The organism is Ochrobactrum chromiisoli (assembly GCF_026241335.1).
Taxonomy (GTDB): Bacteria; Pseudomonadota; Alphaproteobacteria; order Rhizobiales; family Rhizobiaceae; genus Brucella; species Brucella chromiisoli.
The window spans coordinates 1-57,671 of sequence record NZ_JAPHAV010000009.1 but is presented as its reverse complement, the minus strand read 5'-3'; the positions used below and the strand labels follow the sequence as shown (position 1 = coordinate 57,671).

Below are 57,671 nucleotides of genomic sequence, written 5' to 3'. Positions count from 1 at the left end.
GACTGATTGTCGGTTCTCTGAACCGCAGAATGCATTTGGGATTGCAGCCATTCACTGTGTTGAGCTGTGATAACCTGTCTCATAATGGCGAGAAACTGCGCAACGCAGTCCTGACTTTTGCACGCAAAACCCACGGTGAGACGCTTTTCCATTGGATAGCAAACAATGTCAGCTTTCCTTCATCCATGGTCGATCGCATTACACCCTCATCAAATGCCGATACGACCAAACTGGCCGGAGAACTGAGCGGGCGGGACGATCATGCAGCAGTCGAAACCGAGCCATTCACGCAATGGGTCATAGAGGATCAATTCTGTGCTGGACGGCCAGAATGGGAATGCGCTGGCGTCCTGTTTGTCGATGACGTGACGCCATATGAGCGCATGAAACTTCGCATGCTCAATGGTGCGCATTCCATGCTTGCCTATAGCGGGCAATTGGCCGGAAAAGCACTTGTACGCGATGTTATGGCTGACCCTGATCATGCTGCCCTTGTTCGGCGCCATCTTGCCGCAGCGGCCGCGACTGTCGAAGGACTAACGATTGATCTTGATGAGTATGCTTCAGCATTGGCCGAACGATTTTCCAATCCAGCGATAGCACATTCTACGGCACAGATCGCGATGGATGGGACGCAAAAGCTTCCTCAACGCATAACCGCACCGGCAATGGAGACGATTGCAGCCGGCGGATCCACGCGCCCTTTTGCATTTTCCTTGGCGGCCTGGCTTGCTTATCTTGTTCGCAAAGATAGGTATGGAAATCCGCAAGCATTGAATGACCCGCGTGCAATGGAGCTTCAGAGCGCCTTAAAACATGCGGCAACTGCGGATGATATAATTCGCTCAGTTGCGCTCGTTTGCCCTGAAATTCTTCCAGAGACGTTAATCAACGGCGTTTTCGGCGCCATGCTCAGGGATATGGTTGATGGCATCCAATCCGAAGGCATGGCCGCTTTCATCAAGCATGAGGCACAAAGGGCTGAATAAAGCATAATCTGCCCGAAGCGAAAGTCATGGGATTATGCTTTGACGCCTTCTAAGCAGCAGCCTTCATATGGTAGGTAACCTGCTGATAGGGTATTTTTATTCCCGCCTCGTCAAAAGAGGTTTTAACAGATTTGGTGGTGTTGCGAACGACGTCCCAATAATGATTGCTGTCAATCCAATAGCGATAGCACAAGATAACAGCACTATCGCCCAGCTCATCAACAAAGAAGGTGGGCTTTGGCTCTTGAAGCACTCCCTCCTGTGACAAGACAATCTTCTGAATTATTGAGAACGCATTATCGATATTGTCGTCGTATCCTATACGCACTTTGAAGTCGTGCATCCTCATCTTGAGGCGGCTATAGTTGATGACCGACGTGTTCCAAAGAGTTGAATTCGGAGCCATAATGTAAACGCCGTCATAAGATTTAAGCTCTGTTGTAAACAAGCCTATCTCTTCAACTGTGCCGACAACACTGCCTGCACTTATAAACTCCCCAACCCGAAACGGGCGAAGAACAAGAAGCATAATGCCTGCCGCAATGTTTTGAAGTGTGCCCTGCAAGGCAAGCCCAATGGCGAGGCCTATTGCGCCCAATGCTGCAAGGATTGAGGCAGTCTGAACGCCAAATTGGCCCAGAACCATCACAAAAACGATGGCAAGAACACTGTAGCGGATGACGCCGCCAAAAAACTTTGAAATTGTCTTGTCGAGGCCGCGGATGCCCGATAGCGAGGTGACGGTCCAGCGTTGAAGGGTTCCCGCTAAAATCCACCCTGCACAAAGGATTACAATTGCGCCCAGGGTTGATAGCGAATAGCGCAAAAGCAGATCGGATATCTGGAACAGAAATTGATTGGTGCGTTCAAAGACTTCGGTCGCTTTTTGGTCCATTATTCCTATCTCGATTGTTGGTATTTAAAATTCTCACGTATCGACGATCACATGTCGGCTGAATGCTCCGGTGCGCTGTGGACCAATTGCGTTTCTGGTGTGTGAACCAATGCGAGATAGCGCTCGAACTGAACCAGAACGTCGGAGATCAATTGATCTTTCGTCATGCCCATGACATCGTAACCTCGTCCTCCACTCGAAAAATACGTTCTGGCTTCGTAGCGAAACTCAGGTTTTCCCACGGCCATAGCGGAGAAAGCGGGAATCTGGTGCGAGGCTGGCATTATCCCATAAATGAAGTCGCGAACGCCTTCCGCCGATGAACGCAGTGCAATTGAACCATTGTCTTCTGTGGCGACAACGGTGTCGCGTCCTCGATTGTTGAGTTCCGTTGCGACTTCGGAAAGCGCCTTCATTGCCGGGCCTTCGATAAAAGCGGACACTTCACGCTCGGAAGGTGCATGCAGCATCAACGATAACCGGCGTTGCCAGGTCAGGCCAGACGCTGGTTGTGCCGTGGGAGTGGTTGGAATTCCCGCATGTGCGACCTGTTGGGCGAGGTCGGCCCGCATCCCTTTGAAGAGCGACCAGACAAGAACGAGAATGACGATAGAAAATGGAAGTGCGCTTGCAATCGTCACAGATTGAAGTGCACCCAATCCACCCGCAACAAGCAGGCTCGCGGCAACAATGCCTTCAAGCGCGCACCAGAAGACCCGTTGAGCGGTCGTTGTTTCGGTTTCACCACCGGCGGCAATGGAATCCACAACCAAAGAGCCAGAGTCTGACGAAGTGATGAAGAATATTGCCACCAGAATGACCGCAAGCGTCGAGGTCAATGTGGTCCACGGCAAATATTCGAAGAAATGAAACAGGCCGACCGAAACGTCTGCCGCTATCTCAGCGCCCAGCTTTCCGTTGGCAACAGTGGTGTCAATCAGGATTGCGGAATTGCCAAAGACAGTCATCCAAAAGAATGTGAAGCCTGCTGGAATAAACAAAACGGCTGTAACAAATTCGCGCACTGTTCGCCCTCTGGAGATACGCGCGATGAACATACCGACGAAAGGCGACCAGGAAATCCACCATGCCCAATAGAAAAGAGTCCAGGCATCGATCCATGGTGTTGGCTGATAGGCATAAATGTTGAATGTTCTAAGAACAATCGTATCCAGATAAAGTCCGATATTTTGAACAAAATCGCGGAACAGCTGCGAAGTTGGGCCCACGACGAGAACAAACAGCATCAGCAAAATTGCAATCAGAAGGTTCACTTCCGATAGAATGCGAACACCTTTATCAAGCCCGGTGACAACGGATATGGTCGCAAGGCCGGTAATGACCAATATTAAAGGAAGCTGAACCTGCAATCCGATGGGGACGCCCGTCAGATAATTAAGTCCTGCATTGATTTGCGAAACACCCAACCCAAGCGAGGTTGCGATCCCGAACATTGTTCCGACAATCGCAAAAATATCAACAGCGTGCCCAATCGGGCCGTTAATCCGTTCTTTTAAAAGTGGATATAATCCCGAGCGGATTGTGAGTGGAAGATTGTAGCGATAACCAAAATAAGCAAGCGAAAGCCCCACGACCGCGTAAATAGCCCAGGCGTGAATGCCCCAATGGAAGAACGTCACAGCCATGGCCTGGCGCGTTGCTTCGATCGAGCGGGGTTCCGCTGTTGGCGGGGCCATGAAGTGAGACATCGGCTCACCCACAGCATAATACATCAACCCGATGCCCATGCCGGCGGCAAAAAGCATCGCAATCCACGACATAAAACTGAAATCCGGTGTGGAGTCGTCCGGCCCTAATTTGAGGCGTCCATATCGCCCCAGACTGAGCAACAGAACACTGGCCAGAAAAATCCCAACAACAAGAAGATAAAACCAACCGAAGTTTGCAAGAATACTGTTTTGCAAAGCAGTAAAAATTTCAGCGGCCTGATCTGGAACAATTACACCGATCGCGAGAAACAATCCTATGATAATAATCGAACCGAAGAATACGGGCGGATTGATAATAAATTTTGCTGGCATTTTCTCTCACAAAATTGGGGCATAAATTCCAAACTTCAAATCTAGGTTTGGCCACAATTTTGTCAATGTGAAAGAGAGTATTTTTTATAGGAATCAAAAATGCATGGCTACACTGTAAAATGTAGAAAATTGCGAATTTTAAATTATAATATAATTATTGCTATAAATTTATATTGTTTAGTTTATTAAATGTATTGATATTTCGATATGAAAATAAACTATTATAGAATTTTCTTTCGCGATTTTATTGGTTTTGAATGGCGATTATCTCTGCCTGCCGCGCAGGATAACAGAGATCCCTTGTGAAAGCCTCTTGGCGTATTTTGATGTGTTTTTTCATGGCCAATCGAGGCACTGAAAAGTTTGAACAAAACTCCCAACAAAGACCGGGCTGCGACACTCACGGTTTCGATGTGAATCGGATCGAACCGCGTTCTAAGAGAGATAAAGGCGGATGTCAGCGCAAGCAAATGAGGGGAATAAATTGTATCCTTTTGCGAATAGGAGTTGACGCAGGCAATATATCCATTATTCTGGATATATGGAAACAGGGGATGCTATAACCGCCTTGGCGGCTCTCGCTCAATCGACAAGGCTCGACACTTTTCGACTGTTGGTCAAGCACGAACCTGACGGCCTTGCGGTGGGAGAGCTTGCGCGCATGCTGGAAGTTCCCCAGAACACGATGTCTGCGCATTTAGCGACCTTGTCTCGTGCTGGTTTGGTGAGCAGTGAGCGCCAGAGCCGTTCAATTATCTATCGCGCTGATCTTGCGCGTTTTCGGGAGTTGACGCTGTTTATGATCAAGGATTGCTGTGGCGGGAGTGCCGAACTCTGCGCACCTCTCATAAAAAGCCTGACGCATTGTTGCGAACCGAAGGTGGTTAAACAGTAACACGAAGCCCACAAATCTGGTCTTCGAACAAATGGACTGATGAAATGACAGATAGGGTTAATAGCGTGCACTTTTTGCGCACGGACAACTTCGCATGTTCAATTTTCGGTGCGACAATCTGGAACGCAGGGGAGAAATAATGTCTACATTCGAACGGTATCTGACCGTCTGGGTAGCGCTTTGTATTGTCGCTGGTGTTGCGCTGGGGCATATATTCCCTGAAATTTTCCACCTCCTTGGCTCTGCTGAAGTCGCAAACGTGAATATTCCGGTTGCCGTTCTCATCTGGCTCATGATTATCCCAATGTTGCTGAAGATTGATTTCAGCGCCTTGAGGCAAGTTACCAAGCATTGGCGAGGAATCGGTGTCACGCTGTTCATTAACTGGGCTGTCAAACCTTTTTCAATGGCGCTTCTCGCCTGGCTATTCATTGGCTGGCTGTTTCGCCCTTACTTGCCTGCGGGTCAGATCGATTCTTATATTGCGGGCCTGATTATTCTTGCAGCTGCCCCTTGCACTGCGATGGTGTTCGTCTGGTCCAATCTGACAAAGGGCGAGCCGCATTTCACGCTTTCGCAAGTCGCTCTGAATGATGCGATTATGGTGGTGGCCTTCGCTCCCATCGTTGGGCTTCTGCTTGGACTCTCGGCAATTACCGTCCCTTGGGACACACTCATTTTATCGGTGTTCCTCTATATCGTTATTCCGGTGATTATTGCGCAAATCCTGCGACGCATTATTCTTGCGCGTGGGCAGCAATCCTTCGATGTAATGCTGAAAGTATTACAGCCTTTGTCGCTGGTTGCACTTCTCGCCACACTCATTCTGCTGTTTGGTTTTCAGGGAGAGCAGATCATCGCGCAGCCTATGATCATCGCGATGCTGGCCGTCCCGATCCTTATTCAGGTCTACTTCAATTCGGGCCTTGCTTACGTTCTGAACCGGCTTTCGGGAGAGCAGCACTGCGTTGCCGGACCATCCGCATTGATCGGCGCTTCTAACTTCTTTGAACTCGCTGTAGCAGCGGCAATCAGTCTGTTTGGCTTCTCGTCTGGTGCAGCACTTGCAACGGTTGTGGGCGTTCTCGTTGAGGTGCCCGTCATGCTGTCCGTCGTCTGGATCGTTAATCGTTCCAAAGGCTGGTACGAGCGTGGCACCAATCAAAAGCCCGCCAACGAAACAGGAAAATTCGAATGACCGTATTAATCTATCACAATCCGAAGTGTGGCACATCGCGCAATACTCTGGCAATGATCCGTGCCAGTGGTGAAGAGCCTGTCGTGATTGACTATCTGTTAAATCCGCCATCGCGTGAACGACTGATCGAGCTGTTAAGGTCGATGCAGATGACGCCACGACAACTGCTTCGAGAAAAAGGCACGCCTTATGCGGAGTTGGGTTTGTCCGATCTGAAGTGGACGGATGATGCGCTGATCGATTTCATGATGGAGCATCCCATCCTTATCAATCGACCAATCGTGGAAACGCCATTGGGCACCAAACTTTGCCGTCCATCAGAGCGTGTTCTTGACATATTGGAGCATCCGGTTTCGTCTTTCACCAAAGAGGACGGAGACGTGATTATTTATCAAAAAAACTCTGTCTAACGCTGCCTGTGAAACCTCAATCAGAGGCGGGTTGCATCTTCGAATGCCTCCCGCTTAGCCTTCAGATAAAGATTGTCAGCGTCACAAGTCGTATTTGTAGGAAGATCAATTCATGGCATTTAGCCCTTATAACCAAGAGTAAATGAGCGTGCATTACGGCCTTGTGTGCTAAGCCTGAGAGTGTCTTACAAGCACGTCAAAGCACGATAAGCTTCAAGGCTTCTCAAATAAAGTGCCGTTCGTTCCAAGAGCGCGTTTTACAGCAGCGCGTGCCGAAGCCATGTCAGGCATGCTCCAATTTGGTTCACTGCCCAGAAACTTATCCAGAAATGCAATTGCGTAAGCGGGGACTTCCGACACGTTTTCTTTGTAAGACCACCATGTTCGAAGATCATCTGCACATTGATCAATATCAGGCAAAGTTGCGAATTCCTGTTCATGAACAGCCGCAATCGCGCAGATGCAATAATTTGTATAGAGAAACCCTTCCGGCCAGAAGCTGATAATTTCGTACATCCTGGCAGAATCGCCGGTTGCATGGCGTGGTGGTGAAATGACTTTGGCCGGTGAAAGACGAATAAGCTCCCGCAACACCAGCCCCGCCGCAAAAGTGATGAAATCATTGCGATCTATTTTGGCAAAACGCTTGTTTTGATCGACAATCTCAACCCAGTTGAGAAAAGCCTCTGTCAGCTTCTTTTCATCAATCTCATATTCAACGCCATAGAGCGTATGCAACAAGCTCGCATGCTTGCGGAATGTCGCGCGAAACCAGCGCAACTGGCGCAATCGATGCCGAAGATCAGGCATTGAAGCCATTTGTTCTCTGAGTAGCAAATCCATGTCGCGAGCGACCTCCCGTTTGCAAATGATACTATGCGAAACCAATTGAAAAGTCAGGTCCTATTCGCTTTCAGTCACCTCTAATAATTATACATATTGACATACAAGAAAACAAATGTTCTCTATTTGCAGGATGAAGAAGCGGGAAAATATCCCGCTCGCTCTTCGTGGGAGGAGGAGAAAATGGCAATCTGGCAGTGGGCCTTATTGGGCCTGGCTATGCTTTGGGGCTTTCAGTCTTTGGGCGTCTGGTTTCAGATGCGCCACTATTCCGATGTCATGAAAGGGATCACTTCAAAGTATTCGGACGGCTTTGTGGGGGCGGGGCATGTACGCGCGCGTTTCGGCAAAGGCGTTATCGTATTGATTGTTGTTGATCGTAATCAGATTGTCCGGGGCTTTCTGCAAATGAGCGGACGAACAGTTTTTGCCAAATTTATCCGACGCGAAGGTTTTGAGGGAATGCGCCTGAGCGAGTTGCAGGACAACCCTGAAATTGGAGAAGGAAAGCCTGAAGTGGTGGCTGCTACCAAACAGGCGATGGAGCAGATCGGTCGCATCCGCGATCAGTCCGATGGGATCGAACTCGCGGGTCTCAAAGCAGTGGGAGCATAGGAGTTGCTTGCCTGAAACAAGCAATCGAGGAGGAACAATGTCGATAGTGACAATGTTGGCGCAACATGCCGACACAACAATGCAATCTATACATTTGGCCGGAAGCATGATTTCGGATGCCGCCCTGCATGGAAAACATGCAGCGGAACACGCAGGAAATGATCTGCTTCAACTGGCTCAGGCGACAACGACCGCCCCCGCTGATGCCGGGGCTGCCACAGGCACGGGCGGCATTTCAGTCGATCAGTTCAAAGAGCGTTTGCAGAATGTTGCTCAGGAAGAACAGCTTGGCTGGCTGGCTTCAATCGGGAAGCACTTCATTGGTGTGTTCCAGAAAGGTGGCGAGGTTTTTTCGGGCTTTGTGACGGGTATCATCCCAACGCTGGTCGTGCTGATGACCGCATTTTACGCGATCACGGAGCTGGTCGGTGAAAAGCGCGTTCATGGCCTTGCACGCAGTGCGGGTCGTATCGCGCTTACCCGCTACACTGTCCTGCCTGTTCTTGCGGTTTTCTTCCTGACCAATCCGATGGCCTATACCTTTGGCTCGTTTCTGGATGAGAAATATAAGCCAGCTTTTTATGATGCTGCTGTTTCTTATGTTCATCCACCGCTGGGTCTATTCCCGCACATCAATCCCGGTGAATATTTCGTCTGGGGCGGCATTCTGGTCGCGCTGCTCGAACTTGAGAAAAAAGGCGCGGTTCCGGTCGGTTATCATATCAGCGTGGCCATCTGGTACGCGATTGTCGGTCTTCTCGTCATCCTTCTTAAAGGCATGCTCACAGAACGCATCACCATGATTATGGCGCGGCGTCAGGGCATCGAACTTTAAACGGAATCCGGGGAGGATATCATGGTAAAGACCTATAAGGCAGTTAAGATTTCCCGCGGTTCCAATGGCTGGGGTGGGCCACTGGTTATTCAGCCAACCGAGCAGCGCAATAAAGTTGTTTCGGTCACAGGCGGCGGCATTCATCCGCTCGCCCGACGCATTGCCGATCTCACCGGCGCTGAAGCCGTTGATGGATTTCGCACGCCACCCATTGAAAGCGAAATGGCCGTTGTCGTTGTTGATTGCGGCGGCACGGCGCGTTGCGGCGTTTATCCGCGCAAGCGCATTCCAACCGTTAATATCACACCGGTCGGCCAGTCAGGACCACTGGCTCAGTTCATAACCGAAGACATTTATGTTTCCGGTGTGAAGCCCGAAGACATTGTGCTCGCGGATGGGTCAGAAGCAAGCGCATCTGCAACATCAGCCCCTGTTGAAGAAGAGGAAAAACCGCAGCCTGTCGATCTGCCAAATGATGGAGGCATTGTCGGTATGATCAGCAGCATCGGCCGCGTGATGGGTCGGGTGGTCGGTATCTTCTTCCAGGCGGGCCGCCGCACAATCGATCAGGTGGTCAGAAACGTGCTGCCGTTCATGGCGTTTGTCACGATGCTGATCGGTCTGATCCTTTATACAGGTATTGGCGATATTCTCGCCCAGCCGCTTGGCCCTCTTGCCAATAACATTGCGGGCCTTTTGGTCCTGTCTGCGATTTGCAGCCTGCCGTTTCTTTCACCCATTCTGGGGCCAGGCGCTGTTATTGCACAGGTCGTTGGTGTGGCGATTATCGGGCCACAAATTGCCAATGGCACCATTGCACCGGCAATGGCTTTGCCTGCTCTGTTTGCTTACAACGCTCAGGTTGGGTGTGACTTTGTTCCTGTTGGTCTGGCGCTTGGAGAAGCAAAGCCGAAAACCATTGAAATTGGTGTTCCGGCCGTTTTGATCAGCCGTCAGTTTATGGGCCCGCTTTCCGTTCTGATTGCCTGGGTTGTCAGCCTTGCAGTGCTTTAAAAACGGTGGGCCTGCTCTTAAAAGAGAGCAGACCCAATCCAAGCTTATGAAAAATCAAAAGACCAAAATGAGAATACCGAGAAAGGACCATCTATGTCGATACATCTGAAAACGCGGATTACCGCGATCGGCCCGGAGGTTGCAGATCTCGCAGAAGGCGGTGTTCTGATCCTGTTTGCAGACGGCTCACCACCTGAACTGGCAGAGGTATCTGTTCTTCACGTGGTCGAAGAAGGCCCTGAAGCAGGGGCTCCTGCAATTGGAGCAAAGATCACCATTGGCTCTCTTAAAGCCGAGATTACTGCCGTTGGCGAAAGTGCCTGGCAGAAGGTGCGTGAAATCGGGCACGTTGTGATTTCTTTCACGGGTGCGAATTCAACGGATCGCCCGGGTGAAATCTGTGCCAGCGAAATAGCAGGCGAAGACCTTGTCGCTGCTCTCAAAGAAGGGCAGATTATCACCATCGGCGGCTAGAGCTGGCCGTTTTTCGGATAAGAATTGCGTGTTAAAACAGACAGTTGAAACGATTTTGGTGCGATAGACGTGAAATCGTTTTAGATGTCGATTTGAGGCTTACATAAATGGAACGCTCGACTATCGTCCGGGTGCATGAAGGGCTGCATGCGCGCCCAGCAACGCGCTTTGTTAAACTGGCCAAGGGCTTTGAGAGTGACATCGAAATTGCCAAGGCCGGGAAAAGCGTCAGTGCCAAAAGCTCCGTCAAGCTGATGCTGCTTGGCGTGAAAGAGCTTGATGAAGTGACCGTTCGTGCCGATGGAGCCGATGCGATTGAAGCCATTGAGGCTTTGATCGGGTATCTTGAAAATCCACAGGCGGGCCTTGAAGAGGCAGCCAGCCCGATTGCCGCCACTTCCACCGCTTCCCCTCAAGTCGCAGCCACTCCTCAACCTGAGATCAAGAGCGAGCTGCCTGCAGGTCAGATAAAGGGCGTTGGGGCGAGTGAAGGCGTTTCCTTGGGCGCTGCGTTTGCGTTTTTTCCTGAAGAGATCAAGCCTTCGGGTCGAAAACTTTCAGCATCTGAAATTGATGCAGAAATCGACCATTTCAAATCTGCAATCGCAACTGTTCAACAGCGCATGGATGCGTCGTTGTCGGGTGGAAATCTGGCCGATGCCGACAGGGGCATCATTGCTGCATTAAAAGATATTGCCGCGGATGATAGCCTGTCCGATGAAGCGCTCGCGCTTATTCGAGGTGGCCTTGACGCTATTTCGGCCATGCTTGCCGCAGCGTCAACGGTTGCCGGGCAATTTGCGGCACTGGATGATCCGTATCTTAACGCGCGCGCAGATGATGTTCATGACGTCAGCCGCCAGATTTGTCTGGCTCTGCTTGGCAAGGAAGACATCAATTTGGAAGGTTTGCCGGAAGGCTCGGTGCTGATCGCTGAGGACATCGGTGCGTGGGATCTGGCGCGCGCACCGCTTAAGAAGATCAAAGGCGTTGTCTGCGGCCATGGCGGGGCAACATCGCACGTGGCCATCATTGCACGCACGCACGGCATTCCGGCGGTTCTTGGCCTTGGCAGTGCAGTTCAATATCTTAAGAATGCGAAAACCGTTGCAGTGGATGGAAGCCACGGCATCGTTCATGCCGACCCGGATATAGCCACCCGCAACGAAATTGAGGCGCGCATTTCCAAAGCACTCCAGGAAAAGCAGGCACTGGATGCTTACCGCTCCATCACGCCGCGTCGTGCCGACGGTACAATCATTGAAGTCGCAGCGAATATGGGCGCGCTGGAAGAGATTGATGTGGCACTCGAAGCGGGTGCGATGGGGGTTGGATTGTTCCGCACCGAGCTTCTGTTTATGAAGCACATTCACCTGCCTTCTGAAGATATGCAGACGGAAACCTATGCGACGCTTCTAAGAGCTTTCACCCCGAACCCGGTTATTGTCCGCACGCTGGACATTGGCGGTGACAAGCCTGTTGCCGGAATCGAATTTCCTGATGAGGAAAACCCTTTCCTTGGCTGGCGCGGCATTCGCATGTGTCTCGACCGCCCGGATGTGTTCAAACCACAACTGCGCGCACTGTTGCGTGCAGCTGTGAATGGCAATCTCAAAGTCATGTTGCCTATGGTATCGGATGTTGAAGAAATCCGTGCAACCAAGCGCCTTATTGCGGAATGCATCACTGAGCTGAACAGCGAAGGCAAAGCTTTTGCCGCGTTTGACCTTGGCGTAATGATCGAGACGCCTGCGGCGGTTTTCGCTGCCCGAGAACTTGCAAAAGAAGCGGCTTTCTTCTCCATCGGCACCAATGATCTGACACAGTATGTGATGGCTGCGGATCGCCTCAATCCAACCGTTGCAAAGCTTAACGATGTTAGCCATCCGGCTGTCATGGCTGCAATTGAGATGACCGCAAAAGCGGCAACAGAGGCCGGCATCATGGTGGGGATGTGCGGTGAAGCAGCTGGAAAGCCGGAGCTTATAGGCGAGTTTATTCGCATGGGACTGACCGAACTCAGCATGAGCCCTGCTTCCATTCCTCGCGCGAAAAAGCTGATTGCAGATATGTTTGGAAGCTAAACCTCGTCTATAAGGCCCCTATCAAAAAGCTCGGATTCAATCCGGGCTCTTATTTCATGGAAGATGCGTAATGAGGGTCTGGAACAGAGTTTCAAGATTGGCCTGATCGCAATCTTCTGCCGCCTTAATGAGACGCTCCCCGCGCACATCCAATGCCAGAATAGCGCTTTCCAAAGGATCAATGCCAGCAAGATCCGCCGCCTTAACGGTGATCAAGCCACAAGCAACACTGACTGCGGCAAAACACGCGGCTTCAAACCGGCGCAAAGCCTTTGGGTCACAATGGCTATTGAGCGAAATGAACCGCACAGGTCTTTCGGCAAGCAATTGCAGAAAAATAGCTGCAACAACTTTGGCTGTTGTCGCGATTTTCTTCTCACCTGCTTCAGCTGAAAATACATTTTTCAATAAAGCAGCATGGTTCTGCATTACCTTTTCATGAACGGTTAAAAAGACAGCCTCCTGGATCAGCATATTTTGCAACTTATGACGGCGGAGCACTTCTTTCGTGAGGTAATACATATCTTTGCGGAAAGCCCGCACGCCCTCAGCCGAGCCACCAAAATAAATTGCTAGGCTCTTCACATGCGGGGCGCCGCTATGTGCTTTCGGATCAGAGGAAATCAACGAAATCGAAATTGTTTCAGCCGTTGTCAGCGCCTTGTCCATCATGCTCGCGGCATGTCCCAGCAGCAATTCTGGAGATACAATTTCACCGGGTCGCGGAGCCGGCCGTTCTGTTTGCAAACTTTCATGACGATTGCGCCGGATCATATATCGAGCCTCGCGCAGACGGTCCTTTAGGTTGACTGCAATTTCTTCGGAAAGAATGCGTAACATGTTTGTTTTCCTCACCTGCAGCACCATGATAACAGAATGGACAATGCATAGGAATTATTGTTTGCCTCTGCGTGGAAAAGCAATAGTTTAGGTATAACAACACCAGTTCGATAACGCTGTATTGCACCATTAATTTGAGGGATAGTTTTGAAAAAGGCCGCCAGGAAGACCAAAGAAAAACCGGAAGCGGCAGACCTTATCGTTGGGTCTGAAGGGGTTGCGGCCGAAAACCGTACAAGCCGATTGAGAACACGCGCTGCGTGGATGTATTACGTTGAACAAATGACGCAGAATGACATTGCGGAAGCGCTCGGTGTCGGTCGTGTGACAATCGTCCGCCTTCTTGCTGATGCCCGTGCGCGCAATGAAGTAAAAATTACCATTGAGGGCAAGCTGGCAAGTCTGACATCTCTGGAAGTTGAGCTTGAAAAGACCTTTGGTCTTGAGCGCGCCATTGTCGCGCCGCTTTCTTCGTCGGACATTGACCCGATTCCACCAATCAGCGCGGCAACCGGTGCCTATCTTTCGGAAAAAGTGCAGCACGGCATGACGATTGGCGTGGGCTGGGGGCGTACCCTTTCCAGCACCCTGCAGCATATCGGTGCACGACCGCTCAATGACTTGAAGGTCATTTCTCTGCTTGGTGGCATCGTACAGCCACGGCGGTCAAACCCACCGGAATTTGCGTGGCAGTTTGCACAGATTTTTCAGGGCGAGGGTTATCTCATTCCTGCCCCGGCGCTTGTTGATAGCAGGGAAACCCGAACTGCACTTATTGAGCGCTGCGGGTTGAATACTGTGCTGGATATGGCCGAGGACCTCGACATGGTCCTGCTCAGTGTCGGTGACATTCAGACAGCCAGCAGCACATCATATCGTGTGGGCCTGATTGATGAGCAGCAGAAACTATCGCTCATTGAAAATGGCGCCGTCGGTGACGTGCTGTTCCATTTCTACGACAGAAACGGCAAGATCGTTGATGATCCTGTGCATGACCGTGTCATGTCGGCGAAAATCGAGAGCCTTCAGAAGACGCCGCAACGGATTCTGACATCGGGCGGCAAGGAGAAAATCGCAGCGCTGCTTGGCGCAGTCAAGCTTCTCAAACCGACAGTCCTCATCACGGATGAGGAAAGCGCTGCGCAGATGCTCAAAGACAAAGCGCAGTCTGATTAAAAACAAAAAAGCACATCGTCGCCAAACGATGTGCTTTTGTACGATTAGAGTGCCGATCTGATCCAATCAGCTTGAAACACGCTCTAATTCGTCATTATGGAGCAAGTGCCACAAACTGAGAGAAACCAGTTGTGGCACGACAAATCGCCAATCTCCAGAAGGTTCGGATAAGCTTATGCGTTTGAATGGCTTGTATCGCGACGCTTCCAATGCATCGCGTAAAACAAACTGCCGATGGCCAATAGCTCCAGCACGAAGAATGCACCAGTCATTCTCGGGGCCACGCTGAACTGTATCATAGCCGACAGTACCACCACAGACAGCAACGCTGATGGCTCGATGAGCAGTCGGTTCCGTTTGAAGGCGAAATGACACTCTCTAACGAGTGAAGTCCGGTTTTGGCCAAAAGCTGCCTTTTCTTCGGGCCGCGATAAGACAACCTTGGGCCGGGAAAAATGTTGCTAAGCAATCTTTTATGTTGAATCGCCTGACACCGCATTGCAAATGAAATGTATTGCAGGAGATTTTGATTGCTCGATCATTTGGGAACCACGGTTACAGTAGGAGGAGCGGACTACGACATCTCCCACCTCGCGCCTTTCATCTATACTCTGAACGCGGCTGGTCCTAATGGCATGGACATCAGGGTGCGCGTCAGCTTCTCTTGTCATGTCTTCAGTGAAAAGGCCGCGCACAATGCTGCCTTCGATTTTCGAGATCATAACGGAAGCCATCGAATCTTCTGCGCGAACCGCTACGCCAAATGCCTTACTCTTCAACAAGGCGTGCAAAACCTGTTCGATCAGAACGGCATTACTTGGGAGATGAAGGACCACAATCAGGTCGAAAACATGGCCGCATTGGCGCACAATCCGGCTGTGCGGATCGTCAGAGGCATACATGACGTGATCCTCTACTACTTCTATCCGAGTAACTCCGAACACTTCGAGATCGAGATGAACGTGCTGACCTGTCATGAGCGGGCGGTAAACACCACGGACAAGCACAAGTGGAATATGAAGCAAGCTGTGCGAGCCTGCTATTTTAGCAAGGAGCGAATGCCGATGACCGAGGATAAGCGCCGAGAGCTTGCCCAGATGAAGGCCGACGACGTGCGGGCTAAGCGGGCTGCCAAGCGCGATAAACGGAAGGCATCGAAAGCGAAGAAGTCCTAAATGACAAAAGGCTCCCAGACGGGAGCCTTTTGAGAATAACGAAGCGGGTGCGCCTTACCGTGGTTTACCGAACCTCAAGAGAGGTGCGCAGCTACAGCATCAAGGCTATCACCAAGAAGTCCCGCCACCTGAAGCTACCTCATACATACAAAAAACAGGCAGGGTTAGCAACAAAAAAGCGCATGAAAGTTTTCACAAACATGTGAGAACAGCTATGCGGAAGAGCCTGTTCGAAGTTAAGACGCTGGATCTACGTAGTTTCTTGCGACATGACAAGAGGTGATGTCCTGCACAGTGTCATTTCGCCCTTAGCCGGAGCCGACCGCAACAGTTGACTCGACTCCACGCGACTCCCCTGATATGGGTCCTTTCATGTTCAGATCGATACGAATAGAGCGCTGACCTTTTTCTCCGCCCGAGTGACGGAGTGGCCGCCTATGTCCTGCGTATTGAACGGAACTAAACATGCTCCAGAAGCGAATTCCTATCTTGAGGCCGAACACGTACGACCCCTTCTGCGCAGGAGACCGGAGGTTCGAAATACGACCGTTGCGCTTGGCCTGACCCGAAAGAGGGCTTTGGACAGCATCCTCTGTTGCGACCAGATGGCCGCAATCTCGACCCTGAAAAGGTCTGGTCACTCTCCGAGGACGACGCCTACGGCCTCTTCGTCGACTTCCGCTGGGCGGACAACGGCGGCAGCCCCTATTGCCCGCGTTGCGGATGTCTGGAGCCTTACGATGTCCGCCGTCGCCGCTTCCGATGCTCCGAGCCTGAATGCCGTGCCGAGTTCTCGGTGACATCCGGGACGGTGTTCGCCAACAGGAAGCTGTCGTTCAAGAAGATTATCATGGCGATCTGGGAGGAGATCACGGCGGCCAAGGGTATGGCCGCCCTCCATCTGAGCCGCAAGCTCAACGTCCAGTACAAGACGGCCTACGTCCTGCTACAGAAGCTTCGTGAGGCTGTTGGCCTGCGCCGCAGTGCCATCACACTTCAGGGACTGGTCCAGATCGACGGCAAGTATGTCGGCGGTGTTCTCCGCAAGGCAAACAAGAAGGAAGAACGCAAGGACGGTCGCAAGAAGGAAAACCAGAACGGCAAGCGCATGTGCGTCCTGGCGCTGAGGGAGGCCAACAAGCACGCCCCGAACAGGACGCTGACGCGGGTCGTCATGGATGAAAACGGCAAGGATGCCTGGGCGGCCGTTGCCAAGCATGTTGCCCCGAAGGCGTTGTTGATTGCCGACGAGCACAAGGCGTATGACGATCTTGTCGGCCTTGTTTCCATTCATCGCGTGAACCACAGCCTGCAGTACCAGGAGGATGACGGCACGAACTCAAACGTCATCGAAAGCTTCTTCAGTCGCGTCGAAAAAGCCTACCAAGGTGTCAATCACCGCTTCTCGACGAAGTACCTCGACTGGTACATGGCGATGCTCTCCTGGAAGGAGGATACGCGCTACATGGGCCTGCGGTGGCAGTTTGCCGATCTCCTCCGAACAATCACTGCTCGGCCAACCTCGCGAAACCTTTGCGGCTACTGGCAGGGAGCTGCTCAGAATATCAGCGACCAGGTCTGGCTCCAAGGTGAGCCGCCGGACTAGCGGCTGATCTCCCAGAGATGGCGACGGCCATCGACAGTGCCAGTATGTTTGACCAGACCCTGCTTCTGCAATCCATCGAGCGTCGCCGAGAACCTGCTCGCCAACGCCGTCTCAAGTCGTTCTGCTTCCTCGCCCAGTTCTACATCTTTAGCGAACTGTCTCGCGATTTCGGAGCTGGATGTCGGCCTATCCGAGCGTCTCAGAATATCGAGGACGACGTGACGGTTGTTCTTCCCCTTCAGAAGCTCGGTGACACGACTGCTCGCCGTTCCCCGTTGGGCTGAACGAGGCTTACGTGGCGCAGCGTTCACCAAGGTGAACTCGGGATCGTAGACCCTGATGACTTTCACGAAGGCATCCCACTGATCTTCGAGATCGCCGATCTGCCGACGCAGAAGATCAAGCTGGGTGTCGATTTCGACCAGCTTCAATTTCAATCCGTCAACGATTTCCACCATACGCAACACTCCCGAGACACCCTCAGGAGATAGCATCAGCCTTCATCGGAATCTTGTGGCACTTGCTCCATAATGCCGCTCTAATTGGCAGCGGCTGCGCATTCTTTGAAAATTTGCAGCACCGCAGCCCGCTCTTCGATTTGTGGCATATGCCCACAGCCTGCGAAAATGTGGACGCCCACTTTTCCCGGCAGACCATGCGCATGGGCGACGGGTATCACCCGGTCTTGCGCACCAAAAATAAGCCGCACCGGCATTGCAAGCGTAGCAATGCTTGAGCGAACGTCAAAGGTCTGTGTGCCATCTGCGAAGAACCGCGCACCAATGGCGCCCTGCGTTTCGCGCAGTTCTGCATCCGCCGCCTGAGCGATGGTCGCATTGATGAACGGCTTCGTCAGATGGCTCTCATCGGCAACGAGAAGCTTCAGCCAGGGAACGATGCTGGCTTCGCTTTTCGCGCCGATAAGACCGTTGATAAACGCAGCATTGACTTGCGGCCCCAAACCACCCGACGAGATGAGCAGCAAAGAACGCACATCGATAACACCGCGTGAAGCGGTGACAGTCGCGACCGCACCACCCAGCGAATGCCCAACCAGCAAGCAGGATGTTACGCCCAATGCTGCGAGCGTTGCCTCCACGCTTGCTGCAATGTCGTCAATGCTTTCAGGAACGACCCGTGGTGAATTGCCATGTCCCGGAAGATCAAGAGCGAGGATCGGATGGCCAAGCGATGCGCCAGCAAACAATCCACGCCATGAATTAAGATCAGCGGCAAAGCCGTGGATCAGAACAACTGGCAAACGGCCAGCTTCTCCCTCGCGCAACCAGACGACATTGAGCTGTCCCGCAGTGGCAGGCTCTGCATTGTTTCTTGAAGCAGGTTTCGCAGCGACAGCAGCACTTGGCATCTTTGCGACGCTGATATTGCCTTCAACATCCTTCTTCTGCACGCGGCCCTTCGGTCCTGAACCCTGAACAGACGAGAGATCAATGCCTGCCTCCCGCGCCAGCCGACGGGCAAGCGGCGTTGCCCGCACATCATTGGCTGCCCCCGTTTGATCATCGTGCGAAGATGCAGGTTCAACCTTTTCCAGAGCGGCTGGCGCAATGGCTGTTTCTATGGGTGCCGCAACAATCGTTTCTTGAGCGACGGGCGCTGATTTGGCATGACGCTCTTCGCCTTCGGCATAAATCCATGCAACTGCCTGCCCGACAGGAACAACCGTTCCTTCCGCAGCGCTGATATCTGCAAGGATGCCCGATGCTGGTGCATCGACTTCCATTGCGGCCTTGTCGGTCTCGATTTCAAAGAGAAGCTGACCTTTCGTGACCGTATCACCATCTTTGGCATACCACCGCGAAATCTGCCCCGTCTCCATATCCATATCGACCTTGGGGAGAATGACTTCCACAGCCATGGTCAGCGCACTCCTTTAGCCAGATCACGAGCGCTTTTCAGGATATCAGGCACCTGTGGAACGGTCGCGCGTTCAAGGTCGGGATTATAAGGAATTGGCGTTTCGGCCCCGCCAAGACGCACGATTGGCGCATCAAGATAGTCGAAGGCATCACTCTCCGCTACAATAGCAGAGATTTCAGCACCAATACCAAGCGTCTTGACCGCTTCATAAACGCAGAGAAGTTTTGACGTTTTTTTGACGCTTTTAATAATGGTTTCGCGATCAATCGGACGCACTGTGCGCAGATCGATCACTTCAACATCAATGCCTTCCTTGGCAAGCTCAGCAGCGGCATCAAGGGCTTTGTGTACCATGATTGCCGTTGCGACAATGGTAAGATCACGGCCTTCACGGACCACCTTTGCCTTGCCAATTGGCACGGTGTAAAAACCTTCTGGAACCGGACCTTTGGTCTTGTAGAGCAGCTTGTGCTCAAAAATCATAACCGGATCGGGGTCTTCGACGGCCGCAAGCAACATGCCCTTGGCATCATAAGGCGTTGAAGGCTGTAAGACTTTGAGCCCCGGCACATGGCCAAGCCATGCTTCAAGGCTCTGGCTGTGCTGTGCCGCAGCACCCGTTCCCGACCCTGCCGGAAACCGCATAACCAGCGGCACCGAAACTGCACCACCAAGCATATAGCGGATTTTTGCAGCCTGATTGACGATCTGTTCCATCGCCAGTGCTGCAAAGTCAGAAAACTGGAACTCAAAAATCGGACGCATACCGGTCAGTGCTGCACCGACCGCGACACCTGCACCGCCCAGTTCGGAAATAGGCGTATCCATGACACGGTCTTCGCCAAAGCGATGCACCAGATCACCAGTCACCTGAAATGCGCCGCCATAGACGCCAATATCTTCACCCATCAGGAAGACGCGCTCGTCGCGTTCCATGGCAATTGCCATTGCTTCCTGGATGGCTTGCGAATAGCTCAACTCACGGATTGTTGTGTCCATGTTTAAATATCATCCGTATAAACGTCGCGGGTCAGGTTGGTCAGATCAGGTGCCGGGCTGTTCTTGGCGAACTCAATCGCCTCAGCGATTTCCTTCTCCACCTGAGCGCGGATGTCCTCGATCTCGGCATCATTGATGAAGCCATAGGCTTTCAAATCAGCCTCAAAATGCGCGATTGGATCGCGATCATTCTGCCAATGCTCGATTTCTTCCTTGGTGCGATAGCGGTTGCGATCGCTCTTGGAATGCCCACGAATACGGTATGTTTTGTTTTCAATGAGCGTCGGCCCTTCGCCGCGCCGTGCGCGTTCGCTCGCTTCGTTGACTGCCTCTGCCACTTCCGACAGATTATTGCCATCCACGATCACGCCGGGCATGTTATAGGCCGAGGCGCGGTCCGCTACATTGGCAACAGCGGTCGAACGTTTTGTCGAGGTGGACATGCCGTAGCCATTGTTTTCACAAATGAAAACAACGGGCAGCTTCCAGACCGCAGCCATATTGAGCGCTTCGTGAAAAGCGCCTTCATTGTTAGCGCCGTCACCGAAGAACGACACGACAACCTTGCCATTTTTCTGCTTCTTGGCAGAAAGCGCAGCGCCCACCGCAATTGGAATGCCACCACCGACAATACCGTTTGCGCCGAGATTTCCCTTGGAAACGTCGGCAATGTGCATTGAGCCGCCACGGCCTTTGCAATAGCCTGTTTCCTTGCCGAAAAATTCGGCAAACATACGCTTCACGTCAGCACCCTTGGCGATGCAATGGCCGTGTCCGCGATGGGTCGATGTGATCATGTCATCATCATTGAGCGGCAGACAGGACGCAACCGCACTCGCTTCCTGCCCGATGGAAAGATGCATCGTTCCGTGAATGAGACCGCGCGTGTAGCTTTCTTCCGCCCCTTCTTCAAAACGGCGGATCAGATACATTTTATGCAGTGCTTCTTTGAGCTGTTCCGGCGAATAGGTGCGAAATGCATAAGGCAAGTTATGACGGTCGCCCGTATCCTGCGGTTCGACTTTTTTGGCTTGAACCATAATGTTCTGTCCTCACGCTCCGTAAACGAGCTTGTCTTGACGCGCGCGCAGTTCGGCAATCTTGGAACCCGGAGCCACGGCCGCATTGTCGTAAGTGATAAGCTCGCCCTTCTTGATCGGCTTGGTCACGCTGCCACCTTGTAGAAGTCCGCATGGGATCGCATGTGCACTGCGTGCTTCGCTCGAAGTCATGATCCATGCGCGATAGCAATATTCGCCAATGGCATCGAGTTTTTCGCCTGGCTGCATGTCTTTCTTTGCGACCGCCGCCACTTCTGCGACCGGCTTTGACAGCGGAACCATGTCCGGCTTGCCGTAAAGAACAACGCGCGCGCAAGTCAGCGGCACTTCGAGAGACGTCAAATGATAGGGGCGGTGAAAGGTGAAATATGGACCCTTGCCCATCTTCAGATCTTCCATACGCTCGGAAATACGCGGATGCGACATGTCGGCGACGACAAAGACGCCCGGAGCAACGCCTTTACCGATCGAATAGTCAACCACGCCGACCTTGGACAGCACCCCGCCATCCTTTTCGGGGATCAGCGTTTTGTTGAGCTGGTCGAGCGTTGCGGCAGGCCCATGCATACCGGCTTTATCCGGGACAAGTCCTGTGGCGTTAGCAATGGCAGCCATTTCGACCATGGTTTTTGAACCATCGACGAATTCCACCAGCATACGCACATTCATATTACGGCGCGTGGCTTCTTCCATATATTGGTCGGGCACGGCATCGATGTTGAGCGGATTGTTTTTGCCTTTGCCCGCAGCCACAATCGGATGGCCCATCGCGGACACGAACTCAATCAGCTCCATGCAGGATGACGGCTCGTCGCCCGCGCCAAGCGAATAGGTGACGCCAAGGCGCTCGGCTTCTGCTTTCAAATAAGCACCGATGGTCACATCTGCTTCAACATTCATCATAACCAGATGCTTGCCATGCTCCATGGCACGCAGGCCGATCTCGGCACCAACGGCCGGAACGCCCGTGGCGTCGATCACAACATCAATAAGATCATTTTCGAGGATCAGATTGGCATTGTCGGTTACAGCAACTTTATGCGCTTCCATCGCAGCAGTCAGATCGGAAGCGGTCGAAACTTCGCCACCGTGGCCTTCTTCCTGAAAGGCAATATCGACGGCTTTCAGCGCATTGGGAATACGCAGTTCGGAGATAGCACCCACTTCAATGCCAGGCATATGTGCGACGCGCGTGACAATATCCGTCCCCATTTCACCGGAGCCAATCAGTCCGATGCGGATTGGTCGGCCACTATCCGCCCGCGCCTGCATATCACGCGCCAAACCTGTCAACGCCACATTGGTTGCCATCGTTTCCTCCTGAACGTCTCTGCAAAATTCTCGCAGTCTCCTCTGATGCATAATCAATTAATGAACATTTGTTTTTAAGTCAATACCAGTGTTCACAATGACGCGTCGGCACGCGAACGTTAATGGCAGCTTGTTATTAGACTTTAGTTTGTTATAGAATACAAAAGTTCTGCTGTTTCGCGCAATTCAGATTTTGAAACGCCGATACGTGCAAGCTAATAATGGCGTTCTGGTAGCTCGGCGCACTTTGGGAGTGTTCCGGCGGGAGGAGAATTAAATGGACGCATTTCTGAGCGGACTAAAAACGGCGGTCGATACGCTTGGGGCAACGGTTCTGTTGCCTATCGTCATCTTCATTATTGCGGTGGTACTGGGCGCGAAAGTCGGTAAAGCCTTCCGCGCTGCCATAACCATCGGTGTCGCTTTCATCGGTATTAATCTGGTTCTGGGCCTGATGTTCACCTCTATCGGTGAAGTGGCCCAGGCAATTGTCACCAACACTGGCATCAAGCGTGATATCGTCGATGTGGGCTGGCCGTCCGCTGCGGCCATTGCCTTTGGTTCATCGGTGGGCTTGTGGGTTATTCCAGTTGGAATTCTGGTCAACATCGCCCTGTTGCTGATGCGTTGGACGCGCACGCTCAATGTCGATGTCTGGAATTTCTGGCACTTTGCTTTCGTAGGCTCATTGGTTGTCGCTGCAACGGATAACATCGCTTATGGCATTATTGTTGCAGCACTTGTTGCGGCCTTGTCCTTGTTGTTTGCCGATTGGTCGGCACGCGCGGTGCAACAGTTCTACGGCATTCCGGGTGTGTCTGTGCCGCATTTGGCTTCTGCGCAGATCTTGCCGATTGCTATTGTGCTCAACTGGATCATGGACCGCATTCCCGGCATTAATAAAATCAACATCAACACCGAAACCATTGAACGCCGCTTTGGTGTGTTTGGTGAGCCCGTTGTTATGGGGCTGGTCATCGGTCTCGTGCTTGGCACAATAGCATTTTATAATGCGGGTGATTTTGGCACGGTGCTTGCCAAGGTTCTGGGCACGGGTATGACGCTGGCAGCGGTGATGTTGCTTTTGCCTCGCATGGTCAAAATCCTGATGGAAGGCTTGTTGCCGGTTTCCGATGCTGCACAGGAATTTGTGCGTAAGCGGACAGGCGACCGCGAACTTCTCGTCGGCCTCGATTCGGCCATCCTGATCGGGCATCCGGCAGCAATTTCGTCGGCGCTCATTCTGGTGCCGATTGCGATCATCCTTTCGGTCATTCTGCCGGGCAATCGCGTGATCCTGTTCGCCGATCTTGCGGTTATTCCGTTTATCGTTGCAATGACGGCTCCGCTTCTGAAAGGCAATGTGTTCCGCATGGTTGTGGTGGGGACCGTGACTTTGACCATCGGCTTCTATGTTGCCAATGCGCTCGCGCCCCTCTTTACCAGTGCGGCAGTCTCGTCAGGCTTCAAGTTGCCAGAAAATGCCTTGCAGATTACGTCCGTGGTCGATGGGTTCCTGTGGGTTCCAGACATTATCATCAAAACAATCAGCTGGCTTGGCGGTACGCTTGGCGTCGCAGTGATTGCGGTTGTGATTGCAGTGCTGTTCATGCTCTATCGTCGCAACACACTCGCATGGGAACGTGCGGCGGGTGCCGAAGACGAACCCGCAGAAGAAAAGGCCGCCTGACCTCGGCTGCCAATTTTGCAATATAATCAAAGCCGCACGTCGAAGCAGGCGTGCGGTCGTTTCCAAATGGAGAATGGAATGGCTGCTGGTCTGATTGATTATCTCAATCCACACGCAATCGAGCTTCAGAGTGACGCAAAAACCAATGAAGAGATCATCCGCATTCTGGCAGGCAAGCTGGAAAAATTGGGCTATGTAAAGCCCAGCTACGCAGATGCAGTTGTAAGCCGTGAATTATCGATGCCAACCGGATTGCCGCTTGAGCGTGATGACAATGTTGCGGTGCCGCATACTGACCCGGAACATGTGATCAAGGCCGGTGTTGCATTTGCAACGCTCAAAATGCCGATTGCATTTGCCAATATGGAAGATCCGGAAGAGACAGTTCCGGTCGGATATGTCTTTCTGCTCGCCATCAATGACAAGGACCAACAGATTGAGACCTTGCAGCAGATCATGGCAACCATTCAGGATGCTGATGCCCTCGACAGGCTCAAAGCAGCATGCAGCTTTGAAGACATTACAACCGCATTACAATAAAGACTGCACATTTTGTTGGCTGCAAAAGTCATATGGAGGAAAACATGGCTAAAATGAAAACAATTCTCTTCGCGTGCGGAACCGGTGTTGCGACATCAACCGCAGTCAATGCTGCTGTCACTGAAGAGATGAAAAAACGCGGTTTGACCTTCAATGCTCAACAGGCAAAAGCCACGGAAGTGCCGTCCCTTGCTGATAATGTGGACTTTATCGTTTCCACAACCCCCATTTCTGCGTCCGTTACCAAACCTGTCATAAAGGGGCTTCCTTTCTTAACCGGTATTGGCAAAGATAAAACGCTCGATGAGATTGAAGCTGAACTGCGCAAGTGAGATCTGAACTCACGGCAAATATCCGGCTCGCAGAAACGCCGGTTTCAAAATGATACTAATTGTTGAATCATGCGCTGCTTAGAGCATTTCCTGTTTTGATCGAATCATCGGAAATGCCCTATCTATTTGTTTTCATGCATTATCCAACACAAAACCGCTTCGCACTTTTGCTGGAAATGCTTTAGAGTACCGGCTCTCTGGGACCCCAGTCTTCTGAGAGTGAAGCATGTTCGAATGAATTTTTCGCGAAAGAGCCCGCTCGCTTTATAGGCTTTGTTATTGCCCGACCCGGCATTTGCCGGGTCGGATTTCAAGAGCGCAGCGTCTCGTGTCCGTTTCTCTGCTGTTTTCAGGCGGCGAGAATGACTTTCATTGCCTTTTCGCGCGCAGCATTGCCGAACACTTCGTAAGCGTCCAGAATCTGATCAAGTCGGAAACGGTGCGTGATGAGTTTTTTCGGATCGAATTTACCAGCCTTGACGGTCTTCAGCAGCATCGGTGTTGTGTTGGTGTTCACCAACCCCATCGAGATTTTTATGTTCTTGATCCAGAGATCTTCAATGCGAAGCTCGACTGGCTTCCCGTGAACGCCGACATTCGCGATATTGCCGCCAGCCGAAACGATCTTCTGGCAGATGTCGAATGTCGCGGGAACACCGACGGCTTCAATCGCCACATCGACGCCCTGTCCGTCGGTCATTTCCATGATCCGGGAGGCTGCGTCTTCTTCACCGACCTGAATGGTGTCGGTGGCGCCGAACTGACGCGCAAGAGCCAGACGCGCCGGGTCCATATCGATCATCACGATCTTACCGGGTGAATAGAATTGCGCCGTCAGGAGTGCAGACATGCCGACTGGCCCTGCGCCTACGATGGCGATCGTATCACCGGGCTTCACACCGCCCGCCTGCACGCCGATTTCAAGCCCTGTTGGCAAGATGTCCGAAAGCATCACCAATGCTTCTTCATCTGCACCTTGCGGGATCGGATAGAGCGAGTTGTCGCCATGCCGAATGCGGACAAATTCGGCCTGTGTGCCGTCGATCGTATTGCCGAGCTGCCAGCCGCCATCATCACAATGGGAGTAAAGCTGTCGTTTGCAGTTTGGGCAGGAACCGCAGGATGTGATGCACGAGATCAGCACCGCATCGCCCCGGCGGAAGTTGCGAACCGCACCGCCAACCTCTTCAACAATGCCAACGCCCTCATGGCCGAGCGTCCGTCCTTCGGCGACGCTTGGCACATCGCCCTTCAGAATATGCAGATCGCTGCCGCAGATCGTCGTCTTCGTAATTCTCACGATGACATCCGTTGCTTCCTGAACGGTCGGCTTGGGCTTTTCGACCCAGTCTTTTTTACCTGGTCCGTGATAAACCAACGCTTTCATCATATCCTCCCTCGGGGGCATACCCCTCAGCATATTTTTGCAAAGATCACACAAACCTGACTCCTGTCCGGATAGTGAGGCGCCGTCGGCGCTTGCATGCAATGTAGACAACGACCGCGGATGGACGAAGACTGATGGTTGGTCCATTCAGGAAGCCAGTACTCCAAATCAGAAGAAATCAGCCTACACCATTTGATCACCTGCCGAAATGGATTGAACAACGCGTATCCAGTCAAAATTCACCTCAGCATGAGGACCTTGTGGCGAGGGTTGTCACACGCGCCCTGTTCGGCTGCGCAGTGTCTGGTAGGGCGTTTCGCCGAAACGCTGATGATAGGACGCAGTCATCGCGGTGAGGTTTACATATCCTCTTTCCGCTGCAATTGCAGACACGGTTTGCCCGGGCGTTGCCTCTTCGAGCGCCTTGCGAAGACCATCAAGACGGCAGGCCGTGAGATAGTCATGCGGGGTGACGCCACGAAACCGCCGAAACCCTTCGGAAAGGCTCCGGGCCGAAATGCCGACCTGTTCAGCAATCGCTGCTACGGAGGGTCCCTCATGCGCCCGTTCTTTCATGAGACGTTCCGCCTCGCGCACATATCGGGGGGCTGCACCGCGCGCTCCGGTCTCAAGATTGAGCCCGGCACTTTCCGCCCAGCCACGCAGTAACTCCAGACAAAGGGTTTCCTCGATCCGCTTTTCGATCAAGGGGCTGGAAATACCGTCATTCCGGGCGTCGACCGAAAGGGTTGCGTAGTTGAGAAGGGAAAGCCAGGCAGATTGGCGGTGGCCGAAAACCAAACGTTTCTTCCAAAGGTCATCTTCCGGGACGAAGCCGTACCAACGCTGCGCTGTTTCCTCCATGAGCTTATGGGGTATCGTCAGGTTGAACTGAAGATCGTGACCGTCCGCCACGTTCCAGTAGTCCGTGCGACTGCAATCCACAACATAGCTGTCACCGGGGCTGGTGTCGACGCTGATGCCGTTCGTCAATGGATGACGCACACTTCCACGCATGGTGTTGACCACGATAATGTTGCCCGAGGAAGGGTCGAATTCATCCGCTTTGGTGGGCACTCCAAAGCAGAACCGGCTCAAAATGATCCGGCCGATCGATAATGTACGCAAAGTGGCATTTGGGTCGGCACCGTCGATGAGGGGGCGCGCTACAAGTGGCATATAAACGCGATGGCAGAAGGCATTGACCTCTGCCCAGTCCCGGGAAGCATTTAGTTTTCCGCTCAGCAGCGGCTGGCCTTGCGCATCATAAAGCAGCGCATTTTCTAACAATTTGCCCTCCCCAAAATTTCAGCGGTATTGTGCCTGTAATTGTGGAAAATTCAATCGGCAATACGCATAGTGCGTTGTGTTGTTGCGGGGCTGCACCTTGCGCCTGCAACCTTTCTGCTTACCTCGGCCCGCATCTTTTAGAGCGCATCCCGAAAAGTGTGAAACGGTTTTCGGGCAAGAGGTACGTTAAAACAAATGATTAGAGTGCCGGTCTAATTCCAACAGATCGAAACACGTTCTAACAAAAATTGGTGGTGCTATACGCGCGGGAGCGCGCACCTTTGGCGCCACATCATACAATGTGATAATCGCCTAAAATGCCAATACGATGTGTCAAACCTGTCCTAAAGTTATTCATTGAGAGCATTTCCTGTTTCACCTGAGACAGGAAATGCTCTATCTGCTTGCTTTTACGCACATTTTTCCCGAAAGTGGGTTTCCCTTTTTTGGAAAGTGCTCTAGACGGAGGTTATTCCGCTGTATGTGCCGCGGTCCGTTTTCGTACACATCCAATCTGTCCACGCGTTTCGCGCAAACGGAAAGATAAAGCCAAAGCCGAACGCGCTGTGCCGATTTTTAAGCACTGGATTCCAGTAAGTCTGATCGCCTTTTTAGCTGAACGCCCAAACGTCTTCGCAATATATACCTACGTCGTAGCCCGCAGCCTTCAGTTTTACGATAACATTCCCAATGTCCGTTGGAGATAGAGCTCCAACTTCCACCTTGATCATGCCGGGACGATAGCGTTGCAGGTCAAGCTGCTCGAAAACAATCCAGTCTGCCCCTTCGCAGTCGACTAAGAATGCATCGATATATTCAACGTTATTGCGGTCCAGAACAGCCTGTAATGTGTCGGACGGAACAACAATTTCCTTTAAGTAAGGTTCAAACTTATGGAAATTCGGATCATCCGGCCCCCATACATTCTTGCCAGACATCAGATTCGTGTCTGTGACAGAAGAACAACCTATAAACTCTATGGGCAATGCGCCTTCTTCTAGCGCTTTGGCATCGAAGGTCTTAACTGTGATCGTGCCGGGCTCCCGAGTAATCGCTATCGGCTCAATTTTAAACCGTTCCGTATCGGGATAGTTTTTGCGCAGTCTGATCAAGTTATATGGCACAGGTTCGACTAGAACTGCTTTGGAACGGGGAATCCGGTGAAGCCAAGGCGTCACATCGTCAAAGAGAACACCGTCACAAGCGCCCACATTGACCATCTGAAAGGGGCGCTGTTTACCGGACTTGGCGAGGCTGGCGGCATGGGCAAGAAAACGCGTCCCGCGCAAGGCAGCACTTCGATTCAAGACTCCATTCGGAATGCAGCGTGCTGCCAACGTGCGCGCGTAGCCTCTGAATTTCGATGTTCCATGAGCATTCATGCTCGAGCCCTCTCATATCGGGTTTTAAATCAAATCATGTAGAGCGCAGGCAAAACTGCGCTTATCTATGAGGATAAAGTTGATAGCTTTCCTATCAGAATGAACGCATGTGCGAATACATGGGATAAGCGCCCTGCATCGGCATCGCGCCTCGCGTGTGCCGTGAGGCTTGGCGGGTCAACTGGCGATCGAAGCCGCTGTGTTCGTCGATGTATCGGCCATCAAAGTGCTGAGAAAGGGCGCAGTTTTCTGTCCTTTGCACGGTGCGGCTGCGGATCCTTCTTTGCGGTGCTTTGAAAGTTTTCAGCTTTGAGCCGGTCACATTGCCCAATTCCATATGGTTTTGGATTGTGTCGCGCGATGTCAAAATTACGTTCGCAACTGTGTTCTGCATCAATGCCCCCGCTGTTAAACACAGCGATACGGTATAGGGAAATTAAGTGTCAAGTTATACGTGTTGTTTGATTTAATATTAACAAAGCTAACAATCAGAAATGGGCGTTCTGGTGGATCATAATATTAGTTTTTACTTATATTATGATCTGGGGTGTTGATTGATGCTTAAACGAATTAAAGTGTTTTAATCATCTTAAGATCGAATGGGCATTTCCGCGGCTTATTCCTGCCGCCGCATTATTGATATTGATAATTTCATCGTTGTGGGACTTGTGGCAGCGGCAGATTAACCCCGATGCATGCGAGCCGAAAATGCAGCCCGCAACGTTTAAACCCCAAGTCAGACCGGTTGCCCACAGACAGCACGACTCTATCGAAAAAAGCGAAGAAATTTAAAGCGCTGCATGTCAGATGGGGCAGTTATTCAACATCAATGGTTCTAATCCAACGCGTCAATAATTTCGCATCGTCTCTCGATAAGTTGGCTTTGGATGAATTAGTTGGTGGAGCAGCTCATTATTAGATGACGTATGTGCGAAGAATATGGAATAAGCTTGAGCTAAGGGACGATGCTACGCTACGCTAAGGGGACTGTATTAAGTGCATACTGATAAACCAATAATCGACAGGATTCTCTCGCTTGGTTCAAAGTGCCTATCAGATTATGCATCCCGACAGTTGCTTCGAATAGCCGGCATATTATCCGTTATAATTGCTATGGCTGTTGTCGTGATCTATTCAGTTGAAAAGCCCGACAATAATTGGGATATGATCCCATATGTTGCGACTGCGCTTGAGGATCGATATCCCGATGCGACTGCGCTTCATGCCGAAACATGGCGTCAGATTGAAGCGGCGGCGTCATCGGATCAGCTTAGCCAGTTGAGGTCAAGTGATGGTTGGCGTCGAGCTCAATGGGAAAACCCTGAATTTTTTAAGTCTCAACTCGTCATGTACCGCGTTAAAGCAGGCTATGTCCAATTGCTGCGGTGGATTGAGCCTTTTACTGGATTAGTCCGTGGTGGACACTTGATCAGCCTTGCAGCGGCGCTTGCATTGGGCTTCATAATCCTCGTGATGCTCTGGCGTTATAATGCCTTTGAAGCTGGGCTGTTCATCGGTCCCGCGCTTCTCATCGCAGGCTATGGGCCAATGAGTGCAGCGGTGTTTCCCGATGTCGTTATGGCGGCTATTTCTTTGGCAGCTATATTTGCATTTATGCGAGAACGGGATTGGGTTGCCGCAATTCTTTTGCTGCTGTCGTTTACCATCCGGCCCGATAATATCATCATGATCTTCGCTCTGTTGATTGCTTCTGTGATGTTCGGTTGGCGCAAACTCCCTCTGCTTGTTGCTTTTGTTGCTTCAGCCGTTGCGGGTGCCATGATTTCACATGCTGCCGAGCATCCCGGCTGGTGGGCGCACCTCTATTTCAGTTGTATCGAACAACAGAAAAATATGGTTGGATTTCACCCGGATTTTTCGCCGTTATTGCTCGTAAAAGCCTATATTCGCGGCGTGATATTCGCGCTTTACAGCGAGACCTGGTTGGCGATGCTGGTTGTGATGTTGGTTGCTTGGGCGGCCACTTACAAAGCTGAGGTCAGAGCGACGTTTCCCCGTTTTCATGGTATCTTGTTTGCTATGACCATCGGAGTATTGGGAAAGTTTGTTTATTTTCCTCTGCCCGACGACAGGTTCTATTTCAATATGATTATTGTGATCGCAATATTGCTGTCGATGAAATTCACAGCACACTTGAAGAATGGAGCATTTCCTATCATTCAATCAAAGTAGGAAATGCTCTATTGCAGGATTTGGCGACCGTTTTTGTCGCCAAATTGGCAGACGTTGCCTCTGACTTGCAAGAGCCTTGCAGCAGGGGCTTTTTCTGTCACCTTATTCCTTAACGCCGGAAGCCTTCGCTGGCTGTCATCAGGTTCTTTGTGTAATCGGCATGGATATTACCGTTGACCAGATCGCCAGCTTCAAGCTGCTCGACCACTTCACCGTTGCGCATCACGGCAAGCCGTTCACACATATGGGTGACAACGCCAAGATCATGACTGACCATAACAAAGGTCAGTTTACGGTCGCGGCGCACCTGTTCGAGCAGGTTAAGCACTTCGGCCTGCACCGATGCATCAAGTGCGGAGGTTGGCTCATCAAGAAGCAGAATGCTCGGCTCGATGATGAGTGCGCGTGCAATCGCGATACGCTGCCGCTGACCGCCCGAAAGCTGGTGCGGATAGCGGAAGCGGAATCCAGAGCCCAAGCCCACTTCATCAAGCGCGCGCACGATACGCTTTTCGGCATCACCAATGCCGTGCACGGCAAGCGGCTCAAGCAACAGGCGGTCGACCGTCTGGCGTGGATGCAGTGAGCCGTAAGGGTCCTGAAACACCATCTGGACATTGCGATAAAATGCCTTGTCGCGCGGTGTTCTGAGCGGCTTTCCATCAATACGGATTTCACCGTCGTCAACAGGGGCAAGCCCGGCCACAGCACGCAGAAGTGTGGATTTACCGGAGCCGGATTCGCCCACCAAGCCGTAGGATTCTCCGCGCGCCACATCGATACTCACCGATTTCAGCGCGTGGAATTCATCAAAGAACACGTCGATCTTATCAACGCGAAGTGCTGGAGTGGTGCTCATAGACGCCATGCCTCCTCACGCTGCAATGTGGGAAGCGGATGACGGTCTGTTCCGAGTGTCGGCATGCAGTTGAGTAGTCCTTGTGTATAGGGATGTTTTGCATTAGCAAGATCGCTCGCAGCGATTTCCTCAACGATCTTGCCTGCATACATCACGATCACGCGGTCGCAGAAGGATGAGACAAGGCGCAGATCGTGACTGACAAAGATCAGCCCCATCCCACGCTCTGCAACCAGCTTGTCGAGAATGCCAAGCACTTCAAGCTGCACCGTCACATCGAGCGCTGATGTCGGTTCATCAGCAATCAGCATTTCCGGTTCTGCAACCAGCATCATGGCGATCATGACGCGCTGCCCCATGCCGCCCGAAACCTCGTGCGGATAGAGTTTCATCACGCGTTCAGGATCGCGGATCTGCACGGCTTCAAGCATGGCCATTGAACGGGAGCGGATTTCCGCCCTCGAAAATTTGCCATGGGCTTTGAGTGTTTCAGCAATCTGCTTGCCGATGGTCATCACAGGATTGAGCGAATATTTCGGATCCTGCAACACCATTGCGATGCGTCCACCACGCAAGGAGCGGCGTTCGCGTGCAGATGTGTTGAGAAGGTCGATACCGTCAAACTCAAGTTTTTTGGCGGTGATTTGCGCATGTTGAGGGGTAAGCCCCATGATAGCGCGTCCGGTTTGGGATTTACCTGAACCGGATTCGCCCACAATCCCGAGACGCTCACGGCCAAGCGTAAAGCTGACGCCGCGCACGGCTTCAATAGCACCTGTTCGGGTTGGGAAAGTGACGCGCAGGTCTTCAACTGTCAGAAGGGGCTTCATTGGTTGTTACCCCGCGGATCGAGCGCATCGCGCAGACCATCACCAAGGAAGTTGAAACCAAGGCTGACGATGAGGATCGCAATACCCGGCATAGCGGCCACCCACCACTGATCAAGAATGAAACGGCGACCTGAAGCAATCATTGCGCCCCATTCAGGCAATGGCGGCTGAGCACCGAGGCCAAGGAAGCCAAGGCCTGCTGCGGTCAGAATGATGCCGGCCATATCAAGCGTGACACGCACGATCAAAGACGATGTGCAAAGCGGCATGATATGGCGCAAAACGATACGAAATGGTGAAGCTCCCATCAGTCGCACAGCAGAGATGTAATCCGAGTTGCGAATGGTCAGCGTTTCAGCGCGCGCAATACGTGCATAAGGCGGCCACGATGTTATTGCGATGGCGATAATGGCGTTTTCAATGCCCGGTCCCAAGGCTGCGACGAAGGCAAGTGCCAGAATGAGCTTTGGGAAGGCAAGGAAAATGTCGGTAATGCGCATGAGAACAGCATCGACCCAGCCACCAGCATAACCGGCTACCGTTCCAACCAGCAGACCGATTGGCGCTGCGATTATAGCAACGAGAAGCACGACATAGAGTGTCAGCCGCGAGCCGTAAATTAGCCGCGAAAGAATATCGCGGCCCTGATCATCGGTACCGAGCCAGTAACCCGGTGTTCCCGGAGGGAGCAGGCGGGCATTGGCGAGATCACCCGTATAGGGTGAATGCGGTGCCAGCACATTCGCGAAAGCTGCAACCAGCAGCAGCGCGATGATGATTAGCAGGCCAAGGACGGCCAGCTTGTTGGCGGTAAAGCGACGCCAGATCATATAGGAGCGGCCGAGGCGCGCTTGCATACGCGATTGTGGGCGCTCGGAGAGCAGCCAGTCGCGCCACGAAAGATTGGATGTTTGTGTCATTTGGCTCATCGTGCGCGCGTCCTTGGGTCGAGAAGCCGATAAAGAAGATCGGAGACAAGATTGAGCGCGATGAAGACCGATCCGATGATGATTGTGCCACCGAGAACGGCATTCATGTCAGCATTTTGCAGGGAGTTGGTGATGTAAAGACCAAGACCCGGCCATGAGAAGATCGTCTCGGTGAGAACCGAGCCTTCAAGAAGACCTGCGTAGGACAGTGCAATCACGGTCACAAGCGGCACCGCCGCATTGCGAAGTGCATGACCCCAGATGATCCGGGTTTCCGAAATGCCCTTTGCACGTGCCGCCACGATATATTCCTGCTCAAGTTCGTTGAGCATGAAAGAACGTGTCATGCGGCTGATATAAGCGAGTGAGAAGTAACCGAGCAGAGCCGACGGCAAAACAAGGTGCGAGACGATGTTGCGCAGGGCTTCCCAGTCGCGTTGAATGATCGCATCAATCACATAAAAGCCGGTAATCGGCGTGAATGTATATTCAAATGTAATGTCGATGCGACCGGGGCCGGAGGTCCAGCCGAGGCGTGCATAGAAGATCAGAAGGGCCAGCATGCCAAGCCAGAAGATTGGTACGGAATAACCAACAAGGCCAATCACACGCACAATCTGGTCAATGATGCTGCCGCGCTTGACGGCTGCCAGAACGCCAAGCGGAATGCCGAACAAAGCACCGATAATCGTGCCGATGGTTGCAAGTTCCATCGTCGCAGGGAACACGCGGCGAATATCGGTCATGACCGGATTGGTGGTCAGAACGGACGTGCCGAAATCGCCTTGCAGGACGCCTTTCACATAAAGGAAGAACTGCTGGTAATAGGGCAGGTTGAAGCCCATTTCCTGACGCACGCGCTCAACCACATGGGCGGGAGCACGGTCGCCAACAATGGCCAGTACAGGGTCAATCGGCACAACGCGGCCGATGAAGAAGGTGACGGCCAGCAGGCCGAGATAGGTGGTTATCACGATCGCCAGAAAACTGGCAATCGCCATAGCGATGGAAGAGGAGCGCCGTCGGGCGCCCCTCTTTTTCTTTACAGGTGTTGTTGTATTCAATTGTCTGACCGTTCTTCAGATCAGTCTTTGCTGACTGGTGCGAGGAAGTTCGAATCGAATGTTGGTCCGAGCTTGTAGCCCTTCACGTCGCCGCGAAGACCTGCAACTTCGATCTGCTGGAACACCAACACAAACGGGCTTTCTTTAAGAGCTTCTTCCTGAAGCTTCTTGTACTCGTCCGCACGCTTGTCATTGTCGCGTTCAAGCAATGCGGCCTGTGTCTGCTTGGTCAGTTCCGGAATTGCCCAGGCATTGCGCCATGCGAGTGTCTTGGTGGAAGCATCGTCGCTATTGTCAGGATTTGATGTGAATGCTTCAGCATTCGAATTCGGATCCCAGTAATCCATGCCCCACTGCCCGATATAAAGATCATGATTACGTGCACGATACTTGGTCAGTGTCTGCTTGCCATCACCCGGAATGATGTCGATCTTCACACCGGCTTTTGCGGCAGACTGCTGGAAAGATTCGGCAATGCCGGTCACTGGCTGCGTGTTACGCACGTCGAAGGTCACCGACAGACCGTCTTTCAGACCCGCTTTTGCAAGCAGTTCCTTGGCTTTTTCGACATCCAGTTTGTACGGGCTTGCGTCAAGTGCGCCGAGAACACCCTTTGCCTGATAAGTCTGACGGATCTCACCAATACCCTTGATAAGGGTCGAGCCGATTGCATCGTAATCAACCAGATATTTGAAAGCTTCTCGCACTTCCGGCTTTGCCAGTTCGGGGTTCTTCTGGTTGAGGCTGATATAATAGACAGTGCCCTTTGGAGCGCTGGCAACGGCCAGATCCTTGTTCTTTTGAACGGCTTCGAGATCACCCGGTTCGAGGTTACGTGCGACATCGACGTCACCCGATTCAAGCATCAGGCGCTGCGTGGCGCTTTCCTTGACATGACGATAGAAGACGCGGGCGAGCTTGGCCTTTTCGCCATAATAATTCTCGTTGCGTTCGAGAACGACGACTTCATTGGCGCGCCAGTCACGGATTTTGAACGGGCCAGAACCGGCATAGCCGGTTTTGAGCCATGCAGCGCCATAGTCGGTGTCATATTTGTAATCATCGGTTGGCGTAACCTTGACCGAATGCTCTTCAAGCAGCTTCTGGTCGACAATTGCGCCGATGGTCGCGGTCAGGCAGTTCAGCACGAAGCTTGGTGCATAAGCCTTGTCCACTTTCAGAACGAATGTCGCGTCATCGACAGCCTTGGCATTTTCAATGACGTTTTCGCCATTGAGACCGAATTGTGTGAGAATGAAAGCCGGGCTTTTGTCGAGGCGCACAGCGCGCTCAAAAGTGTAAGCCACGTCTTTTGCAGTCAGCGGGTTTCCGGAAGCAAACTTGATGCCTGGCTTCATCTTGAATGTGTAGGTGAGGCCGTCATCCGAAATGGTCCAGCTTTCAGCAACACCGGGAACAACCTTAGAAGTGTCGTTAATGTCGAGACGCACCAGCATGTCATAGGCATTACCGATGAATTCCGCAGGCGACAGCTCGAAGGATTCAGCCGGGTCAAGCGTAATGGTGTCATCGATGGCCCATGCCTGAACGAGCGTATCGGCAGGCGTTGCCGACAATGCCGGATTTGCAGCCATGACCGCTGCAAGGGCAGCACCTGCTGCGAGAAGACGAAAACGTCCGAGATTCTTCATTTTAGTTCCCTTTCTATATTTCTGTTTTCGCTCAGGCGGCTTCGTGCCATGCCTGTTTTAAAACGCGTATCCAGTTGCCACGGCAGAGCTTTGTCAGTTCTTCGTCATTGTAGCCCGCCGTTTGCAAGGCAATAACGAGGTTCTGTTGTCCTGCTGCATCACCGATTTCGGCTGGAATCGTTGCACCGTCGAAATCGGAGCCAAGTGCTACACAATCAATACCCATACGCTCGACCATATAGTCGATGTGGCGCACCATATTGGAAAGCGGCATGTTGGCGTCTTCTTTGCCATCGTTGCCCAGCATGGTGGTTGCATAATTGAGGCCTGCAATACCTTTGCGCTCGCGGATCGCATCCATCTGGCGATCTGTGATATTGCGCGCAACCGGCGTCAGAGCATGGGCGTTGGAATGGCTTGCGATCAAAGGCTGGTCACTCAGCTTCGCCACATCCCAGAAACCTTTTTCGGTGATATGAGCAAGGTCGATCAGAATGCCCTTGCGATTGCATTCTTTAACCAGACGCTCACCAGCTTCAGTCAGGCCGGGACCGGTGTCCGGGCTCATTGGGAATGCAAACGGTACGCCATGTGCGAAAATATTGTTGCGGCTCCAGACCGGGCCAAGTGAGCGCAAGCCGGCTGCATAGAACACATCAAGCGCCGCCAGGTCGGCATCAATGGCCTCACAGCCTTCCATATGAAGAACGGCGGCAAATGTGTCACCCGCGAGCGCTTCGTCCAAATCTTTCCCGTTGCGGCAGAGCTTCCAGCCACCCGCTTGTTCAAGGCGCAGTGCCAGCGAAGCAAACTCCAGCGCAATGTCAAGGGAAGGGGCACGTTGAAGCGGCGGCGATAGCGGCGTTACGTAGTGGCCATTTTCGTCGGGTTTGCCGAGTTCGATATGGTGGCCGGATGGGATATAAATCGCGCAGATACCGCCAGCCAAACCGCCTTTGCGTGAGCGGGGCAGGTCTATGTGACCAACCTTTGTGCCGTGGATAAATTCTTTGATCGGGTCACCACCGTTACGCTGGTTTTCCCAAAGACGCAGAAGGACATCATTATGTCCGTCAAAAACGCGCTGCATATTTCATTCCTAGCTGAATGACGTGCGGCTGCCCGCCATTCAATTGAAAACCTGTTCCATACAGGACGCCAGTACCGACCAAATTTCAAAGAGAAATATCGGTGATCGCCGCCCCGCACGAACTTCTGATATATAAGAAGTTGCTCCCGACAGGAGTCAAGCGCCCAACTGCTCAAGCCCATGTTTCTTGCTGTCGCAGTTGTGCAAAACCGACATGGGTTCATGCGTATACAGAATGAACCCATGTGTGAGGGTGTTTAAGTGAGCAAAACAGACTTCATTCGATGCGACTGAAGGTGTTCACAGGCGAAAACGGGCAGATATCAGCGGCTACAGAACCAGGCGCCAAAGTCGCCTCGTCCAAAGCCGTAAAAGCTATAAAGGACGTATAGACAGGAAGCTGAAATACTGCGGTGATTCAGTGCGTTCCCAACTGACAATGGATTGATGATCTGCGAGTGTTTTCCCGCAGATCGTGTTTCGAATACGGGATAGGGCACTTTAGCCGCCGCGATGCTCATAACCGTCTTCACGCAGCGCTCTGCTGTTGAGATGTTTTTTAAGCGCCTCAATGTCTTCAGCTTTCCAGCTGTCTATTCCCGTCGCATTCAACCACGCATTTAAATAGTGATCGGGCGCGTAAACGTGTCCATAACCTATCGGCACTGTGTCCGCTAAGGGCATGTCGATGAGCAATTGCAACATGCTTACAACCGGATACCAACCCAGCATCGGGGAGACATCCGGGCCTCTTGGCGATTTCATCCAGTCGGCTTCCCGGTAGGCGAGGCTTTTATCAAAAAATACGATCGCATCGCTGGCATATTGTAAATACACGAAACGCGTATTGCCCCACTGCGCTGTATTGCCTTCAGGCGTGCCATTCTGGTTCATGAAGCGCACGAACCGTCCATTTTGAAAAACAGGCAACCATTCGGTGGAGCCAGCATCGCGATTTTTGGTCAGCGAGCGCCATTTTTCACTCGGGAATGGTGGGCCACTCCAGACTGCACCATTGATTGGATCCCCCAGAATATCAAAGAAAGTTATAGACCGCTGGGAATTGAAAGCACCAAGGCTCAGTCCATGAAGATAGAGCTCCGGACGCTGATCAACCGGAAGCTTTTTCCAGTGATCATAAACGGCACGGAAAAGTGCCTGCGACGACGCAAGTCCCTTTTCTGGCTGAAATATCAGTGAAAGCGGGCTGTTTAAATAAGAATATTGCAATGCAACGCTCGCGACATTGCCATCAAACAAAAACTCCAGTCCATCAATCGCAGATGGGTCCACCCATCCTGTGCCGGTCGGTGTGATAACAACAAGCACAGCCCGATCAAAAGCACCTGTCCGAATTAATTCACTCAGCAGCAATTCCGCTCGTTCTTCGGGCGTGTCGGCAATCTGCAAACCAGCGTAAAGCCTTATAGGTTCAAGAGCGGTTCGCTTGTTAAAATGACTGATTTCGGATGCGGTCGGCCCTGAAGCAACAAATTCTCGTCCGGCACGACCCAATTTTCGCCAATCAAGCTTTGATTGAGGGTTGCCAGCGCGCTCTGCGATGAGGGGCTGCGGCCGGTCCGGTTCGACCAGAGCGTCAAATCTTTGAAAAGAACTGTCCAGAACACGGAACGCATATTCCACCAAGACGCCATTTGCGATGGTAAAGATAAGCGCAAACGTCATTGCTGAGCCGATGATAATGGAAACCCTGCGCGGAAGATAACGATTGAGTGTGTTGATTATGATCCGGCCCAGAACGATCATCCCGCGCGCCAGAAGAAGCAAAACGCCAAAGCTTACAAGTGCAAGTGCGCTGACACTGAACGGATAACCGCTTTCTACAGGCTCCATATTCATAACGCTGCGGATGGAGTTTTGCCAGCTTGCCGTTTGATACAAGGCCACAAGCATGATGCTTAAGCAAATGACAGCTGTTATTGCTTTTGCATATTTTAATGCCTGCGCATTCAGGGTGGGTAGCTCTAAATATAACCACAACCATCGCAGCAACACGCCGATACCATAGCCCGAACCAAACGCCACGCCAGCCAGAATGCCCTGAAAGACATAATTACGGGGTATGAGGCTCGGTGTCAGGGAAGCAGCAAAAAATAACGCTCCAATGATAAGGCCTGTGCCGCAGAACGAGCTTCTTATACGAAATTGCTTCTTACGCATTTAGCTAGATTATCCACCTCTAAATCCCCTGATCAAAGACGGTTATTCATTTGGTGGCACATTTGCAAATGAAAGCGATAAAAACACTGATTTTAGAGCATAATCCCCGCCGCGCTCCGGTGGGGATTATGCTCGAATGCTATTGTCTGGGTTAGATCAAAGCAGCGTCGAATGTGCGAGATACGTCCTTAAAAAAGCACGGGTGCGATCATTCTGAGGGTTTGACAATATATCTTTCGGCGCTCCTTGCTCCACAACCACACCTCTGTCCATAAAGATGATCTTATCTGCAACTTCGCCGGCAAAGCGCATTTCATGGGTTACAATCAACATGGTCATATGTTCAGCGGCAAGCTGCTTCATGACAAGATTGACTTCCTCAACCAGTTCCGGGTCCAGCGCAGATGTGGCTTCATCAAAGAGCATGACCTTGGGCTGCATCGCTAAAGCGCGGGCAATAGCGACACGTTGCTTTTGGCCGCCCGAAAGGCGTGATGGATAAACATCCACTTTCTCTGAAAGTCCCACCTTGGAAAGCAGCTCCTTGGCGAGTTCACGCGCCGCAGACTTGGACATTCCCTTCAGCTTCATCGGCCCAAGCGTAATATTTTCTACGACAGTCAGATGCGGGAAGAGATTGAAATGCTGAAACACCATTCCCATCTGCTGGCGCACGGCATTGATATGCTTTTCAAAGGCCTGTCCTTTGAGAGGTTGATTAACCTGCATCCCATCAAGCCATACCTCTCCGCCATTAAGGGTTTCAAGATGATTGATAGAACGCAACAGTGTGCTCTTGCCTGATCCACTTGGGCCAATAATGGCAATGATCTGGCCGCGTGACACAGAAAGGTCGATCCCTTTGAGAACCTCAAGCGCGCCGTAGGCTTTGCGGGCACCTTTAACTTCCACCATTGGGTTTAGAGTGCTCATCGCGTCACCTCCACTTTTCCTTCAATGCGCCTTAGACCTGCTTCCATCACAAGATTAGCCAGATAATAAAGTGCGGCAGCGGTCAGATAAAATTCAAACGGGCTATATGTTTCACTGATGGCGATCTGGGCGCTGTGAACAAGCTCTGCAATGCCGATGATTGAAACGAGGGATGTATCTTTCAACAATACGATCATGTTGTTGCCGATGGGCGCGATGGTGTTTCTGACGCCTTGGGGAATGATAATGTAGCGCAAAGCCTGCGCACGGCTCAGTCCGATTGATCGCGCGCCTTCTGTCTGTCCCTGATCAACAGAGAGAATGCCAGCGCGAATGACGTCAGCATTGTAAACGGCGAAATGCAGGCTCAGACCAATGATGCCCGCAAACAGTGCAGGAATATCGACGCCGATCTGAACCAGACCATAATAGATGAGATAGAGTTGCAAAAGCAGCGGCGTTCCCATGAACAGCCACATGAAAAAGCGTATCGGATATGCAAGCACCAACGGCGCATAAAGGACGATGAGCGCGAAAAAGATACCGAAGGCAAAACTTAAAATACTGGACGAGACGGCGAGAACAAGCGTCCACCACAATCCAGTCAGCAGCAATTCGGCATAGGGAGGGACAATACTGAAGTCGAGAGCTGGCATTTGATCCTCCCTCAACGCGGCGCAAAACGTTTGTCGAGAAGATCGACAATCATGATAACGATATAGACAATGATCATGTAAAGAATTGCAGCAACGGCGAATATTTCGAAGGGCTTATAGGTCGAGCTGATGAAGCGCTGCGCTGTGTAGGTCAGTTCCACAACAGAAATTGTTGAAACCAATGCTGACCCTTTTACGAGTGCCACTGCATTGACGCCGAGCGGACGGATCATCAGGCGGGCGGCTTGCGGCAGAACAATTAAACGAAGTGTGCGTTCGCGATCAAAGCCAATAGAGCGAGCAGCTTCCGTCTGTCCTCTATCCACACTCGCAATTGCACCACGAATGGATTCAGCCATATAGGCGGCAATATTCAAACCGAGCCCGACAATACCTGCCGCATAGGGGTCCAGTTCAAGGCCAATTTGTGGTCCGCCGAAGTAAAGCACGAAAAGCTGCACCAGACAGGGCGTTCCCCGAAAAACACTGACATAGGCACCAGATAAAAAGCGCAGTGCTTTATTGTTGGACAAACGTGCCGCGACGAGAAACCCTGCAATCGCAAACCCTAATAAAAGAGCAAGCACAGAAACCTGGATTGTGACCCACGCAGCCTCCAGAAAAAACGGGAGGACACGCTGCATTAGCGCTAGATCCATAAAATCACTCCGAAAACTCGTATGAACCGGCCCGGATCAGCTGACAAAGGGCAACCGGGCCGGATTGGATGTCGATCAGCGAATGTCGCTGCCGATCCATTCCATCGAGATTTTTTCGTAGCTGCCATCAGCAAGCATCTCGTCGAGGGCTTTCTGCATGGCTGCCTTGAGTTCCGGGTTATTTTTGCGGATCGCAATACCGAGCGCTTCGCGCGCGCCTTCAATATTTGGCGTTTCGAGAATACGAACCTTCTGGCCCGTTTCCTTCACAGCAATCATCACTGGAATGCTGTCCATAACAAGCGCATCCAGACGACCTGCATCAAGGTCGATCAACATTTCAGGCAGACCCTTATAGGTGCGAACAGTCAGATCACCTTGTGCTTTGGCCCATTTTTCGTGGGAATCGCCCATTGTGACACCAACGGTTTTGCCGTTAAGTTCTTCGAGCTTCTGAATAGGGGAGCTGTCTTTGACAACGATCGTGCGGCCCGCATGATAGTATGGTCCAACAAAATCGACTGCCTTCTCACGTTCCGGCGTAATCGTCATGGAGGCAACAACGGCATCGTATTTTTTGGCCAGAAGACCGGCAATAATACCGTCAAAAGGCGTTGTCACGATTTTGGGCTTAACACCGATTTTTTCGGCAATGGCCGAGCCAATCGCCACATCGAAGCCCACCACTTCATTCTGCTCATTGGTAAAGCTGAACGGGGGGTATTGACCGCTCATTGCAATACGCATTTCGCCAGATTCTTTAAGCTTTTCCAGCTCATCAGCTTGCACTGGAGCTATTGAAAAAGTTGCAGAAATTGCCACAGCAGCAACGGCAATCAAACGCTTGAGCCTGGAATTCATTTTTTGGTTTCCTCTGGATTTTTCTTTTTCTTCTAGGGTTATGGTTTGCCATCAACCTTCATCAATGAGCTTCGCACAGGCTCTGAATTCAAGCATCCAGCAATATGTCTGCCGGCCCGACACATTGCCGGAATTAACCGGCATATTGTCGGAGGGCTGGCCGGGGGACATGTATGAATTGTTGTGATGGGCGCCGGGAAATCCGGCCAATAAAAAAGGCTGTATTTTTGCCCGGCAAACCGAACAAAAATACAGCCTTAAAATCAGCGTTCTCTTAAAGTGATTATTTCAGGGCTGCTGCAAAGCTGTCATTGAGAACATCAAGAAGATGATCGGCATTTGCGCGGCTGAAAACCATCGACGGGCGCATTTTCAGCACATTGTCATGTGGCCCTTCGGTCCCCATCAGAATACCGCGCTCTCTTGCACCATCATTGATCTGTCGTGCCAATGCGGTTGCGGGAGCTTTGGTTTTTCTATCCGTGACCAGTTCGATTCCCAGAAACAGACCACGCCCACGGACATCGCCGATAATGTCGTAACGCTTCTGCATCTCTTTAAAACCAGCAAGCAGATAATTGCCCACATCGAGGGCGCGTTCGCGCAATTTATCCCGTTCAATCACATCAAGAACAGCAAGCCCGGCGGCGCAGGATACCGGATTGCCTCCAAACGTGTTGAAATATTCCATTCCATTGTTGAAGCTGTCGGCCACTTCGCGCGTTGTCACAACCGCAGACATCGGGTGACCATTGCCGATGGGTTTGCCCATTGTCACGATATCAGGAACGACATCCTGCATTTCAAACGCCCACCAATGGCTGCCGACACGGCCAAAACCGACCTGCACTTCGTCGGCAATGCAGATGCCGCCCGCAGCGCGCACCATGGCATACACTTCATTGAGATAGCCCTCTGGCAGAAAAACCTGTCCGGCGACACTTGGGATGGATTCCGCCAGGAAATACGCCGGAGAGCGACCTTGACGGCGCATTGTATCAATGTGTTCGGCGATGTTCTGAGCAAAGCGTTTGGCATGTTCTTCAACAGGCCAATCTTCCGGTGCATGATAGCTATCGGGAATGATCCCTTCATATACATGATCAGGCCGTCCCTTACCGCCTTTGCGTTTATATTTATAAGGGCTTAGGTCGATCAGTTCCTGCGTCGTACCATGATACGCCCAGTCAAGAACGATAGCTTCCTTGCGACCGGTATGTGTGCGGGCCATGCGCAATGCCAGACTGTTGGCCTCGCTGCCAGAACAGGCAAAAGAGGCCACCGTTAGTCCTTCCGGCAATGTTGCCGTCAGACGTTCAGCGTAATTGACGATATTATCGTGCAAATAGCGGGTATTGGTATTCAGCAATGCCGCCTGCCGGGCAATTGCCTCCACAACGTCCGGATGAGCGTGGCCAATGTGGCAGACATTGTTGAAACAGTCGAGATAGGCACGCCCCTTGTTGTCAATGAGCCATGCGCCGTCACCGCGAACGAACTTGATCGGCTCCGAATAGGAAATCGTCAGGTTTGGCAGCAAAATTTCTTTGCGTTTTTTAATAATCTCAGCGCGGGTATGTCCGTCCTGGTGGAATGTTTCAGGCGGAATACCTGCAAGGGCTGAAGCGTCGGGAAACAAATCCGCCCAGACATCGAGATAGGCTGCTTCACCCACACCCAGAATTTCCGTTGCGGTGAGATGGATGTCGGTGGTTATTTCGAAATGCAGATGCGGCGTCCATCCACCATTTTCGTGAATATCGCCCATATGCCCGACAAGATCGCCAGCCTGAAGTAACTGGCCTGGCTGCAGGCGTTCAAGTGCTTCATGCGCCATATGTCCCCAAAGGGTCACGAAAGGAGGGCAGCCGTCAGGACGGTGTTCAAGCTTGATCAGGCCACCATATCCAAGGGGTTCGTGCTCGATTTCGACACTGATAACCGTTGCAGCCAAGGGCGTGTAAAGTGGCGTTCCGGCGGGCATGAATAAATCGACGCCGAGGTGATGAATACGGCGCTGCCCTTCGATGAAACGAGATTCAAAAGCCTTGTCAGTGTAGACCGTGCGTTTTTCACCCCATGCGCCAATGCCCAGTTCGATATTGTTGTCTGAGCAGAAATCATCCCACCATTGTGTCGCTTCGCGCGCGCGCTGCTCGGCCGATGCGACTGTCATAAAGTGGGTTGCATCACCGTAAGGGACAATCGCCTTCTTCATGGTTGCCGCCGCCGGACGCAGCATCGGAGCAAAAGACGTCTTGTTCTCTGCAATCCAATTTCGAACAGCGCCAGCTCCATCAATGGCGTCAAACCCACATGCTTTACGCAAAATGGCTGTTGCGAAGCGCGGATTCATTGCATCCATTTTTTCCAGCAGGCGCCATGCAGGCGCTTCACTGATTGCAAGATATGGATTGTCGTCGGTCTTATCGTGACGGGACGCGGAAAACGTCACGCTGGTTACAAGGCGCATAGCAATGAGATCGAACAGAAGGTCTATTTCTTCTGGCTGAAGCGGGTATTTTTCGTGGAACCCCGCTGTCAGCGCTGCTGCCGCACCGATCGGGTCTTCCATATCGAGTGCAGCATAGGCACAAGCGATGGCGACTTCTGCAATCAAAACAGTATGAACGGCATCGCCGAAATCAATCAGGCCAGCGATTTTTTCGTTGTCATTCTTGTCGACCAGAATGTTCCAGTCATTGGCATCATTATGAATGACCTGAGCGCGCAGGCTCGACAGTTTGGGTGCGACTGATTTTTCAAAGCGCGTGATAAAACGATCAAGGAGCGCTTGTTTTTGCGCATCTCGAACAAAATGCAGGCGCGTGCGCGCACGTGCTGCATGGCGTAAATCCCAATCCAGCTCGCGTAAGGCCCCCGGATGAATGAAGCCCTGCAATGCATGATCAAGTTCGCCAAGCGCGTGACCGAGATTGCGCATAAGATCAAATGTTCTCGGCACCTGAGCAAGCGGTGTACCGGGGAGCCAGCCAACCAGCCGCAGCGCATGTTTCTCACCATCCTCTGCAACAGCAGAGGCCAGAAAATCGCCCGAAAGACTCGGTTTCAGGAACGGCACCGTTAAATTTGAATTGGCATTGGCAAGGTGGTTTAAGAGTGCGGTCTGAAACTCACTTTCAAGCCTTGGTTCACTGGCATTAACGATTTTCAGAATCCAACCGGCATCTGTTACAGTTTTGAGCCGATAATTGCGATCACGTTCGCTATCGAGTGCTGTCGCGCTTGCCGTTACGCCGAAGAGTTCCCTGGCGAGCCTTTCAGCATCGGCAGCAGAGAACTGGGGAGCAGGATGGGAGAGATCGGTCATAGTCAGAGTTTTTCCAAGTTTGATTTCTTATCTGCAGCTTGGCATGCAATGTATTTTCGGGCATCAAGTATCCTGTCGGGATAACCGGCACTTTGTCGGAATGGACCGGCACATGTCCGGTCATGTGAATAGGTAAATAATGCGGGAACTTGACGCAAAAGATCGTGAAATACTGGCAATTTTGTCCAAGGAAGCCCGCATAGCGCTTAAAACTTTGGCCGGACGTATCGGGCTGTCACGAAGTGCAACAAGCGAACGCGTCACCAATCTTGAGAAAAGTGGTGTTATCCGCGGCTACCGCGCTGACATTGGCGAAATCGACCCGAATGTTATTCACGCAACGTTTTTGATCAATTTGCGACGGACCCCAGCACATGAGTTGCTGGACATCCTTGCGCGGCATCCGGAAGTGCGCCGGGTATCATCGGTCAGCGGTCAGCTTGATCTTATTGTTGAGCTGGAAACGGGGTCGATTGACGGGCTCAATCGCGTTCGCGATCTGATTGCGGTGCATGAGACTGTGGAAGATCTTACAACTGCGATTGTGCTCAGACGTGATATTGATCGTGAGATGAGATAGACAGTTTTGTCTTCAAAAGAACGCCCGCCTGCTGTCGCCAAGGTGATGATGGGGTCGGGAGACGTTACATCGGAGCGCGTTTTGCACTTTTTCTGAAACGCTTCAGAGCACAATCCGGTCGGCGTGAAATGCGTGTTTGACATTAATACGGCGCCATATTATATGGTGCCGTATGATAAATCTGGATCAAAAATATACCGCTCTGATTGATGAGGCCCGTCGGCGTGGGGAGGCGAATATTGATGATATGCGTCTTTGTTTCGAAGTGCTTGCATTGGCGACTGCGATTGATCGCGCTTGTGCTGCTCGGCTGGCGCCGTATCAATTGTCAGAAAGCAAGTTTGTATTGCTTTTTCTTTTGCGCAATCAGGATGACGGCCTTTCACCGCACGAGCTATCAGAACTGTCCGGGGTAACGCGTGCGACAATTACCGGGCTGCTGGATGGTCTTGAGCGCGATGGATTTCTTGTCCGCCACGGTCATATTGAGGATCGGCGCAAGGTGCTGGTGCGTTTGACCCCAAAGGGTGAGGCCATGGCGCTGGATCTGTTCAATGAACACAGTCGGTGGATAGCCTCGTTGTTTTCGGGGTTTAACAGTCAGCAGCGAGAGATGTTGAGCAGTTTGCTCGAAATGGCAAAGAGCAATCTGACAACGAGCAGCCAAAGCCCATTCGCTTCGCTTTCGGAGGAAAAATCGTGACGAAAGTGCCAAGTGGCAGGGGGGTGAGCGCGATTGCGCCCGACCGTCTGGATGCCCTCAACAGCGGGACAGCTGAAGCTGCGGTGCTGACCGAATGTTTGGCTGTCGATTTTGCTAAACTCATGCACTACGCAATACCTCAATTGGGTGCTGGAGCTGTGGCCACGCTTAAGCAAGCGTCTGGCGAAGGTATTTCACGCAGAATGACTTTAGCCGGGCGTTTAATTTACAATGGCCTGGGCCTTGGCATTGCAGAGACATTGCGCAGTCACCCCTCTGACACCGTGAGGGGATGGGCGTGCTTTGTCATCGCAGCAGATGAAAGCCTGGCCCTTTCCAACCGTCTTGATCTGATGAAGCCTTTGGCAGACGACAGGCATTTTGGTGTTCGCGAATGGGCATGGATGGCAGTGCGAACCGATATTGCACAAGACATTGGAAACGCAATCAGCGAGCTTGCCGTCTGGACAAGAGAGCCATCCGAGCGGCTACGCCGCTTTGCGAGTGAAGCGACAAGACCGCGAGGCGTGTGGTGCAAACATATTGATGCGCTCAAACAGGCACCGGAACTGGGCTTGCCAATCCTCGAACCGCTGCGCGCAGACCCTTCGGCCTATGTTCAGGATTCAGTGGGAAACTGGCTCAACGATGCAAGTAAAACACAGGCTCTTTGGGTAAGAAATCACTGTGATCGTTGGCTCCATGAAAGCAGCAATCCCATTACAGCACGCATTTGCAAGCGCGCCTTGCGCTCGCTCCCTCGTAACACCTGAAGATGGATATCGAAATGACATATTATCTGGCGGAACTCTACAGCCCTAAATCAACTTGGCTTTCACTGAACAAGGCCGAGCGCGGTCAATTCTTTGAAAAAGTGGGTGCGGGCATGGCGCCGTTACTGGCAATGGGGATCGAACCTATCGCCGCGGGGCAAACAGAAAGCAATGTCGAATATCCAGCCTCGCAACAATTTTTCGCGGTTTGGCGCGCGCCCGATCGGGAAGCCATGGACGCTCTGCTATCCGCAATAACAGCGACTGGATGGCACGACTATTTCGAGACGGTGAATGCAACCGGTATCGGGGGAGATCTTGTCTCACATCTCAGTCAGCTTGCTGCTGTATAAATGGCGTTATGGCATGTGTTGAGGCTGTACAAGAGGTCTCGAAAAAAAGGCGCTCTATTCACCATTTTGTCACGTGGAATGGCAAGATATGAGAGCACATCCCGAAAGGTGTAAAACGGCTTTCTGACCAAGATGTGCGTCAAAACAAATACTTATAGCGCCGATCTGATCCAATTAGATCGAAACTCGCTCTGAAGCGTAGCGCTTTGAGCTGTTTGGCATAGCTTTCAGCCAGCAGCCAATCTCTCACATGGTCACACTTCTTCATGGTCTTTTCGTTGATCTCATAGTGCTGGGCGACCGGAGTTTTGGATCGCTGTAGCTCTGCCTTGGTGACGTGCGTGGCCTTGACGCTGCTGTGAAGAAACTGCGCCATCGTGCTCTCTTCTGTGTAGCGAGCGATAATAAATCATCACACCACGACCCAGAAAACTGCAGACCCTGTTCAAATTTCGTGAGCTGCTTCTGTAAATATTGTTAGTCGAATTATTCCTTTAAAACAGCCATGATGTTGTTGTACCCCTTCCTGAGGAAAATAAAATGGCAAATATAATTAAGGTTACACTTGACAAATTGGTGGCCGCGGATACCCCAAATAGGTCTCCTTTGCGTATCAATACTGAGTATAGCATTCATATGGTCGCTCAAATCGTGAATGAAAATGGAGACACCGTCACCGGAGGAATTCTCCGATTTTTTCCAAATATACCCGTATTGCTGGTAATGGATGATCAAGGTAAAATAGTTGCGCCTGAAGCCGACTTCAAAGGTTACACTTTTAAGGGGGACGGAGATGGAAATTACTCTTACTGGCTCTTTTCGAGAACAAAGGCACCTGTTTCAAGTTATCTTTCTGTGGAAGGTGATGATGAAAGTGCGGTTCCCGTTGCTACAATTCTGTTTAGTTCGTATACGGGGTTAAAATCAGATTACGGCCCTCCTATTTTGCCAGTAGATTCTGATGGTTTTATTCATATTGACAGTATTGAACCGTATATAAATGTAAGATTACCACCTAGTACGGCGTCTTATAAAGACCAAAGCGGCGCTTATACTGCTTTGCTTATCAACGGTGCAACATTCATTTCAGGTCTTTGTTCCACAATATATGACGAGGGATTCAACGTCCCGGCCAACATGCTTGTGTCGGAACAGGTCAACAGGTTTGGATATATCATTTATAATGGAATACAAGATATCGCTCCGATCGCTCCCAGCGTACGGGTTATTGGTGAAGCAATGGATCGTCCGCCGCCGTATCTTCGAACACTTCAACAAAGCCCCTATTTAGGAGAATATGCGCAAGTGATCAATGACGCTTCGGCAGATGTACCGATTTTTCTTGATTACCCAAGCGACAATCCCGATGGGCTAGCCTTCGGTGATTCTATAAGGTTTAAGATTTACATAAATGGCTATATTCAAGGTACTCCAATACATAATAATACCATCTTCGCGTTGCCAGACGTCGCAGTCCCCCTACACGCTGGGGTGCCAATGACGACCAGCATTCCAGCGACCAAATTAATGGGGTTCGGCATAGATGAATTCGGCGATCCAGGTGATATCTACATTGATTACGAATTGATAAAAAAAGATAGCCGAGAGGTATACGCGCGGCCGATAAAATATTTTAGAGGCCTTATCAATACGGTAGGTCCCATTTAGAAATTTATTTGTTCTAAGTTGGTATGTATATAATATTGCGGCAATTTTGTATTCAAGATGGTTGCAATATTATTTAATTGTATTTTTGAGATTTGATCAATTGATAAAAAGGTGCAGTAATGAGGAATTTAATTCTCACTCGAAATAATAATAATCTACTTTATACGTCGATCAATAAATATCAATCATTGCCAGTAAATAATTATGTTCAGCTTTCGGTAGAATACAAGGACAAGTACAATCAGCCATTACACAAACGTAGGCTTATGTGGCGCATTATTGAAGGCAACGCTATTCTTGGTCAGCCTACCACGCTGACTGACGGTAAAGGTCGGGGTATTAATCGAATTCGCGTGAAGCTTGATGAGCCGGACGCACAAGTAAACGTGCGTCTCGCTGTATATCCCCAAGACGAACCAGATGCCATCCTGGAGTTCGAGTGTAAGTTTGGTGCCAACGATGACAGTGGCACTCCGGTTGCCGATGGATTAAGTGATGCTGCATCTATACAAGTCAGCCCGGCAAATCAAGACATTGCGGCATGCTCCGATTATCCAACCTTCAGAATTGGTGGTGAACACATAGCTTATGTATATCCCAAGAATGGTTCAGACTTTATATTTGGAGACAATTTCATAGCTGGCATGCGCTTGGAAGATGAAAATGGCTCGCCTGTCGACAATGCTGAAATTTATTGGAGTTTTGATGCAGGCATACTTCCTTTACATTTTGATAAGACAGTGAGTTTTACGGATGGTTACGGAAATACTACTAATGTATTTTCATACTCAGGTCAAGTAGATCAGAATTTTCTTGCGAAATTTCAATTTACTATAATACCGCCGCAGGGTGCTCCGTATTCCGGCGTCTACGCGTCAGATTCACCTCACATAGATCAATTGGCACCTAATGATGATGGGGCGTTTGATGTTGGCGTTCCTGTAACTGTAAAAGTTAAGTTAATAAGTGCATTTTCGCGCCTGCCCATTGTTGGGAGAACATTACAGGTTACGTCATATCCTTCGCTGGAAATCAGTAACCCCAACCCCACGACTGATTCCGATGGCATTACTACATTTACGGTGACTTCTAACTCTGCCGGAAATTCTATAGTCTCGGTTTCACTCAACAAGTTTATAAAGCCAACAGATATTAAACTTAACTTTGCAGGCGTTCAACCAAGTTCAAGCATCACTCTAGACACGCCTGCAGATAAGGATATGCGTTATGATACTAAGCTGCAAGTAAGTGCATTGTGGAAAGATTCAAGTGGCAAGCCCGTGGTTGATCAAATGATGAGCTGGACGGTTACCGATGGTGTGAAACTTCAATCCGCTCTAACTGTAACGGACCAGGATGGCCGTTCGGTAAACTTTATTACTTACGAAACGCTTACAGGATTCCCCGAATCCAATATTACAACCTTTTTAACGGTGACGGCGTCGGATGCTGCCTCAACTTCCAATTCCAAGTCGTTAACATTCACCAAGTCCGCTTTGACTAACAAGTTGCAGCTTATCGAGCCTGCAGATGGTTCCACTTTAACTATGGATATTCCAACTCTCGTTACGTTGAAACTCACAAACACCTTCATGCACCCGCTGGCAAATTACCCAATAAAATGGGATGAGCCGACTGATGAAGCCATCGTTATTGATTTTGATCCGATAACTGATGCTGATGGTGAGGCAACGGCCCATGTGAAGGGAACTTTGGCGGGATTAGCTTATTTCAGCGCTACTGCGGGAGCCGCGCTCTCGATTTGTTCCTTCAAATATGACTTTGTTGAAGAGATTTTGCCTGATTATTCCGTGCTTGTAAGAAATACTTATGCGCACAATCCCCAAAAGGGCAGTTTGGTTGATCCGTCAGATGATAGTCAAGTTGTCATGTTTACCTTCCGATATTTGGCTGGAGGGCTACCTCAGCAAGGTAAAGATGTAATATGGTACATAAACCCCAGAACGCAGGATCTACGATTCTTCGATGCGATGAATCGGGCCGTTCCAGTCAACTCCGATGGGAATATAATAATTAAAACCGATCAGAATGGCTGTGCCGTCCTTAAGGTTGGTAGTATAACGCGGTTTATGGGGGATATCATGGCCGCACCGTACGATGATCCTAATGCAGGGGTAACTCCTTATCATATTGTTATTGCGACTTTCGATCCGGTCGAGTGGGGTGAAGTTAATCAATCTCTCATGCCTGCTATTTACAGCCCTATCCCTATTAATATTCCAGATCAGTTTTCTCCAAAAGATCCAGGATTCGTTATTCACACTCAACCGCTTGGTAGTGAATTTAGAAATAACAATACGGTTGTATTTTGGGTATCTGGTGCATTTCCGGGGGACAAAGCACTGGAGAACATTAAAGTAGTAACCATTAACGATGCGCGGATGGGAGTTGTCGTTCCTTATAGTTACGTATACCCGATGCCTATGGGAAGAATACTAAATAAGATTTCTTATATGGTAGGTGACTCTTCTACAAGTACGACATTCTTGGCGCGTTCTACTATACTATATGTAACCGGAAGTCCGATGTCGAATCATCCAGATTATGGCATGACAAATAGGACACTTCCCGCTCCACATCTTGATAACTTTGCTAATGTGCTTAATGGAAATAATATTGTTAATGGAGCGGATTTTTATATCCCATATTCATCAACTTGGACGGTAGGTAGTATTATTAATCTTACAGTCTATTTAAATGGAGATAATCATTTAGGTAATGTAGTCGGAGATACGCTTTTCTATAAAAAAACCATAGAGTACTCTGATATTAATAAGAAATCTGATATAATAATAAATGTTAGTCAGTCTGATCTCGCTGGTTACAGTGATGGAACTCTAGAGGCTGACTATTATATTGGAGATAAATGGTCGTTGATTCTTGAGGGTGTTTTGCTCAATACAGCGTCTTGGAAATAACTTACAATGATCATTGTGGCTCCGGAGTGAAGAGTTACTTTGATAAGAGAGATGTGGCCCGGTTTGTCTGAACAGATTCGGGCGTTTTGCTAAGTGGAATTACGCTTCGATTATGCAGCCACCATCGCCGGCGTCAACGTGCCGAAGAAAACCTGATCCGCGGTCCGCCGGGTAAGGGATGAATGCGTGTGCCGACCACTGTAAATGGCCAGATAACGGCCAGTACCAAAACGGGCCTCGGGTCCATCGTGGAGGCGCAGTAGTGGACTTCCTCGTATTTGATTGACTGTCAGATCTACTTGACAAAGACATTCTCCCGCCATGCGCCCTTGCCATCCATCGATATGCTGACACCAGCCTTTGTCAGTGCGACAGAAAAGTCGATGGAGGTCAGCTGCGACCCCTGGTCCGTATGAAAGATGCCATGGCTTTCTGTAACGAGCAAGCGCATCAGGGGCGGGTCGCTGCTCAGATACTGGGCGCGGATAATAGTGGATGCTTCTATGGCTGAAGCCGAGAAGCTTAGAGCATTTCTCGCTTTGATTTAAACAAGGGAAATGCTTGCCTTATGATTTCTACGCTTCTTCGTGAGATAAGAAGCGCCGGAGAGGATGGTTGCCCTCTTCCGGCGATGGATCGTTGAGTTGTAGGTCGTTTGACGGGCGGTACTAAAGTGTGATCCCCTCCCTCTCTTTCCAATAGTCCCGATTGAAGGCTCGAATGACACGCATAGGCGGCGGAAAAGATGGCCAACATTTCGATCGGCGCGCGCACCTCGAAGGACCTATTGATCTTTATGGGTGCCGGATGGAGCGAGGTTGCGTGTCGCCAACGACATCAAGGGCTTTTCGTTGATCCCATAGTGCCGCGCGCGTCCTGTGGTCGGAGCTTTTGATTGCTGTTGCTCTGTTCTGATGAGATGCGTGGTTTTGGAAGTATTGGAGGGTATCCATAGTGCTTTCATCCTTGTTGCACATGACAAAAATTCATCACGATCCATGAGAATATAATTTAAAGTTCGAATATTTAATAATATTGGAGATATATAATTAACTAATTTATTATGTAATTTATTTTATTAATTTACTTATATTGAGCATATTTCATTTTTATTGACAGATTTGATTTAATATATAATATAATAACATGGATTTTTATATGTATTAATTTAGTTAGTTATATTTTTAATTGCACTAAATTATATAAAACTTAAAGATACGCAATTCTGTTGTAATTCAAGGTTTATATCTTCACTAATTCAATGGTGTAAAATTGATTAATATATCACATCGCAAGCGTTACGTATTTTCCATTTTATTGTTTGGCGTTGTCATTGAAACATTGCTGTGTGTCACCCCGACTTTCAGTCAGTCAGTAGGGGGGCGGGGCGGTTCTGCAGTAGGTAATCCAGGTGCGCCGGGTGCTGGTGGTGCGCCCAATCAAGCAGGAGGAGATGGGAAGAATGGTGAAGCGTCAGGCAGTGGTGGATCTGGAGGTGGAGGTGGGGGGGCAGGCGGTGGTGCAGGTGGTCGTGGTGCTGATGCTCGAGCGTCGCAGGGTTTGGGATCTACAGTTATTGCTAATAGCGGCGGTTTGGCGGGGCAAGATGGGGCGGCATCTGGACCCCGTTTTGTAGGTGGAGGTGGAGGAGGTGGAGGAAATGGAGGTACCAATGCAAATTCGGTCAATACGAACTATACAAATCAGCAAGATTTAGTTGCTGGCAATGGGGGGAACGGTGGTAAAGGAGGGAATATCTATGGCGCACCTGCCATGATGTCGAGTTCAAACAGTGCCTTTGCTGGCGGCGGCGGGGGCGGGGGCGCTGGTGGGTATGGTATTGTTGCAATGAAAGCGCTTCAACTTATAAATGATAAGGACATTCACGTTACTGGTGGCAATGGGGGGGCTGGTGGAGATGGCGGCGATACATCCATAGATAATATTGGTTATGGTGGTGATGCAGGTCGTGGTGGTGATGGTGGCCATGCTATTTACTTTCATACCGGTGGCGAATTAATCGATAATGCTGGAGTTCTTCAAGGCGGCAAAGGTGGTAACGGAGGCGGGATTCTTTCGTGCTGTTACACGAATACCCAAGGTGATATTGGTGGGCTAAATGGTTTCGGCGGTATCGGTGGAGCTGGAATATATATTGGAGGCACCTCCATCTCCAATATGAATATCTCCAATACAGGAATAATAAAAGGTGGGGATGGCGGAGCCGCCGGCACAGGTGGAGTAACGAATCCAATAGGGCAGTACATGATCGGTAAGGGTGGTAGAGGCGGATATGGAATATATGCGACACTTGCCACTATCTCTAATGCCGGAATAATAATGGGTGGGGATGGCGGAGCTGCTGGGACAGTTACCACAAGTTACGGTGGCGCTGGTGGTAACGGAATTATGGGGCATTCCCTTCATGTAGTCAACAGTGGTACAATTACCGCAGGTAAAGGTGGGACTTCGCAAAACAACGGTATGGCCGGTGCGGATGGTTATGCCATTTGGTTTGATTCCGGTGTCAATTCGCTTGAGCTTCAGTCCGGTTCGAAAATTAACGGCGATGTGGTGGCGCATGGTACCAATAACGTATTCATCTTAGGCGGAGACCTAAATGATACATTCGCCGCTGATGTAACCAGTGAGTTATCTGGTACGGAACAATATCGCGGATTTTCCAGTAATATAAAAGACGGCGCAAGTGTTTGGTCGTTGACAGGTAACTCTGCGAATTGGATGATTAAAAAAGGTGTGCTGCAGATCGGCAATGGTGGAACAGCCGGCAGTATTGAAGGCGGTGTGAATACCGGTACGGATGCAACGAACAACGGTATGCTGGGCTTCAACCGGATGGACACCATCTCCTTTCGCGGTATTATTTCCGGCACAGGCGGCGTTTTGCAAGCAGGCACTGGAACGACCGTTCTGACTGCGAATAATACCTATACAGGTGGCACCAACTTCAATTCGGGTAAATTGTCGGTTTCGTCAGACAACAATCTTGGCGAAGCGTCTGGTGCATTGCGTTTCGATGGCGGCATATTGAAGATCACCGGGACATATATGAACACTACAAGCCGCAACATTGAATGGGACGCAGATGGCGGCGGATTTGACATCGACGAAACGTCCAACACGTTCACGCTCAATCAGAACTTGGGAGCAGGCGGTGCGCTGACAAAGCTCGGTGATGGCACACTGGTTCTGTCTGGCACCAACCTCTATAAGGGTGGTACGAATATCAACGCGGGTACATTGTCGGTTTCGTCAGACAGCAATCTTGGCGATGCGTCTGGTGGGTTGAACTTCAGCGGTGGAACGCTCAAGATCACGAACACGATGATTTCAGCGCGTGATATCACTCTGACTTCCAACAGTGGCGGTACGATTTCTGTTGATGGCAGCAAGACTGCGACCTTTAGCGGCGTCTTCAAAAATGCCGGAGCGGCGAAAGGCGCTTTCACTAAAGCGGGCAATGGTACGCTCGTTCTGACGGCTTCCAATAGCTATACGGGCGGCACGACGGTTTCCGGCGGCATTCTGCAGCTGGGTGACGGCACCACGGATGGTTCAATCATGGGCGATATTGCGCTTGATGGTGGCAATCTCGTGGTCGACAATACGGGGGCGACCCCGCTTTCCGGCGCCATCACCGGCACGGGCAGTGTCACACAGAACGGAGCTGGTACGCTCACACTTTCGGGCAATAACGGTTACGGCGATACATTTTTCAATGCCGGTGTGGTTTCAGTCGAACAGGAAGAGAATCTGGGAATAGGTGCGCTTAATTTTGACGGCGGCACACTGCAAATTACCGGCACGCATTTTAACGACACCACAAAGACGATCGTGTGGGGCGATCACGGCGGTGGCTTTGACATTGTCGATCCCACCAACACCTTTACCATTACGTCTGCCTTTACGGGGTCGGGTCAACTGGCCAAAAAGGGGCTGGTACGCTGGCCTTAACGGGTGACAGCAGCGTCTTCCAGGGCAATACGCTTGTGAAGGATGGCACTCTGCGTCTTGATGACGGCAAGCTCGGTGATGGAACCGGCACGGTCGATGTCGCATCCGGTGCGGCACTGGGTGGCCATGGCAGCATTGGCGGCAATACAACGGTTGAGGGGACTCTTTTGGCTCAGAGCGGACAGGTCCTGACTTTCTCAAAAGACTTGACGCTCAATGCAGGCAGCAATGTCGACGTGACGTTGAATGGCGGACCGTCAATGAGCGAGCTTTTCCATGTCAACGGCAACCTGACCATCGACGGTACACTGACCGTGAACAAGAATAGCCAGATGGATGTCGGGGTCTATCGTATTTTCCAGTCAGACAATCCACTGACCGATAACGGTATGCAGATGGCTGCGGGAAGCGATCAGGACTATAGCCTGCAAGTGCTGCAACCTCAGGGGCAGGTCAATCTGGTTAACAGTGGCGGTCG

51 protein-coding genes and 1 pseudogene (1 of these 52 running past the window's edge) are annotated in these 57,671 nt (G+C 51.1%); 25 read left to right on the top strand and 27 right to left on the bottom strand.

From position 1 onward, the window contains the following. Positions 1-989, top strand: the 3' portion of a protein-coding gene (locus OPR82_RS15860; RefSeq protein ID WP_265985907.1) for a mannitol dehydrogenase family protein. 478 nt of this gene lie to the left of the window's left edge; only the last 989 of its 1,467 coding nucleotides appear in the window; its start codon lies beyond the left edge, outside the window; its stop codon occupies positions 987-989. 49 nt (positions 990-1,038) lie between these two features. Here the strand turns inward: OPR82_RS15860 and OPR82_RS15855 are convergent, their stop codons facing one another. Beyond that, entirely contained in the window at positions 1,039-1,884 is an 846-nt protein-coding gene (locus OPR82_RS15855; protein ID WP_265985906.1) for a mechanosensitive ion channel family protein, read from the bottom strand. A 47-nt stretch (positions 1,885-1,931) separates the two neighbouring features. After that, a complete protein-coding gene (locus OPR82_RS15850) occupies positions 1,932-3,926 on the bottom strand; it encodes a BCCT family transporter (protein ID WP_265985905.1) in 1,995 nt (664 codons plus the stop codon). A 541-nt stretch (positions 3,927-4,467) separates the two neighbouring features. Here OPR82_RS15850 and OPR82_RS15845 point away from each other — a divergent pair. The 3 genes from OPR82_RS15845 (at position 4,468) to arsC (ending at position 6,429) form a co-directional block, all read left to right on the top strand. Continuing rightward, positions 4,468-4,821 (top strand): ArsR/SmtB family transcription factor, encoded by a 354-nt coding sequence (locus tag OPR82_RS15845; protein WP_265985904.1) that lies wholly within the window; start codon positions 4,468-4,470, stop codon positions 4,819-4,821. 139 nt (positions 4,822-4,960) lie between these two features. Beyond that, positions 4,961-6,019 (top strand): ACR3 family arsenite efflux transporter, encoded by a 1,059-nt coding sequence (gene arsB, locus OPR82_RS15840; RefSeq protein ID WP_265985903.1) that lies wholly within the window; start codon positions 4,961-4,963, stop codon positions 6,017-6,019. After that, positions 6,016-6,429 (top strand): arsenate reductase (glutaredoxin), encoded by a 414-nt coding sequence (arsC, locus tag OPR82_RS15835; RefSeq protein WP_265985902.1) that lies wholly within the window; start codon positions 6,016-6,018, stop codon positions 6,427-6,429. The genes arsB and arsC overlap by 4 nt, the downstream gene beginning before the upstream one ends. 213 nt (positions 6,430-6,642) lie before the next feature. Here the strand turns inward: arsC and OPR82_RS15830 are convergent, their stop codons facing one another. Then, a complete protein-coding gene (locus OPR82_RS15830; RefSeq protein WP_265985901.1) occupies positions 6,643-7,272 on the bottom strand; it encodes a hypothetical protein in 630 nt (209 codons plus the stop codon). Positions 7,273-7,455: 183 nt separating this feature from the next. On the opposite strand from OPR82_RS15830, the gene OPR82_RS15825 reads away from it, so the two are divergent. The 5 genes from OPR82_RS15825 (at position 7,456) to ptsP (ending at position 12,294) form a co-directional block, all read left to right on the top strand. Beyond that, positions 7,456-7,887: a transcriptional regulator GutM gene (locus OPR82_RS15825; RefSeq protein WP_265985900.1), complete on the top strand. Its 432-nt coding sequence runs from the start codon at positions 7,456-7,458 to the stop codon at positions 7,885-7,887. A 37-nt stretch (positions 7,888-7,924) separates the two neighbouring features. Next, a complete protein-coding gene (gene srlA, locus OPR82_RS15820; protein WP_265985899.1) occupies positions 7,925-8,722 on the top strand; it encodes a PTS glucitol/sorbitol transporter subunit IIC in 798 nt (265 codons plus the stop codon). 21 nt (positions 8,723-8,743) lie between these two features. Next, positions 8,744-9,736 (top strand): PTS glucitol/sorbitol transporter subunit IIB, encoded by a 993-nt coding sequence (gene srlE, locus OPR82_RS15815; RefSeq protein WP_265985898.1) that lies wholly within the window; start codon positions 8,744-8,746, stop codon positions 9,734-9,736. Positions 9,737-9,829: 93 nt separating this feature from the next. Continuing rightward, positions 9,830-10,210 (top strand): PTS glucitol/sorbitol transporter subunit IIA, encoded by a 381-nt coding sequence (locus tag OPR82_RS15810; protein WP_265985896.1) that lies wholly within the window; start codon positions 9,830-9,832, stop codon positions 10,208-10,210. 107 nt (positions 10,211-10,317) lie between these two features. After that, on the top strand, positions 10,318-12,294 hold the full coding sequence (ptsP, locus tag OPR82_RS15805; RefSeq protein ID WP_265985895.1) for a phosphoenolpyruvate--protein phosphotransferase: 1,977 nt from the start codon (positions 10,318-10,320) through the stop codon (positions 12,292-12,294). Between the two features lie 54 nt (positions 12,295-12,348). On the opposite strand, the gene OPR82_RS15800 is transcribed toward ptsP, so the two are convergent. Beyond that, positions 12,349-13,134 (bottom strand): hypothetical protein, encoded by a 786-nt coding sequence (locus OPR82_RS15800; protein ID WP_265985894.1) that lies wholly within the window; start codon positions 13,132-13,134, stop codon positions 12,349-12,351. Between the two features lie 147 nt (positions 13,135-13,281). Between OPR82_RS15800 and OPR82_RS15795 the strand changes: the two genes are divergently transcribed. The 3 genes from OPR82_RS15795 to OPR82_RS15785 all read left to right on the top strand — a co-directional run bounded on the left by OPR82_RS15795 (position 13,282) and on the right by OPR82_RS15785 (position 17,091). After that, positions 13,282-14,310 carry a sugar-binding transcriptional regulator gene (locus tag OPR82_RS15795; protein WP_265985893.1) on the top strand — a complete coding sequence of 343 codons (1,029 nt, stop codon included), beginning with the start codon at positions 13,282-13,284 and terminating at the stop codon, positions 14,308-14,310. 530 nt (positions 14,311-14,840) lie between these two features. Next, positions 14,841-15,485, top strand: a complete 645-nt coding sequence (locus tag OPR82_RS15790; RefSeq protein ID WP_265985892.1) for a hypothetical protein — start codon at positions 14,841-14,843, stop codon at positions 15,483-15,485. A 595-nt stretch (positions 15,486-16,080) separates the two neighbouring features. Beyond that, positions 16,081-17,091: an IS1595 family transposase gene (locus OPR82_RS15785; RefSeq protein ID WP_265985891.1), complete on the top strand. Its 1,011-nt coding sequence runs from the start codon at positions 16,081-16,083 to the stop codon at positions 17,089-17,091. Here the strand turns inward: OPR82_RS15785 and OPR82_RS15780 are convergent. Genes OPR82_RS15780 through OPR82_RS15760 form a run of 5 tightly spaced genes read right to left on the bottom strand, consistent with a single transcriptional unit; the run spans position 17,088 to position 22,343 of the window. Next, on the bottom strand, positions 17,088-17,585 hold the full coding sequence (locus OPR82_RS15780; protein ID WP_265985890.1) for a hypothetical protein: 498 nt from the start codon (positions 17,583-17,585) through the stop codon (positions 17,088-17,090). The genes OPR82_RS15785 and OPR82_RS15780 overlap by 4 nt on opposite strands. Before the next feature lie 44 nt (positions 17,586-17,629). Next, complete coding sequence (locus tag OPR82_RS15775; RefSeq protein WP_265985889.1) at positions 17,630-18,970, bottom strand: acetoin dehydrogenase dihydrolipoyllysine-residue acetyltransferase subunit; 1,341 nt, start codon at positions 18,968-18,970, stop codon at positions 17,630-17,632. A 2-nt stretch (positions 18,971-18,972) separates the two neighbouring features. Beyond that, positions 18,973-19,971: an alpha-ketoacid dehydrogenase subunit beta gene (locus OPR82_RS15770; protein WP_265985888.1), complete on the bottom strand. Its 999-nt coding sequence runs from the start codon at positions 19,969-19,971 to the stop codon at positions 18,973-18,975. 2 nt (positions 19,972-19,973) lie between these two features. Further along, positions 19,974-21,011: a thiamine pyrophosphate-dependent dehydrogenase E1 component subunit alpha gene (locus OPR82_RS15765; RefSeq protein ID WP_265985886.1), complete on the bottom strand. Its 1,038-nt coding sequence runs from the start codon at positions 21,009-21,011 to the stop codon at positions 19,974-19,976. A 12-nt stretch (positions 21,012-21,023) separates the two neighbouring features. Then, positions 21,024-22,343, bottom strand: coding sequence for an NAD(P)H-dependent oxidoreductase (locus OPR82_RS15760; RefSeq protein WP_265985885.1), 1,320 nt, complete (start codon positions 22,341-22,343; stop codon positions 21,024-21,026). Positions 22,344-22,620: 277 nt separating this feature from the next. Between OPR82_RS15760 and OPR82_RS15755 the strand changes: the two genes are divergently transcribed. The 3 genes from OPR82_RS15755 (at position 22,621) to OPR82_RS15745 (ending at position 24,905) form a co-directional block, all read left to right on the top strand. Continuing rightward, positions 22,621-24,033 (top strand): PTS galactitol transporter subunit IIC, encoded by a 1,413-nt coding sequence (locus tag OPR82_RS15755; protein ID WP_265985884.1) that lies wholly within the window; start codon positions 22,621-22,623, stop codon positions 24,031-24,033. 78 nt (positions 24,034-24,111) lie between these two features. Next, positions 24,112-24,573 carry a PTS sugar transporter subunit IIA gene (locus OPR82_RS15750; protein ID WP_265985883.1) on the top strand — a complete coding sequence of 154 codons (462 nt, stop codon included), beginning with the start codon at positions 24,112-24,114 and terminating at the stop codon, positions 24,571-24,573. Between the two features lie 44 nt (positions 24,574-24,617). Beyond that, positions 24,618-24,905 (top strand): PTS sugar transporter subunit IIB, encoded by a 288-nt coding sequence (locus OPR82_RS15745; protein ID WP_265985882.1) that lies wholly within the window; start codon positions 24,618-24,620, stop codon positions 24,903-24,905. Between the two features lie 349 nt (positions 24,906-25,254). Here OPR82_RS15745 and OPR82_RS15740 read toward each other — a convergent pair whose 3' ends face one another. The 4 genes from OPR82_RS15740 to OPR82_RS15725 all read right to left on the bottom strand — a co-directional run bounded on the left by OPR82_RS15740 (position 25,255) and on the right by OPR82_RS15725 (position 29,358). Next, on the bottom strand, positions 25,255-26,292 hold the full coding sequence (locus OPR82_RS15740) for a zinc-dependent alcohol dehydrogenase family protein (protein WP_265986006.1): 1,038 nt from the start codon (positions 26,290-26,292) through the stop codon (positions 25,255-25,257). Positions 26,293-26,565: 273 nt separating this feature from the next. Beyond that, on the bottom strand, positions 26,566-27,582 hold the full coding sequence (locus OPR82_RS15735) for an AraC family transcriptional regulator (protein ID WP_265985880.1): 1,017 nt from the start codon (positions 27,580-27,582) through the stop codon (positions 26,566-26,568). Between the two features lie 611 nt (positions 27,583-28,193). Further along, positions 28,194-28,964 (bottom strand): FkbM family methyltransferase, encoded by a 771-nt coding sequence (locus tag OPR82_RS15730; RefSeq protein WP_265985879.1) that lies wholly within the window; start codon positions 28,962-28,964, stop codon positions 28,194-28,196. A 94-nt stretch (positions 28,965-29,058) separates the two neighbouring features. Beyond that, positions 29,059-29,358: a hypothetical protein gene (locus OPR82_RS15725; RefSeq protein WP_265985878.1), complete on the bottom strand. Its 300-nt coding sequence runs from the start codon at positions 29,356-29,358 to the stop codon at positions 29,059-29,061. 731 nt (positions 29,359-30,089) lie between these two features. On the opposite strand from OPR82_RS15725, the gene OPR82_RS15720 reads away from it, so the two are divergent. Further along, positions 30,090-31,157 carry a hypothetical protein gene (locus OPR82_RS15720; protein WP_265985877.1) on the top strand — a complete coding sequence of 356 codons (1,068 nt, stop codon included), beginning with the start codon at positions 30,090-30,092 and terminating at the stop codon, positions 31,155-31,157. 109 nt (positions 31,158-31,266) lie between these two features. Here OPR82_RS15720 and OPR82_RS15715 read toward each other — a convergent pair whose 3' ends face one another. From OPR82_RS15715 to OPR82_RS15660, 12 genes are all read right to left on the bottom strand, one after another. Beyond that, positions 31,267-32,016 (bottom strand): ABC transporter ATP-binding protein, encoded by a 750-nt coding sequence (locus OPR82_RS15715; protein ID WP_265985876.1) that lies wholly within the window; start codon positions 32,014-32,016, stop codon positions 31,267-31,269. Next, entirely contained in the window at positions 32,013-32,846 is an 834-nt protein-coding gene (locus OPR82_RS15710; RefSeq protein WP_265985875.1) for an ABC transporter ATP-binding protein, read from the bottom strand. Before OPR82_RS15710 ends, OPR82_RS15715 begins: the two co-directional genes overlap by 4 nt. After that, positions 32,843-33,775, bottom strand: coding sequence for a nickel transporter permease (gene nikC, locus OPR82_RS15705; RefSeq protein WP_265985874.1), 933 nt, complete (start codon positions 33,773-33,775; stop codon positions 32,843-32,845). The genes OPR82_RS15710 and nikC overlap by 4 nt, the downstream gene beginning before the upstream one ends. Then, positions 33,772-34,776 carry an ABC transporter permease gene (locus OPR82_RS15700; RefSeq protein ID WP_265986004.1) on the bottom strand — a complete coding sequence of 335 codons (1,005 nt, stop codon included), beginning with the start codon at positions 34,774-34,776 and terminating at the stop codon, positions 33,772-33,774. Before OPR82_RS15700 ends, nikC begins: the two co-directional genes overlap by 4 nt. Before the next feature lie 83 nt (positions 34,777-34,859). Then, positions 34,860-36,491, bottom strand: coding sequence for an ABC transporter substrate-binding protein (locus OPR82_RS15695; RefSeq protein ID WP_265985873.1), 1,632 nt, complete (start codon positions 36,489-36,491; stop codon positions 34,860-34,862). A 31-nt stretch (positions 36,492-36,522) separates the two neighbouring features. Then, positions 36,523-37,581 carry a dipeptidase gene (locus OPR82_RS15690; protein WP_265985872.1) on the bottom strand — a complete coding sequence of 353 codons (1,059 nt, stop codon included), beginning with the start codon at positions 37,579-37,581 and terminating at the stop codon, positions 36,523-36,525. Positions 37,582-38,082: 501 nt separating this feature from the next. Beyond that, a complete protein-coding gene (locus tag OPR82_RS15685) occupies positions 38,083-39,762 on the bottom strand; it encodes an alpha/beta hydrolase (RefSeq protein ID WP_265985871.1) in 1,680 nt (559 codons plus the stop codon). A gap of 156 nt (positions 39,763-39,918) precedes the next feature. Continuing rightward, positions 39,919-40,695 (bottom strand): amino acid ABC transporter ATP-binding protein, encoded by a 777-nt coding sequence (locus OPR82_RS15680; protein WP_323054559.1) that lies wholly within the window; start codon positions 40,693-40,695, stop codon positions 39,919-39,921. Then, a complete protein-coding gene (locus OPR82_RS15675) occupies positions 40,692-41,351 on the bottom strand; it encodes an amino acid ABC transporter permease (RefSeq protein WP_265985870.1) in 660 nt (219 codons plus the stop codon). Before OPR82_RS15675 ends, OPR82_RS15680 begins: the two co-directional genes overlap by 4 nt. An 11-nt stretch (positions 41,352-41,362) precedes the next feature. Beyond that, the gene (locus OPR82_RS15670) at positions 41,363-42,010 is read right to left on the bottom strand and encodes an amino acid ABC transporter permease (protein WP_265985869.1); all 648 of its coding nucleotides are present in this window, start codon (positions 42,008-42,010) and stop codon (positions 41,363-41,365) included. A gap of 75 nt (positions 42,011-42,085) precedes the next feature. Further along, positions 42,086-42,871 (bottom strand): ABC transporter substrate-binding protein, encoded by a 786-nt coding sequence (locus OPR82_RS15665; RefSeq protein ID WP_265985868.1) that lies wholly within the window; start codon positions 42,869-42,871, stop codon positions 42,086-42,088. Between the two features lie 283 nt (positions 42,872-43,154). Then, positions 43,155-46,202: an aminotransferase class III-fold pyridoxal phosphate-dependent enzyme gene (locus tag OPR82_RS15660; protein ID WP_265985867.1), complete on the bottom strand. Its 3,048-nt coding sequence runs from the start codon at positions 46,200-46,202 to the stop codon at positions 43,155-43,157. Positions 46,203-46,341: 139 nt separating this feature from the next. On the opposite strand from OPR82_RS15660, the gene OPR82_RS15655 reads away from it, so the two are divergent. The 4 genes from OPR82_RS15655 to OPR82_RS15640 all read left to right on the top strand — a co-directional run bounded on the left by OPR82_RS15655 (position 46,342) and on the right by OPR82_RS15640 (position 48,611). Next, positions 46,342-46,782 (top strand): Lrp/AsnC family transcriptional regulator, encoded by a 441-nt coding sequence (locus OPR82_RS15655; protein ID WP_265985866.1) that lies wholly within the window; start codon positions 46,342-46,344, stop codon positions 46,780-46,782. A gap of 172 nt (positions 46,783-46,954) precedes the next feature. After that, positions 46,955-47,485: a MarR family winged helix-turn-helix transcriptional regulator gene (locus OPR82_RS15650; protein WP_265985865.1), complete on the top strand. Its 531-nt coding sequence runs from the start codon at positions 46,955-46,957 to the stop codon at positions 47,483-47,485. Continuing rightward, positions 47,482-48,258: a DNA alkylation repair protein gene (locus OPR82_RS15645; RefSeq protein ID WP_265985864.1), complete on the top strand. Its 777-nt coding sequence runs from the start codon at positions 47,482-47,484 to the stop codon at positions 48,256-48,258. Before OPR82_RS15650 ends, OPR82_RS15645 begins: the two co-directional genes overlap by 4 nt. 14 nt (positions 48,259-48,272) lie before the next feature. Beyond that, positions 48,273-48,611 carry a DUF6616 family protein gene (locus tag OPR82_RS15640; RefSeq protein WP_265985863.1) on the top strand — a complete coding sequence of 113 codons (339 nt, stop codon included), beginning with the start codon at positions 48,273-48,275 and terminating at the stop codon, positions 48,609-48,611. A 139-nt stretch (positions 48,612-48,750) separates the two neighbouring features. Here the strand turns inward: OPR82_RS15640 and OPR82_RS15635 are convergent, their stop codons facing one another. After that, a complete protein-coding gene (locus OPR82_RS15635; protein ID WP_265985862.1) occupies positions 48,751-48,987 on the bottom strand; it encodes a hypothetical protein in 237 nt (78 codons plus the stop codon). A gap of 164 nt (positions 48,988-49,151) precedes the next feature. On the opposite strand from OPR82_RS15635, the gene OPR82_RS15630 reads away from it, so the two are divergent. Next, positions 49,152-50,279, top strand: coding sequence for a hypothetical protein (locus OPR82_RS15630; RefSeq protein WP_265985861.1), 1,128 nt, complete (start codon positions 49,152-49,154; stop codon positions 50,277-50,279). 119 nt (positions 50,280-50,398) lie between these two features. Further along, on the top strand, positions 50,399-53,218 hold the full coding sequence (locus tag OPR82_RS15625; protein WP_265985860.1) for an Ig-like domain-containing protein: 2,820 nt from the start codon (positions 50,399-50,401) through the stop codon (positions 53,216-53,218). Between the two features lie 110 nt (positions 53,219-53,328). On the opposite strand, the pseudogene OPR82_RS15620 reads toward OPR82_RS15625, so the two are convergent. Further along, positions 53,329-53,670: pseudogene (locus OPR82_RS15620) on the bottom strand (IS3 family transposase); the annotation flags it as partial. 1,010 nt (positions 53,671-54,680) lie between these two features. Between OPR82_RS15620 and OPR82_RS15615 the strand changes: the two are divergent. The 3 genes from OPR82_RS15615 to OPR82_RS15605 all read left to right on the top strand — a co-directional run. Continuing rightward, on the top strand, positions 54,681-54,854 hold the full coding sequence (locus tag OPR82_RS15615; RefSeq protein WP_265985859.1) for a hypothetical protein: 174 nt from the start codon (positions 54,681-54,683) through the stop codon (positions 54,852-54,854). A gap of 137 nt (positions 54,855-54,991) precedes the next feature. Next, a complete protein-coding gene (locus OPR82_RS15610) occupies positions 54,992-57,193 on the top strand; it encodes a beta strand repeat-containing protein (RefSeq protein ID WP_265985858.1) in 2,202 nt (733 codons plus the stop codon). Between the two features lie 35 nt (positions 57,194-57,228). Then, the coding region (locus OPR82_RS15605) for a hypothetical protein (RefSeq protein WP_265985857.1) at positions 57,229-57,671 on the top strand (443 nt) is incomplete at its 3' end.

Coding starts and splice junctions, on each gene's coding strand:
- OPR82_RS15855 (WP_265985906.1), bottom strand. CDS start 1,884: ATGGACCAAAAAGCGACCGAAGTCTTTGAACGCACCAATCAATTTCTG.
- OPR82_RS15850 (WP_265985905.1), bottom strand. CDS start 3,926: ATGCCAGCAAAATTTATTATCAATCCGCCCGTATTCTTCGGTTCGATT.
- OPR82_RS15845 (WP_265985904.1), top strand. CDS start 4,468: ATGGAAACAGGGGATGCTATAACCGCCTTGGCGGCTCTCGCTCAATCG.
- arsB (WP_265985903.1), top strand. CDS start 4,961: ATGTCTACATTCGAACGGTATCTGACCGTCTGGGTAGCGCTTTGTATT.
- arsC (WP_265985902.1), top strand. CDS start 6,016: ATGACCGTATTAATCTATCACAATCCGAAGTGTGGCACATCGCGCAAT.
- OPR82_RS15830 (WP_265985901.1), bottom strand. CDS start 7,272: ATGGATTTGCTACTCAGAGAACAAATGGCTTCAATGCCTGATCTTCGG.
- OPR82_RS15825 (WP_265985900.1), top strand. CDS start 7,456: ATGGCAATCTGGCAGTGGGCCTTATTGGGCCTGGCTATGCTTTGGGGC.
- srlA (WP_265985899.1), top strand. CDS start 7,925: ATGTCGATAGTGACAATGTTGGCGCAACATGCCGACACAACAATGCAA.
- srlE (WP_265985898.1), top strand. CDS start 8,744: ATGGTAAAGACCTATAAGGCAGTTAAGATTTCCCGCGGTTCCAATGGC.
- OPR82_RS15810 (WP_265985896.1), top strand. CDS start 9,830: ATGTCGATACATCTGAAAACGCGGATTACCGCGATCGGCCCGGAGGTT.
- ptsP (WP_265985895.1), top strand. CDS start 10,318: ATGGAACGCTCGACTATCGTCCGGGTGCATGAAGGGCTGCATGCGCGC.
- OPR82_RS15800 (WP_265985894.1), bottom strand. CDS start 13,134: ATGTTACGCATTCTTTCCGAAGAAATTGCAGTCAACCTAAAGGACCGT.
- OPR82_RS15780 (WP_265985890.1), bottom strand. CDS start 17,585: ATGCTATCTCCTGAGGGTGTCTCGGGAGTGTTGCGTATGGTGGAAATC.
- OPR82_RS15775 (WP_265985889.1), bottom strand. CDS start 18,970: ATGGCTGTGGAAGTCATTCTCCCCAAGGTCGATATGGATATGGAGACG.
- OPR82_RS15770 (WP_265985888.1), bottom strand. CDS start 19,971: ATGGACACAACAATCCGTGAGTTGAGCTATTCGCAAGCCATCCAGGAA.
- OPR82_RS15765 (WP_265985886.1), bottom strand. CDS start 21,011: ATGGTTCAAGCCAAAAAAGTCGAACCGCAGGATACGGGCGACCGTCAT.
- OPR82_RS15760 (WP_265985885.1), bottom strand. CDS start 22,343: ATGGCAACCAATGTGGCGTTGACAGGTTTGGCGCGTGATATGCAGGCG.
- OPR82_RS15755 (WP_265985884.1), top strand. CDS start 22,621: ATGGACGCATTTCTGAGCGGACTAAAAACGGCGGTCGATACGCTTGGG.
- OPR82_RS15750 (WP_265985883.1), top strand. CDS start 24,112: ATGGCTGCTGGTCTGATTGATTATCTCAATCCACACGCAATCGAGCTT.
- OPR82_RS15745 (WP_265985882.1), top strand. CDS start 24,618: ATGGCTAAAATGAAAACAATTCTCTTCGCGTGCGGAACCGGTGTTGCG.
- OPR82_RS15740 (WP_265986006.1), bottom strand. CDS start 26,292: ATGAAAGCGTTGGTTTATCACGGACCAGGTAAAAAAGACTGGGTCGAA.
- OPR82_RS15730 (WP_265985879.1), bottom strand. CDS start 28,964: ATGAATGCTCATGGAACATCGAAATTCAGAGGCTACGCGCGCACGTTG.
- OPR82_RS15725 (WP_265985878.1), bottom strand. CDS start 29,358: ATGCAGAACACAGTTGCGAACGTAATTTTGACATCGCGCGACACAATC.
- OPR82_RS15715 (WP_265985876.1), bottom strand. CDS start 32,016: ATGAGCACCACTCCAGCACTTCGCGTTGATAAGATCGACGTGTTCTTT.
- OPR82_RS15710 (WP_265985875.1), bottom strand. CDS start 32,846: ATGAAGCCCCTTCTGACAGTTGAAGACCTGCGCGTCACTTTCCCAACC.
- nikC (WP_265985874.1), bottom strand. CDS start 33,775: ATGAGCCAAATGACACAAACATCCAATCTTTCGTGGCGCGACTGGCTG.
- OPR82_RS15700 (WP_265986004.1), bottom strand. CDS start 34,776: ATGGCGATTGCCAGTTTTCTGGCGATCGTGATAACCACCTATCTCGGC.
- OPR82_RS15695 (WP_265985873.1), bottom strand. CDS start 36,491: ATGAAGAATCTCGGACGTTTTCGTCTTCTCGCAGCAGGTGCTGCCCTT.
- OPR82_RS15690 (WP_265985872.1), bottom strand. CDS start 37,581: ATGCAGCGCGTTTTTGACGGACATAATGATGTCCTTCTGCGTCTTTGG.
- OPR82_RS15685 (WP_265985871.1), bottom strand. CDS start 39,762: ATGCGTAAGAAGCAATTTCGTATAAGAAGCTCGTTCTGCGGCACAGGC.
- OPR82_RS15680 (WP_323054559.1), bottom strand. CDS start 40,695: ATGAGCACTCTAAACCCAATGGTGGAAGTTAAAGGTGCCCGCAAAGCC.
- OPR82_RS15675 (WP_265985870.1), bottom strand. CDS start 41,351: ATGCCAGCTCTCGACTTCAGTATTGTCCCTCCCTATGCCGAATTGCTG.
- OPR82_RS15670 (WP_265985869.1), bottom strand. CDS start 42,010: ATGGATCTAGCGCTAATGCAGCGTGTCCTCCCGTTTTTTCTGGAGGCT.
- OPR82_RS15665 (WP_265985868.1), bottom strand. CDS start 42,871: ATGAATTCCAGGCTCAAGCGTTTGATTGCCGTTGCTGCTGTGGCAATT.
- OPR82_RS15660 (WP_265985867.1), bottom strand. CDS start 46,202: ATGACCGATCTCTCCCATCCTGCTCCCCAGTTCTCTGCTGCCGATGCT.
- OPR82_RS15655 (WP_265985866.1), top strand. CDS start 46,342: ATGCGGGAACTTGACGCAAAAGATCGTGAAATACTGGCAATTTTGTCC.
- OPR82_RS15650 (WP_265985865.1), top strand. CDS start 46,955: ATGATAAATCTGGATCAAAAATATACCGCTCTGATTGATGAGGCCCGT.
- OPR82_RS15640 (WP_265985863.1), top strand. CDS start 48,273: ATGACATATTATCTGGCGGAACTCTACAGCCCTAAATCAACTTGGCTT.
- OPR82_RS15635 (WP_265985862.1), bottom strand. CDS start 48,987: ATGGCGCAGTTTCTTCACAGCAGCGTCAAGGCCACGCACGTCACCAAG.
- OPR82_RS15630 (WP_265985861.1), top strand. CDS start 49,152: ATGGCAAATATAATTAAGGTTACACTTGACAAATTGGTGGCCGCGGAT.
- OPR82_RS15625 (WP_265985860.1), top strand. CDS start 50,399: ATGAGGAATTTAATTCTCACTCGAAATAATAATAATCTACTTTATACG.
- OPR82_RS15615 (WP_265985859.1), top strand. CDS start 54,681: ATGGTGAAGCGTCAGGCAGTGGTGGATCTGGAGGTGGAGGTGGGGGGG.
- OPR82_RS15610 (WP_265985858.1), top strand. CDS start 54,992: ATGATGTCGAGTTCAAACAGTGCCTTTGCTGGCGGCGGCGGGGGCGGG.